Raw genomic sequence first — 57,152 nt, 5'->3', positions numbered from 1 at the left:
CGACCGCTGTCGGTGTCGATGTGGTGCCGTGTGAGAAAGCATGCACGAACTAACCCCTCTCAGCCGCCAGTTGCGCACGCCCCTCCCGCTGTACCGGGCGTGCGCCGTTGCGTATCCCCGCACTTCCCATTCAGCACCACAACTGACCGTTCTGGGAACGGATTTGCACCATTCACTACCCCACAGTGCCGAGAATCTCCCCTTGTGTGACTGGTTCTGGATCAGTAAGAGAGCACAAGCGATCGAACGTGCGACGGACAGACGAACGGCGCCTGTTCAGGAAGAGGTTCCTGAACAGGCGCCGTACGTACGGGACTTGTGGGGCCCCAGTCACTCTCAGTCGTTGGCGACCACGGGGTAGCGGGGCTCGTTCTCGGCCATCTGCCGCAGCGCGTCCTTGCGTTCGCGCTTCGAGAGCCGGTCGATGTAGAGGTACCCGTACAGGTGATCGGTCTCGTGCTGCAAACACCGAGCGAAGTACCCGGTGCCGCGCACCTTGATCGGGTTGCCCTTCTCGTCCTGCCCGGTCACCTCGGCGTAGTCGGGGCGCGCGAGCGGCGCGTACGCGGTCGGCACCGACAGGCAGCCCTCGTTGCTGTCGTCCAGGCGGCGCTTCTCGGCGGGCAGGTCGACGAGCTTGGGGTTGCAGACGACACCGACGTGCCGGGTGCCCTCGTCGTCCATGCAGTCGTAGACGAAGACCTTCAGATCGACGCCGATCTGGTTGGCGGCCAGGCCCACGCCCTCGGCGGTGCGCTGCGAGGCGAACATGTCCGCGACCAGCTGGTCCAGCTCGGCACCGAACTCGGTGACGTCCTTGCACTCCTTGTGCAGGACGGGGTTTCCGACGACGGTGATGGGCCGCGAGGTGCCGCGCTCACGCCAGCCGTTCTCGCGCTCCTCGGCGTCCTGGGTGTCGATGACGAAACCCTCGTCGTCCACGGGAAGCACGCCCGCGTGCTGCTGATCGGTGTCCTGCTGCGCCATGACCGACGATGCCTTCCTCAAACCAAAACAGGGGGTAGATGCTGATACAGGGTAAGGGGGGCGCGCCCCACAGGGGCGCGGGGAACTGCGCGACCAGCCACAACGAGCCCGCAGCCGAAAAACGACCTAGCAGACCTCTTCCAAATCCCGCCAGTCACGAGAGTCAGGGCTGTCGGCAACCCACCCGTCCAACAACCCCCGAACCAGCGACGCCGGCGCCGCGACGCCGCACTCGCGCTCCGGCACCCACAGCTGCCCGTCCGTCCGATGCCCCAGCGGCCCGGGATGCCCCGGCTCACTGTGGTCGTGCGGGTCGAGGTGCTCGCCGTCGCCCTCGTCGGACGGCATCCGGGACTCCGAGCACATCCGGCACAGCAGCCGCACCGAGGACGACCAGTCCTCCGCCGCGAACCCGGCGTCGGCCGCCAGCTGCTCCAGCGCGTCCCGGTCCGCCTCGGTGGCCGCCTCCAGCAGCACCACCCAGGTCGGCACCGGCGAAGGCGCCCACAGCTCGATCTCGTCGAAGACGGGATAGGAGTGTCCGGCGGCAGTGGTCCGCTCCCCGTGCGGCACCCCGTCGTGCAGCACGACCTCACCCCAGCGCCGTCCGGACGACGGCAGCGGGATCGACAGCACCTCGACGCGCGCGGGGTCGAGACGGCGGCCCCAGACCACTTCCGCCTCACCCTCCGGCGACAGCCGTACGGCCGCACTGCCGAGGTCCATGCCGACCGGCTCACCGGAGTCGGCCGCCCCGCCCGGCACCCGCAGCCCGTACGCCTGCCAGGCCCGCCGCGCCAGCGGCCAGTCCTGCAGCGCGGTCGCCGCGATGCCGACGTTCCACCAGTCGGGTGCGCCCGCCTCGCGGTCGAGGAGGGCGACGGCACGCAGCCCCGCCGCCCGCGCCTGCTCCCAGTCGTGCCGGAACTTGTGCAGCAGGGCGAGGTTGAACCAGGACTCGGACAGCCACGGTTCCAGGTCGGCGGCGCGCGTCAGCAGCGCGCCCGCGTCCTCGTACCGACCGTCGCCGATCAGCGTGAACGCGCGGTCGGTGGCCTGCCGCCAGGAGGCGGAGGGCCGGTGCCGTCCTTTGCCGAAGATCCTCACGATTCCCGCCTGCCAGTTGCCCTCAGTGACCTCGCCACTGCCCCCGGAATCCCTCTCCTTCGCATCCAACCACGTGCGGCTGGAAGGGCGCTCATTACCCATGGGTTACCCAGCCCGGGGCAGGGTCAGACAGTCTCGCGCCAGCACCCTGGCCAGCGCCTCCACCACGTCCGGCGCATGCTCCCCCGCGGTCGCCAGCCGTAGTTCCTCCAGTGCGGTGAGAGGCCCGCCGGGCCCGGCGTCCCGCGCCTTCTCCTCGTACGCGTTCACCGTCCGTACGATCCGGGCGGCGACCGGCTGCTGCCGGTAGGGGTCGGCCTGCCGCTCCACGACCACGGCGACCGCCCCGTCCACCCCGGTCTGCCGTACGACGGCGCCGCCGAGCAGCGCGATGCGCCGCTGCTCCTCGGCGGGCAGCGTGGCGGTGGCCCCGGCCGGTACCGGGTCGACGAGGCTGAGCTGTCCGATGTCGTGCATCAGGGCGGCGTACTCCAGGACGGTGAGGTCGCGCCCGGACAGCCCCAGGTCCCGGCCGACGGCCCGGCTGAGGGCGGCGACGCGGCGGGCGTGTCCGGCGGGGGTGTACCCGGCGATCTCGGTGGCGCGGGCGAGGGAGGCGATGGTCTGCCGGTAGGTGGCGCGGACGGCGGCGTACCGCCGGAAGGACAGCTGGGTGAGCAGCAGCGGCACACAGAACACCGGCAGCGCCCACAGACCGACGACGGCGACCGCGAGCGCCATGACGGCGCCGGTCGCGCAGACCGCGGAGCCGATGCCGAGCAGCGCCCGCAGCTCGTCGCGGAGCAGCGGGCCGAAGGGCCAGCGGGTGCGGGAGTGCCGCAGGGCCGCGGCGAGCACGGCGTCGCACAGCGCGGTGAGGGCGAGCAGGGCGAGCAGCAGCAGCGCGTACGCCGGTCCGCCCCAGGCGGTGAACACGCCCTGGTTGTAGAGGGGTTGGAAGCAGACGGCGGCGAAGCCGGTGCTGAGCACGCGCCGCGCGAGATGGTCCGGCGTGCGGCCGCCGCCCCGCCAGATGTGCGGCACGCTGCCCAGCAGCCCGGCCGCGACGACCACGGCGACCACCTGGGCGACCCCGTGCTGCGTGGCCCGCCCGGCGTCCGCCCCGAGCAGCGCGTACGACAGCGCCCCCGCGGCCCCGAGCGGCGCGGCCTCCCTGACCTGGGCGCCGGTCCACCGGGTGAGCTCACCGACGGCGATCAGCACCCCGAAGGCGACCGCGACGCCCCGGTCCTCCAGACCGCTCCAGAAGGTGACGGCGAGGGAGACGGCGGCGACGAGGGCGGCGGAGCCGTGGACGAGGGTCAGCAGAACCGGTGGGCGCCCCGCTGTCATGGCCGTACCCCGGACCGGTTCCCGACCGGGTGCCGGGGCCCCGGCACCCGGGTCGCCTCGTCCGCGGTCACCGCGGGATGCCAGCCGTGCCGCCCCAGCGCCCGGACGAGTGCCGTCACCATCCGCGGGTCGAACTGCGTCCCCGCGCACCGCTCCAGCTCCTCCAGGGCCGTGCCCACGGGCCGGGCCCTGCTGTAGGACCGGGTGGACGTCATCGCGTCGAAGGCGTCGGCGACCGCCACCACCCGCGCCGACTCGGGGATCTGGGCCCCGACCAGCCCGTACGGGTACCCGCTGCCGTCCAGCCGTTCGTGATGGTGCAGTACGGCGGCCCGCGCCTCTCCGAGGAAGGAGATGCCCCGCACCATCTCGTGCCCGTACTCGGGGTGCAGCTCGATGATCCGGCGTTCCTCGGGCGTCAGCGGCCCGTCCTTGCGCAGCAGCCGGGTCGGGACGCCCAGCTTGCCCACGTCGTGCAGGATGCCGGCGAAGCGGAGGACCTCGATGCGGCCCTCGTCCATGCCGAGCTCGCGGGCGATCATCATCGAGGCCTGGCCGACGCGCTCGCTGTGCCCGCGCGTGTACTCGTCCTTGATGTCGACGGCCTGGACCAGCGCCCGGATGGTGGCCTGGTGGGCGGCCCGCTCCCGGTGGTACTGGGCGAACGCCCACCATGACACGCACATCGGCAGCAGCACGAGCAGCGCGGCGACGGGTCCGTACGGGCTGCGCCACAGGACGGCCATCATGAGCCCGGCGAGCCCGTGCACGGCGATCGGCGCGAGGGATCGTACGAACAGCCCCTGCCAGGCGAGACGGGCCGGGACACCTTCCGCGAGCGTCAGGATGCCGCCGTCCAGGACGGTCAGCACCAGGCAGAAGACGACGACGGCCGCCCCCGCCGGGACGAGCGCGTAGGGAAAGTCGGAGTCGACGACGGCGTCCCGGCCGCCCAGCGCCCAGTGCACGCGGGACGCGGCCCAGGCGGCGACGGCGAGTTGGGACGCCCGCCAGATCCGGCGCAGCAGGCGGGGGCGGCGCGCGACCGGGGCCAGCAGCGCCCCCGGCACCGCGACGAGCGCGGCGGCGGGCGGCGGCAGCAGGAAGGCCCCGGCGAGCAGCACGGGATAGAACGAGCCGGTCAGCCGCTCGCCGCCGGCGTAGAGGACGGCGAGCAGGGCCACGGCCCACCACGGGGCGCGTACCGACGGCAGCAGATGCAGGCCGTACAGCGCGGCGAGGGCCACGCCTGCGACGTACACACGTGCCCGTGCGGGTACCGCCTCCATACACCCCTCCCCGGGCACGCGCTTCCAGCAGGCGAGCCTAGGGCGGTGAGGGGGAGGTCCGTGGGCTTATGACCCGCGGATTAGCACGTTCGAGTGACGACCGTGCGTTCAGGATTCCTGCGGGGCGGCCGGTGCGGCGGCGACGTCGTGGTCCGGCACGGCCTGCCCGGTACGGATCAGGTCGAGCCGTCCGAGCACCTTGGCGCGCAGGTCGGTGGGGACGTCGTCATGGCCGCAGCAGCGCTTGACCAGCTTCTTCACGGCCTCTTCGAGCCCGTACTTCTCCAGGCACGGAGAGCACTCCGTGAAGTGCTGCTTGAACTTGTCGCGGTCGACGTCCGGCATCTCGCTGTCGAGGAACTCGTAGAGATGGTCGAGTACCTCACTGCAGTCCGTCTCGTGCGGCTCTCCGCAGCTCATGAGCCCGAACCTTTCGCCTCGTTCGACTCTCCGGCGCCGGCCGGGACCAGTCCGCGCTCGCGCGCGTAGTCCTCCAGCATGCCGCGCAGTTGACGGCGGCCCCGGTGCAGCCGGGACATCACCGTACCGATGGGTGTCCCCATGATGTCCGCGATCTCCTTGTAGGCAAAGCCCTCGACGTCCGCCAGATAGACGGCGATGCGGAATTCCTCGGGGATCGCCTGGAGCGCTTCCTTCACGTCCGAGTCGGGCAGGTGGTCCAGCGCCTGCGACTCGGCGGAGCGCAGACCGGTCGACATGTGCGACTCGGCGCGCGCCAGCTGCCAGTCCTCGATCTCCTCGGCCGCGGAGCGCTGGGGTTCACGCTGCTTCTTGCGGTACGAGTTGATGAACGTGTTGGTCAGGATCCGGTACAGCCAGGCCTTCAGGTTGGTGCCCTCGCGGAACTGGTGGAAGGACGCGTACGCCTTGGCGTAGGTCTCCTGCACCAGGTCCTCGGCGTCGGCCGGGTTGCGCGTCATGCGCAGGGCGGCCGAGTACATCTGGTCGAGGAATTCGAGCGCGTCCCGCTCGAAGCGCGCGCTGCGCTCCGCGGTGGATTCCCTGCCGGTCTCCACGCTCGTGCCCTGGCCCTCGGGCTGCTCCGCCTGGCCGTGTTCGGTCCCTGCGTCGGTACCGGGAACCGGACCCACCTCCTCAAGTTTCTGGGCAGCACCGAAGCCGATGCCACCAGAATCGGAGGATAGACGACTACCCGTGCCCGCCGCGCCTCCAATAGGCGTGGTCTTGCCCGCGTGCAGCACCGTCCAGTCCAGGTCAGCGCGGCTGCTGCGGGTCGGGCAGAAGGTCGAACCCATGCGGCGGACTTCCTCTCCTCAGACGTGTGAGCACTTCTGTCCGGCTCAACAGAGGTCCGCCGCGCAACATTCCCGGCTCTTTACCCGAGTGACTGGGCCCACTTCAAGACCGCGTCCGTGATGACCGTCACGGCCTCGTCCTGACCGATCCCCGCCCGCTTCGGCACGGCGAACCCATGATCGCCGTACGGCACCTCGACCAGCTCGTAAGCGCCACCGGCCGGGAACTCGTCCGGCTTCCCGAAGGGGTCGTTGCCTCCTTGGACGACGAGCGTGGGCACCCCGGCCCCGAGCAGCTCCTCGGCGCGCGATTTCTCCGGCTTGCCCGGCGGATGCAGCGGAAAGCTGAGGGCGAGCACCGCGGCGGCGCCCAGCTCCACGGCCGTACGACAGGCGACCCGGGCCCCCGCACTGCGTCCGCCGGAGATGACCGGGAGCCCCGGCTCCGCGACCGCGGGCCAGATCCCGCGCCAGCCGATGTCGAGGGTCCTGGGCGCGGGCGCCAGCTTCTTCCCGGCCACCCGCCAGGGCTGCTCGACGAGGGCGACGGTCACGCCGTGGCCAGGCAGGGTCTGCGCGAGGGCCTGAAGGTCCCGCGCCTCGATGCCACCGCCCGCCCCGTGGCTGACGGCGAGCACGAACCGCGCCTTCTTCGTGGCCCGGTGCCAGGTGATGCGGGCGTCCCCGGCGTCGGTGCTGACGATCTCAGTGGTGGTCACGTCAGAAGAGTGTGCCCTCCTCGGGCCCGTCCAGCTCCTTCAGCAGCTCCGGCCCGTTGTTGCGGACGTTGCTGACGGCGGTGGAGACGGGGTAGGCGCGCATGAGGCCGGGCGGGGGCGGCGCGAGGAGGGACCGCAGGTCCTCGACGTCCGTACGGGACGGGTCCAGCCAGGAGTCCCAGCGGTCCGGCGTCAGCATCAGCGGCATCCGGGGGTGGATGTCGGCGAGGGCGCGCGGTCCGTCGGCGGGGGCCACGGCGAGCGGGCCGGTCTCGGCCTCGGTCGTGATCACCGAGCAGGTCACCCACCAGGCCTGCGGATGGTCGTCGGGCAGGGTCTTGTCCCGCCAGAACTCGTACAGCCCGGCCATCGCGAACACCGACCCGTCGGCGGGCAGCACGAAGTACGGCTGCTTGCGCGGCCGCTTCTTCTTCCCCTCGACCTCCAGCTCCCGCTCGGCGGCTGCGGTGACCCACTCGTAGTAGCCGTCGGCGGGGATGATGCAGCGGCGCGAGGAGAAGGCCCGCTTGTACGAGGGCTTCTCGTGGACGGTCTCGGCGCGCGCGTTGATCATCCGGGCGGCGCCCTCGGGGGTCTTGGACCAGCTCGGCACCAGTCCCCACTTCAGCTTGCGGAGCTGCCGAACCGGCTGCGGATCCTCGGCGTCCTTAAGAGGACGGTCGAGGACGGCGTAGACCTCCTTGGTCGGGGCCACGTTGTAGTCGGGGGCCAACGTCTCCTCGGGCTCCCACTGCTCGATCTCAAAGATTCCTGCGAGATCCTCGGGCCTACGACTCGCTGCATACCGTCCGCACATACGTGCCACACTGCCAGACTCCGTACGAGGAGAGGGAGCCACCGCCGAACATGGACACCAGTACCGCGTCCTCTCTCTGGGACGAGCTCGTCGGGACCCAGCCCGACCCCGATCTGTGGGTGGTTCTCGCCACCCTGGTCGCGGCGCTCGCCATAGTCGTCCCGCACACCCTGTGGCGGGTCTCCCGCAACGCCATCACCATCGCCCACGAGGGCGGCCACGGCCTGGTCGCCCTGCTCACGGGCCGCACGCTGACCGGCATCCGGCTGCACTCCGACACCAGCGGCCTGACCGTCAGCAAGGGCAAGCCGTACGGCATCGGCATGATCCTCACCGCCTCCGCCGGCTACACCGCGCCCCCGCTGCTGGGCCTCGGCGGCGCCGCCCTCCTCGCCGCGGGCCGCATCACCCTCCTCCTGTGGGTGGCCACGGCCCTCCTGGTGGCGATGCTGGTGATGATCCGCAACGCGTACGGCGCCCTGACGGTGATCCTCACGGGCGGCACGTTCGTGGTGGTGTCGTGGCTGGCGGGCCCCCAGGTGCAGGCGGCGTTCGCGTACGCGGTGGTGTGGTTCCTGCTGCTGGGCGGGGTGCGCCCGGCGTTCGAGTTGCAGGCGAAGAGGGCGCGGGGCGGGGCCGGGGACTCCGATGCGGATCAGTTGTCCCGCCTGACGCACGTACCGGCAGGTCTGTGGCTGTTCCTGTTCCACGCGGTCTCGCTGTGCTCGTTGATAGGTGGGGGCCGCTGGTTGCTGGCGGTATGACCAGCCAACTCGAGGGGCGCGGGGCTGTATCTATCAGCGGCTCCGCCGCGGGGCGCGACCAGCCCCAACGGCGGCGCACCCGAAAGACCACCCACCACTAAAGTGGACCCCATGGCTTTGAACCCCGCAGACACCCCCCTCTGGCCCGCCCCCCACGCAAGCGGAGCCGTCGACGCAACGGTCCACGTCCCGGGGTCGAAGTCCGTCACCAACCGCGCCTTGGTCCTCGCGGCCCTCGCCTCGGAGCCCGGCTGGCTGCGCCGCCCCCTCCGCTCCCGCGACACCCTCCTCATGGCGGCCGCCCTCCGCGAGATGGGCGTGGGCATCGAGGAGGGCGTGGGCCCCGACGGCACCGGTGAGACCTGGCGCGTCCTGCCCGCCGGCCTCCGCGGCCCGGCCACGGTGAACGTCGGCAACGCCGGCACCGTCATGCGCTTCCTGCCCCCCGTCGCCGCCCTCGCCGACGGCCCCGTCCGCTTCGACGGCGACCCCCGGTCGTACGAGCGCCCCCTGAACGGCGTCATCGACGCCCTCCGCGTCCTCGGCGCCCGGATCGACGACGACGGCCGTGGCGCGCTGCCGCTGACGGTCCACGGCTCAGGCGCGCTGGACGGCGGCCCGGTGGAGATCGACGCGTCGAGCTCGTCCCAGTTCGTGAGCGCGCTGCTGCTGTCCGGCCCGCGCTTCAACCAGGGCGTCGAGGTCCGCCACATCGGCGCCAGCCTCCCCTCCCTCCCCCACATCCGCATGACCGTCGACATGCTGCGCGCGGTCGGTGCCCAGGTGGACACCCCGGAGTCGGGCGGCGAGCCGAACGTCTGGCGGGTGACGCCGGGCGCGCTGCTCGGCCGCGATCTGACCATCGAGCCGGACCTCTCCAACGCCCAGCCGTTCCTGGCGGCGGCCTTGGTGACCGGCGGCAAGGTGGTGATCCCGGACTGGCCGGCCCGCACCACGCAGCCCGGTGACAAGCTGCGGGAGATCTTCACCGAGATGGGCGGTTCCTGCGAACTCACCGAGTACGGGCTGGTGTTCACCGGTTCGGGTGCGATCCACGGCATCGACGTCGACCTGAGCGAGGTCGGCGAGCTGACCCCGGGCATCGCGGCGGTCGCCGCCCTCGCCGACTCCCCCTCGACCCTGCGCGGCGTGGCCCACCTCCGCCTGCACGAGACGGACCGGCTGGCCGCGCTCACCAAGGAGATCAACGAACTCGGCGGTGACGTCACCGAGACCGCCGACGGCCTCCACATCCGCCCGCGCGCCCTGCACGGCGGCACCTTCCACACCTACGAGGACCACCGCATGGCGACGGCCGGCGCGATCATCGGCCTCGCGGTCGAGGGCGTCCAGATCGAGAACGTGGCGACGACGGCCAAGACGCTGCCGGACTTCCCCGAGTTGTGGACCGGGATGCTCGGGGCTTAGGGACCACCGCCATGCGCCGCTACGGCAAGCACACCGACGAGGACGACATCCGCTCCCGGCCCAACCGCAAGGGCAACCGGCCGCGTACGAACATCCGCCCCAAGCACGAGGAAGCGGTCGAGGGCATGGTCCTCACCGTCGACCGGGGCCGGCTGACCTGTCTGGTCGAGGACCGGATCGTGATGGCGATGAAGGCCCGCGAACTGGGCCGCAAGGCCGCGATCGTCGGTGACCGGGTCGCCATCGTCGGTGATCTCTCCGGTCAGAAGGACACCCTGGCCCGGATCGTGCGCATCGAGCCGCGCACCTCGGTGCTGCGCCGCACGGCGGACGACGACGACCCGTACGAGCGGGTGGTCGTCGCCAACGCCGACCAGCTCGCCATCGTCACCGCCCTCGCCGACCCCGAGCCGCGCCCCCGGCTCATCGACCGCTGCCTGGTCGCGGCGTACGACGGCGGCCTGGAACCGCTCCTGGTCCTGACGAAGTCGGACCTCGCCCCGCCCGACAAGCTCCTGGAGCTGTACGGCGACCTCGACATCCCCTACGTCGTCACCAGCCGCGAGGAGCTGGAGAACGGCGACGCGGCGGGCCGGGTGCGCGAGCAGCTCGACGGCAAGATCACGGCGTTCGTCGGCCACTCCGGCGTCGGCAAGACGACCCTGGTGAACGCGCTGGTGCCGGTGGAGCGGCGGCGCCTGACCGGTCATGTGAACGCGGTGACGGGCCGCGGCCGGCACACCACGACCTCGGCGCTGGCGCTGCCCCTGGACGGTGACGACGGCTGGGTGATCGACACCCCGGGCGTCCGGTCCTTCGGGCTGCACCACGTCGACCCGTCCCGGGTGATCCACGCGTTCCCGGACCTGGAACCGGGAACCGAGGGCTGCCCGCGCGCGTGCAGTCATGACGAGCCGGACTGCGCGCTCGACCAGTGGGTGGCGGACGGTCACGCGGACCCCGCCCGCCTCTACTCACTGCGCCGGCTGCTGGCCACGCGTGAGCGGAAGGAAGGCGACTGACCTCCGCGTTGTTTGTGAGCCCACGAGTCCGGTAAGTGCATAATCGCACCGAGCCGGACCGGCCGGACATACGGGAGGACAGCACATGGCGTGGCTGCTGGTGGTGGTGGCCGGGTTGCTCGAGACCGGATTCGCCGTGTGTCTGAAACTCTCCCACGGCTTCACCCGGCTCTGGCCCACGGTCGCGTTCTGCATCTTCGCCCTCGGCAGCTTCGGGCTGCTGACGCTGTCCCTGAAGAAACTCGACGTGGGCCCGGCGTACGCGGTGTGGACGGGCATCGGCGCGGCGGGCACCGCCATCTACGGGATGATCTTCCTCGGCGACCTGGTCTCGACCCTGAAGCTCGTCTCGATCAGCTTCGTCATCGTCGGCGTCATCGGCCTCCAGCTGTCGGGCTCGGCGCACTAGCTACCAGCTATACGGGCTGCCGGTGCAGCGCGGCGCGCACCAGGTCGGTGACGCCGCCCTCCCCCGGCGGAGCCGACACGCAGGAGATGGCGAGCCGTACGGCGAGTTCGCAGGAGCGGGCCAGCTCGGCGGTGTCCGGCTTGGCCGCGCCGGGTCCGCCCAGCACCGCCACGGCACGGTCGCGCACCAGCGCCACGAAGTCGCCGGGCGAGGGCAGCGGGCCGTCGGCCCGGCGCTGTGCCGGTACCGCGGAGGAGGACGGGACCGCGGTGAGCGTCGGGGCGGGCAGCCGCTCGCTCCAGCAGCCGGTGAGCATGGCCCGTACGAGCGCGTTCTCGCGGGCCGTGGCGGCCGTCCACTCGGCGGTGGCGGTCAGCCGCTCGCGGGGGTCGGCGTGGGCGGCGAGGGCGCGTTCGACGCCGGCGAGATAGCCGTCGGCCTCCCTTCTGACGAGCGCGCGGGCCAGGCCTTCCTTGCTCCCGAACTCGTTGTACAGCGTCTGCCGGGACACTCCGGCCGCCGCGGCGACGTCCACCATCCGCACGGCGGACCACGGCCGGCGCGCCAGCGCCGTGTAAGCGGCGTCCAGAAGGGATTCCCTCGCTGCAGGCATCATCGCCTCCTAGGGGCGAGCGGCTCTGCGCCCAGATTTGACGCGCGTGCGGGCACTGTCAAGGGTTCGCGGACGCGCCCGGGGGCGCGCACGCGCGGACATGCCCACCCCGCTGTCCACACTCCGGCCCCTGTAGCCCCGTACCACCCCTGGCAGATACCGTTCGTCGCATGCCGGACTACCTCGACGACCTCCGCTTCGCCCACGTCCTCGCCGACGCGGCCGACGCAGCCACCATGGGCCGCTTCAAGGCCCTCGATCTCAAAGTCGAGACGAAGCCGGACATGACCCCGGTGAGCGAGGCGGACAAGGCCGCGGAGGACCTGATCCGCACCCAGTTGCAGCGCGCCCGTCCGCGCGACGCGATCCTGGGCGAGGAGTACGGCGTCCAGGGCACCGGCCCCCGCCGCTGGGTCGTCGACCCGATCGACGGCACCAAGAACTACGTCCGCGGCGTGCCCGTCTGGGCCACGCTGATCTCCCTGATGGAGGCGGGCGAAGGCGGCTTCCAGCCGGTCGTCGGCGTGGTCTCCGCCCCCGCGCTGGGCCGCCGCTGGTGGGCCGCCAAGGGCCACGGCGCCTTCACCGGCCGCAGCCTCTCCTCCGCCTCCCGGCTGCGCGTCTCCCAGGTCGGCAAGCTCTCCGACGCCTCCTTCGCGTACTCCTCGCTGAGCGGCTGGGAGGAGCAGGGCCGGCTGAACGGCTTCCTGGACCTGACCCGCGAGGTGTGGCGCACGCGCGCGTACGGCGACTTCTGGCCCTACATGCTGGTCGCCGAGGGCGCCGTCGACATCTGCGCCGAACCCGAGCTCTCCCTCTGGGACATGGCCGCCAACGCGATCATCGTCACCGAGGCCGGCGGCAGCTTCACCGGTCTGGACGGCCGCCCGGGCCCGCACAGCGGCAACGCGGCCGCGTCGAACGGGCTGCTCCACGACGAGTTGCTGGGATATCTGAACGAGCGGTACTGATCGTTCCCGATCGCCGCACCCGAAAGCGCAGATGAGCGCGTACGCCCTCAATTGGCCGCGCACGCCCCCTTGTTGACCCGCGCTTTACCTGCGACTCTGAGAGCACCCTCATTTGTGAACTTGTGAACCACTGAACAAACCCGGTGGTTCCTCAGGAGGTGACTCCGCACCCATGCTCGTCCGCGACGCCATGAGCACCGTCGTCCTCACCATCGGCCCCACCCACACCCTCCGTCAGGCAGCCGCCCTGATGTCCGCCCGCCGCGTCGGCGCGGCGGTGGTCCTCGACCCCGACGGCACCGGCATCGGCATCCTCACCGAACGCGACGTCCTCAACGCCGTGGGCCTGGGCCAGAACCCGGACGCCGAGCCCACCCACGCCCACACCACCACCGACGTCGTCTTCGCGACGCCGTCCTGGACCCTGGAGGAGGCGGCGCGGGCGATGGCCCACGGCGGCTTCCGCCATCTCATCGTCCTGGACCGGGGCGAGCCGGTCGGCATCGTCTCGGTGCGCGACATCATCCGCTGCTGGGCGCCGGCGCGACAGCAGATGACCGTCTCCCGCTGAGCAGTCAGATTAGACAAGGTCTAAAATCACACCCATTCGCGACCTGGTCCCCTTCTGTTAGGCTGGCGCGTATGAGTGACCTTCTGGAACGGCTGCGCGGACGTGGATGGCGGATGACCGCGCAGCGGCGCGTCGTGGCCGAGGTCCTCGACGGCGAACACGTCCATCTGACGGCCGACGAGGTCCACTCCCGGGCCGTCGCCAAGCTGCCCGAGATCTCCCGGGCCACCGTCTACAACACGCTGGGCGAGCTGGTCTCGCTCGGCGAGGTCCTCGAGGTCGCCACCGACAAGCGCGCCAAGCGCTACGACCCCAACGCGCACCGTCCGCACCACCACCTGGTCTGCGCCCAGTGCGGTGCGATCAAGGACGTCCACCCCAGCGGCAACCCGCTGGCCGACCTGCCCGACTCCGAGCGCTTCGGCTTCCAGGTCTCGGACGTCGAGGTGACGTACCGCGGCATCTGCCCCAACTGCGCGGCGGCGTAAGCAAGCCCACCCGAAGCCCCGGCGCCCCTGTGGCACCGGGGCTTTGTGCTGCCTACAGGCTTCCTGAATCTGACGGGCCGTCATATCGTCGTGCGACACCCCCACTCCGCGCCACACAAGGAGCACCCGTGGGAGATCCGCACCCAGAACCCACCGCCGCGAACCGGCCCTCACCGCATCCCGAACCCCACGCGCCCGCCGGGAACGGGCACTCACCGCATCCCGAACTCCACTCGACCGCCCGGAACGGGCACTCACCGCATCCCAAACTCCACGCCACCACCCTCACCCGCACCTTCGGCCGCCCGCCGCGCACGGTCGACGCCCTCGGCCCTCTGGACCTCACCGTGGCCCCCGGCGAGTTCGTCTGCCTGGTCGGCCCCTCGGGCTGCGGCAAGTCGACGCTGCTGCGCATCGCCGCGGGCCTGCTGCGCCCGAGCACGGGCACCCTGGAGATCCGCACCTCCACGCCCCGCCCGGCCGCCATGATCTTCCAGGACTACGGCATCTACGACTGGAAGACGGTCCGCGCCAACGTCCGCTTCGGCCTCGACGTCCAACGCGTCCCGCGCCGGGAGGCGAACGCCCGCGCCGACTCCTGGCTGGCCCGCCTGGGCCTGGCCGACTTCGCCGACGCCTACCCGGCCACGCTGTCGGGCGGCATGCGGCAGCGCGTGGCGATCGCCAGGGCGCTGGCCGTGGAGCCCGAACTGCTGCTGATGGACGAGCCGTTCGCGGCCCTCGACGCCCAACTCCGCGTCATCCTCCAGGACGAGCTGCTGGAGCTCACCCAAGCGCTGCGCACGACCACCCTGTTCATCACGCACAGCCTGGAGGAGGCGATCGTCCTCGGCGACCGCGTCCTGGTCATGTCCGCCCGCCCGGGCCGCGTCATCGCCGAGCACCGCCCGCCGTTCCCCCGCCCGCGCACCGGCGACATCCGCGACACCCCCGACTTCACGTCCCTGAAGAGCGAGTTGTGGGACCTGCTGCGCAAGGAGGCGGTTCCGGCATGACGACGCTCGCCCCCGACCGTGAGTCGGTACTCGTCCGGGCCCCGGGCCCGCGGGAGCTCCATCCCGTACGAACCCACCGCCGCCGCAGGGCCGTGGAACTGTCCCTGGCGGCGGCCGTCCCCCTCGCCCTCGTCCTCCTGTGGCAACTGGCCGCGGACCAGGCCTGGATCGACGCCCGCGTGTACCCGGCCCCGTCCACGATCTTCGCGGACGGCTGGGACCGGGCGGCGGCGGGCGACCTGTGGCCGGACGTGTGGGCCACCCTGAAACGCGTCCTCGCCGGCTACGCGCTGGGCACGGCGGCGGGCTATCTGCTGGGCCTCCTGATGGGCTCCCTCTCCCTGGTCCGGGCGGCCCTCGAACCCCTCCTGGACGCCCTGTACGTGGTCCCGAAACTCGCCCTGCTCCCGGTCTTCCTGAACATGTTCGGCCTCGGCGAGGGCCCGCAGGTCGCCCTGGTGGCGACGACCGTCTTCTTCTTCGTGTGGATCTCGACGATGTCCGCGGTCATGGCGATCCCCTCCGGCCACCGCGACGCCGGCCAGGTCTTCGGCGCCTCCCCCTGGCAGATGTTCCGCCATGTCCTGCTCCCCGCCTCGCTCCCGGCCGTCCTGGTGGGCGCGCGGATCGCGGCGGGCGTGGCGGTCCTGGTGATCGTCGCCTCGGAGCAGATCGCGGCGACGAACGGCCTGGGCCATCTGATCTTCGACTCACGGGCGCTGTTCCAGAACGACGTGATGTTCGTGGGCATCGTGTGCGTGGCCGTGCTCGGTGTCGTCTTCTCCGAACTGGTACGGGTGGTGGGCCGGTTGCTCACCCCCTGGGCGCCGCGCGACCGAGGACGGGGGCAGTCATGAGGAAGCACACCTGCGCGCTGGCCGCCGCGACTGCCGTACTCCTGACGGTGTCCGCCTGCGGCGGATCGCCGTACGACTCCGACACGCAGCCGAAGACCAACGCGGGCGACCGCACGATCAGCCCGGTGGAGGGCTGCGGTGACACGGCGTGGACGGACCCCGCCGACCTCTCCCCGACCCGGGAACCGGCCCGCTGCCAGCAGGGCGCGCCGCCCGCACAGCCGCTGGCCGAGCCGCGCAAGGTGACCATCGCGACGGGCACGCTGAGCGCGGAGTACGTGGCGCCGCTGCAAGTGGCCCTCGACAAGGGCGAGTTCAAGAAGGAGGGCCTGGACGTCACCCTGAAGGTCCTCCCCACGCCGGACGCGCTCCCGCTGCTCGCCAAGGGCGACATCGACGCGGTCTGGGCGGCGCCCGAGGCGGCCGTGATGAACGGCATCCGGGGCGGCTTCGACATCAAGTGGGTCGCGGGGAACTTCTCACCCGACCCGGAGTCCAAGAGCGGCCTGTGGGTCCGCCTGAAGGACGGCGAGACAGCGAGCACCGTATCCATGGCGGGCCGCAAGCTCGGCACGATGATCGGCAAGGGTTCCGTCATCGCGTACCCCATGGAGAAGGCCCTGGAGCGGCACGGCGGCGCCCTCGACAAGATCACCTACCAGCAGCTCGGCTCCGCCGACGTCCTCACCGCCCTCCAGAACGGCGGCGTCGACTCCGCCTGGCTCCTCGACCCGGTGTGGCGCAAGGTCGACGACAAGCCCGGCTACGCCTTCCTCGGCGGCCAGCCCGCGGGCGAGCCCCTGGGCGGCATGCTCTACGGCCGCAGCCTGCTCCAGGACGACGTGGACGCGGGGGTGGCGGTGCTGCGGGCGTACATCCGCACGGTGAACTCGTACTTCGCCACGGACTACAAGCACGACGAGGCGTTCGTCACATACCTGGCGAAGCTCCTGAAGACGGACCGCGCAATCCTGGAATCCACCCCGCCCCTCCGCATGGACTGGGAGATCCGCAAGGGCACGACGGACCGGCTACAGGCGGCGTACCGGGCCCAGGGCGTGCTGGAGGGCGAGGCGCTGCCCGAGTCGCGGACGGTGGACCGGTCCCTGTACGAAGAAGCGGTGGGCCACACCCCGTGAAATACACCGAGGGCCGGAACCCTTTCGGATTCCGGCCCTCGGCCTTCAGTAGCGGGGACAGGATTTGAACCTGCGACCTCTGGGTTATGAGCCCAGCGAGCTACCGAGCTGCTCCACCCCGCGTCGATGAACTGAACACTACGTCAAGGAAGAGAGCAGAGGCAAATCAGTACCCTGCCGCCCCAGCCTGCCCAGCTGCGGGCAGTCGTGCCGCCGGGCGGCACGGGTGGGCGCAGCGGCACCCCGCAAGCCCGGGCGGCAGCCACCGCACCGCACGGTCACGCAGACAGCTCCTCCCGCAGAGCGTCCCGCAATCTAGCCGCCCGCTCGGCAACCTCCCCCGGCCCCAGCGACACGGCCCGGTCAGCCCACCGCTGCCCCTCCGCCAGCTCGCCCCGACGCGCGTAGACCAGGGCCAACCGCAACGCCGCCCGCCCGTGCCCGGCGTCAGCGGCCCGGGTCCACCACACGGCGGCCTCCGGCTCGCTCCCCTCCCGGGCCAGCAGCAGCCCCAGATTGAACGCCCCGTTGCGCGAGCCGGCCTCCGCCGCCTCCCGGTACCACCGCGCCGCCTCCACGACATCGCCCCGGGCCGCCGCGAGCATCCCCACCCGCACCTGCGCCCGCCGATGCCCCTGAGAGGCCGCCCGCTCGTACCACTCCTCGCACTCGCTCTTGGTCAGGTGCACGGACTCCCCCAGCTCGTGGGCCGGCGCGGGCGGCCGCCGCGCGTCCAGCACGGTCGCCAGCCGGTACGCCGCCTCCGCGCTGCCGCCGCCCGCGGCGCAGCGCAGATGCCGCTCGGCCTCCGGCTCGTCCCCGTCCCACAGCCGGGCGATCCCGACCTGGAGCGCGGCCTCGGTGTGCCCGGCGGCGGCGGCCCGCTCGTACCACCGCAGCGCCACCGCCTCCTCGCCCCGCCCGGCGAAGAGGATGCCGAGGTTGAACGCGGCGTCCACGCTCCCGGCCTCGGCCGCCTTGGAGAACCACGGCTCGGCCCCGGTCGCGTCCCCGACCTGGAGCAGCAGGATCGCGAGCGCGTTCGCCGCCTCGCGGTGCCCGGCGTACGCGGCCCGCCGGTACCACTGCTCGGCCTGCGCGGTCCGCCCCTGCTCGGCGCAGAGCAGCCCGAGGTTGTACGCGCCGTTCACGTCCCCGGCGTCCATCGCGGCGCGGTACCAGCGCTCGGCGGTCTGCGTCTCGCCCCGCTCGGCGTGCAGCGCGCCCAGCGCGTTGGCGGCGTTGCCGTCGCCGTCCTGCGCGGCCCGCAGCCACCACACGGCGGCGCTCTCGGTGTCCCCGGCGTCGCGCAGCAGGAACCCGAGCGCGCAGGCGGCCCGGGCCTCGCCGTCCTTGGCGGAGGTCAGGTACCAGCGCCCGGCCTCCTTGAGCTCGCCGCGCTTCTCCAGGATCGCGCCGAGGTACAGCGCGGCCCGCTGGTGTCCGCGGGCGGCGGCCTGCCGGTACCACTGCTCGGCCTCCGCGGCCTGCGCGACACCGTTGTCAGCCCCGTCGTCGCCCTCGTCCGTCGCCTGTCGATCGAGCGCGCGCGCGAGCCGGTACGCCGCCTCGCGGTGCCCCCGCTCGGCCGCGGCCCGCATCCACCGGTCGGCTCCGGCGTCCCCGCGGTGCTCCAGCAGGTCGGCGAGCGCGTACGCGCCCAGCGCGTGGCCCTGTTCGGCGGACTGCCGCAGCCAGTACTCGGCGGCGGGTTCGTCGCCCCGCTCGCGATGGTGGCGGCCGAGCGCGTGCGCGGCCGCGGCGGAGCCGGCGACGGCGGCGATCCGCCACCAGCCGGCCGCTTCGTCGGCGTAGCCACGCTGATGGAGAAGGACACCCAGGTTGTTGGCGGCGGCGCGGTCACCGGCTGCGGTGGCGGCACGCAGTTGGGGTTCGGCTCCGTCGAGATCACCGCGGCGCAGCAGCATGGCCCCGAGGACGCTCATCGCCTCGACGTCGCCGGCTTCGGCGGCGAGTCGCTGACGTACTTCCTCAGCAGCCTCTTCAGCGCCCTCGACCGCCCCGTCACGGCCGGAGGGCTGCACAAATCGCCCTGTCTCGTACAGAGTTGCCTTGTCCCCCATAACATCCATCGTCGCACCACCTGCAACCTGGGTACACCTGGTATACCGCAGCCAGTGAGGTCACTTCAGCGTTTTGTCGACATGCCCACAGAGAGACAAGTCAAACACAGTTCCCCCAACTCCCCACGGCGGCACGTCCATCACTTCCTCCGGCACACGCGTTCGTAGACCGTTCGCACATCACGAAGGCCCGGATCCTTGATCAGGATCCGGGCCTTCGTTTCAGTAGCGGGGACAGGATTTGAACCTGCGACCTCTGGGTTATGAGCCCAGCGAGCTACCGAGCTGCTCCACCCCGCGCCGTTGTGCTGCAACCGTATCACGGCGCGGGGGCGGCCATTCGATCAGCTGTTGATCAGCCGCTGGGACTGCTGCTCGGACTCGGACTGGAGCTCGGCTTGGAACTCGGCTTGGAACTCGGACTCGCGCTGGGCTTCGGGGTGGTCTTGTCCGCCTTGGACTGCGCGTCTTCAGCCCGCTGGAGTGCGTCCTCCAGATCCTTCTGCGCCACGCCGTACGCCTCCCAGTCGCCCTTCTTCAGGGCTTCCTGGCCGGCCTCGAAGGCCTTCTGGGCGTCGTCCAGCGCCTGTTGGACCGTCGGGTTGCCGGATGTGGGCGGCTTCGTGGTGCCCCCGCCGTCGTCCTCCGGTGGCGAGGTGGTCCCGCCCTCGGCTCCGAAGACCTTGTTGAGCGCCTGGTCGAGGGTGTCCTCGAAGGCGGTGTTGCCTCCGTAGGTCACCAACACCTTGCGCAGCAGCGGGTACTTCAGTCCACCACCGCGTACGTAGACCGGCTCCACGTAGAGCAGTCCTCCGTCGAGCGGCACCGTCAGCAGGTTGCCGTACTCCACCTTGGAGTCGCCTCTGTTGAGGAGGCTGATGGTCTCGGCGATGTTCTGCTCGGAGTTGAACTGGCTCTGTACCTGTTTGGGTCCCTGGACGGTGGTGTTCGTCGGCAGTTTCAGGATTCTGATCTTGCCGTAGTCGCTGGTGCCCGCCTCGGCGTCGACCGCCATGAACGCGCTGAGGTTGTCCCGGCCGTTGGGCGTGAACGTCGTCGTGAGCGAGAACGCCTGCGCCTTCTGGTCGGGCATCTTCATGCTCAGGTAGTACGGCGGCACCGCGTCGCCCGAGGTGTTGGTCGGGTCGTCCGGCACCTGCCAGACCTCGGAGCCGGACAGGAACGTCGTCGCGTCCTTCACGTGGTACCGGCTGAGCAGCTCGCGCTGGACCTTGAACAGGTCCTGCGGGTAGCGCAGATGGGCCATGAGCGACTGCGAGATCTCGCTCTTGTCCTTCACCGTGCCCGGGAACGCCTTCATCCAGGTCTTCAGGACCGGGTCCTTGGTGTCCCACTGGTAGAGCTTGACCTGGCCGGTGTACGCGTCGACGGTCGCCTTCACCGAGTTGCGGATGTAGTTGACCTGGTTCTGCTGGGCCACCACCGCGCGCGAGTTGTTCGTCGCGGTCAGCGAGTCGGCCGTGGTGTCACCGAGGGTCGTACGCGAGGAGTACGGGTAGCCGTTCGTCGTCGTGTACGCGTCGACGATCCACTGGATCTTGCCGTCGACGACCGCCGGGTAGGCGTCGCCGTCGATGGTCAGCCAGGGGGCGACCGCCTCGACGCGCTCCTTCGGCGTGCGGTTGTACAGAATCCGCGAGCCCTCGCCGATCGCGCCGGAGTAGAGGATCTGCGGCTCGCTGAACGCCACCGCGTACGCGGCCCGGTTGATCGGGTTGGAGAGGTTGACCCCGCTCTTGCCGGTGTAGCTGAAGGTCTTCTCGCCGTTGTCGTCGGAGTAGTCGATCTCCTTCTGGGGACCGCCGACGATCGAGTACTCCGTGGTCTTCTCGCCGTAGTAGACGCGCTGCTCGTACGTGCCGAGGTCGCCCTGCGAGGGCAGGTTGGACTCGGTGAAGACCGGGCGGCCCTCGGAGTCGGCGTCGGTGCCCTTGGCGGCGACCACGCCGTAGCCGTGGGTGTAGCGGAAGTGGTCGTTGATCCAGTTGTTCTTCGGAATGCCGTTGAGGTTCAGCTCACGCAGACCGATGACCGTGTCCTGGTCCTTGCCGTCCTTGCTGTAGCGGTCGACGTCCAGGTTGGTCGGGAACGCGTAGTAGTTCCTGATCTGCTGGAGCTGCTGGAACGTCGGGGAGACGACGTTCGGGTCGACGACACGGATGCTGGCCGCGTCGCCGACGTCGTCGCGCAGCTTGGTCTTGTCCTGCGTCTTCGACGTGCCCTCGTACTCGTTGACCTGGGCGTCGTCGATGCCGTAGGCCTCACGGGTCGCCTTGAGGTTCTTCGTGACGTACGGCGCTTCCTTGGCCTGCTCGTTCGGCTGGACCTGGAACTTCTGGACGATGGCCGGGTACAGGCCGCCGATGAGGATCGCGGAGAGCACCATCAGGCCGAAGCCGATGACCGGCAGCTGCCAGGTGCGCCGCCACAGGGTGGCGAAGAACAGCAGGGCGCAGATGACGGCGATGCAGAACAGGATCGTCTTGGCCGGCAGATAGGCGTTGGCGTCGACGTACCTCAGACCCGTCCAGTTGTCGGTCGCCTTGAAGTCGCTGGACTTCACCGCGAGGCCGTACCGGTCAAGCCAGTAGGCCACGGCCTTGAGGGCGACGAAGATGCCGAGCAGCACCGACAGGTGCCCGGTCGCGGCGGCCGTGGCGCGCGCGCCCGGGGAGGTGATCCTCAGCCCGCCGTACAGGTAGTGGGTCAGCGCGGCGGCGATCACGGAAAGGATCGCGGCGGCGAAGCCGAAGCCCAGCAGGAACCGGTACCAGGGGAGGTCGAAGGTGTAGAAGGAGATGTCGAGCTTGAACTGCGGGTCCTTCTCGTGGAAGGACACGCCGTTGACCCACATCAGCCAGGTCCGCCACTGACTGGACGCCGAGGCGCCGGCGATGAGGCCGACCAGGGCGGTGATCCCCAGCAGCAGCCACCTCTTGTACGGCGCGATGCCCATGCGGTAGCGGTCGAGGTTCTGCTGCTCCATCGACATGGCGCTCAGCGGCGGCCGCAGCCGGTGTGCCAGCCAGATGTTGAACCCGACCGCCAGGGCCATGAGCAGCCCGAAGACGAAGAACAGCCCGATCTTGGTCCACAGGGTGGTCGTGAACACGGACGAGTAGTGCACCGACCGGTACCAGAGCCAGTCGGTCCAGAACCCGGCGAACATGGTGAACGCCATGCCGAGCACGGCAAGCACGCCCAGCGTCATGAGCAGGGTCCGGACACGCCGGGACGGGCGGCCCACTCTCATCCGCGGCCCCGTGGGGCCTCCGCCGCGGTCCGGCATCTGGAAAGCCAAGGTGCGCACCTCGAAGTTCGCTGTTGGTCCGTCAGGCCCGCGTGTTCACGGGCCGCACGTGGGCCTCGTGATCGTAGGCCCTCACCTATGCAACTTACTCACGCTTTACTCGGTTCCCGATTCCGGCCATGAACGAGGCAGGATTGTGACCATGTCCAACACCCCCATGGCAGCGAGCCCCCTGACCCGGGCCGTGCTCGAGATCGACGAGTACGTCTCCGGCCTCGGCTGGGACCAGCCCGCTCGCCTCTTCGCCCTCGTAGACACCGCGCGACTGCGAGTCCAGGAACCTGCCCTCGCGGCCCAGCTCGGCCTGGAGGACGAGCAGGAGTCCTCCGGTCTCACCCCGATCGAGCAGGAGGAGATCCCGGCGGGCAAGCCGCTCGACGAGTTCCTCGGCACCATCGCCTGGCCCGACGCGGTGGCCGGCTGCGCCCTGACCGTGGAGCGCCTGATGCTGCCGCCGTCCGCCGAGGCTCAGGTCCCGGAGGGCCTGAGCGACAAGAAGCTCACCCAGTGGGTCGCGAAGCACCCCGACCGCCAGGAGGTCCGGATGACGGTCGCGGTCCTGCGCGACGGCACCCGCGACTCGGCCCTGCGCCTGCGCGAGAAGGACTCCCCGACGGAGGTCCTCACCGGCGGCGCCCTGGTACCGGGCCTGGCGGAGGCACTGTCGGCGACTTTCGAGGACTGAGGTCCTCCGGTACGACGACGAGGGCGCCCCCGGCCGCGGGGGCGCCCTCGTTCACGTACGCGCGCGTGCCGGTGCCGTCAGCCCTTGGTGGTGCATTTGGGGAGGTCGGCGGTGTCTCCGGTGCGGATGTCCTTGAGGGCGCCGAGCGCGTCCTCGATGGTGTGCACCTTGACCAGGGTGAGTCCGCCGGGAGTGTCCTTGGCGGCGGAGGCGCAGTTCTCGGCGGGCGTCAGGAAGTACTGCGCGCCCTTGTTGCGGGCGCCGACGGTCTTCATCTCGATGCCGCCGATGGGGCCGACCTTGCCGTCGTCGTCGATGGTCCCGGTGCCGGCCACGAACTTGCCGCCGGTGAGGCTGCCCGGGGTGAGCTTGTCGTAGATGCCGAGGGAGAACATCAGACCGGCGCTCGGGCCGCCGACGTCGGCGAGCTTGATGTCGATGGTGAACGGGAAGGTGTGGTCGGTCCCGGCGGTGATGCCGACGATGGCCCGCTTCTCGAGCTCGTCGTGGGACTCCTTGGTCGTGATGGTCACGTCCTCGGTCTCCGTCGCCGTCTTGTTCTCCTTCTCCGCGGCGGCCTGCTCCTTGGCGGGCACGATGGTGAAGGTGACCTTCTCGCCGGGCTTGTGCTTGGTGACCAGGTCGGCGACGTCGGTGGGCTGCTTGACGGCGGTTCCGTCGACGGCCTTGATGACGTCACCCGCGTGCAGGACGCCCTCGGACGGGGAGTCCTTGGCGACCGTGGCGACGATCACGAAGGACTTCACCGGGATGTCCAGCTCCTTCAGGGCGGCGACCTTGGCGCTCTCCTGGGACTGGCTGAACTCCTCGGCGTTCTCCTGGGTGGACTGCTCCTCGGTCTTGCCGTCCGGGTAGAGGGTGTCGTGCGGCACGACCTTGTTGTCGTGCGCAAGCCAGCCGTAGACGGCCTCGACGAGGTTCATCTTGTAGTCGGCGCTGGTGACCCGGACGGTGGTCATGTTGAGGTGCCCGCTCGTGGCGTACGTCTTGCGCCCGGAGATCTGAAGCACCGGCTCGCCGTCGTGCTCGCCCAGGGTGTTCACCGTCGGCCCCGGGGACATCTCCGAGTAGGGGACGGGAATGAAGACTCCCGCGCAGAGAAGCGCGATCAGCATCAGGGTGGAGGCGAGCATCGTCGCGGTGCGGCGTGGCATGGAACGACAGTACGGGACGCCCCTGTCAGCGTCCCGTCAGGGCTGCTTCTCCATGGCTCTGCGGAACCGGGCGTACCCGTCCAGCTCGGGCCCGTCGCTGCGCACCTTGCGGGTGCGGTTGGCCCAGCTTCCCCACACACCGGCACCGATCGCAGCCACAAGCGGAATCAGCAACCAGGCGAGTGCCGCCATGCCGACCTCCAACCCCAGATGAGCGACCGCAACTGACTGATCAGCAGATTAACCATCCGCACTGACAACGCTCACGTGCGGGGGGCGGTTACGCAACTGGAGGGAGTGGCAGGTGGGATGAGCGGGGTCAGCGGGCGGGGCGGGTCCGGATCAGCAGGCGCCGACCCGCCCTCCCGTCACCCGACCACCGCCCCTCAACGACGGCGCTACGCGCCGACCCATTCGTCGGTGCCGTCGGCGAACGTCTGGTGCTTCCAGATGGGCACTTCGTGCTTGAGGTCGTCGATCAGCTTCCGGCAGGCCTCGAAGGCCTCACCCCGGTGCGGACAGGAGACCGCGACGACGACGGCGAGGTCCCCCACGGCCAGATCCCCGATCCGGTGCACCGCGGCCAGGGCCCGCACCGGATACTCCGCGACGACCTTCTCCGCGATCCGCCGCATCTCGGCCTCGGCGCTGGGGTGGCAGGAGTACCCGAGCCGGTCGACGTCCGCTCCCCCGTCGTGATTGCGCACGGTTCCCACGAACAGCGCCGTGCCCCCGGCCGCGTCGTCCCCGACAGCCTTGAAGACCTCGTCCAGGGAGAGGGGGGTCTCACGGATGGCGAGGAGCTTGATCGGCTCGTCGGCGGCCTGCTCACCGGGGTGGTCGTAGGTGGTTCCCATGACCCCATCGTGCCTCACGGGCCGGAACAGGGGGAATAGCGCTATCGCCCGGCACGCGCGTGTGCGGCTTTGGAGCCTTCTACAGGGGCCGCCCTCAGATCCGGCGCCGCGCCTTGCGGGCCCGCCGCACCACGGCGGCCGCGCCCAGCAGCGCCACCGTCGCGCCCGCCGCGCCCGCGGCCGTCGCGTCCTTCCGGCCCAGCCGCCGCCCGGCCACCGTGTGCCGTCCGGAGACCTCCTCCAGCAGTTCCGCGAGAACCTCCTCGTTGGTCCACTGCGGCCGCCACCCGGCGTCGTGCAACCGACTCCCGCTGACCACCCAGGGGTACATCGTGTAGGCGAGGTCCCCCGCCGGGGACGGTGTCAGCCCGATCCGGTGCAGCCGGGCAGCCGCACCCAGCGCGACCGCCGACGGCAGCTCCATGCGCCGGATCCCGCTGAGCTCCTCGACCTCCTCCTGCTCCAGCCACCCGTCACAGCTGACGGCGAGCTCGCCCTCGACCTTCTCCAGAACGGCGTACTCCAGAGCGCTGCACAGGTCCTCGACATGGCAGAACTGCCAGGCAGGCCGCGACCCGGCCACGACAAGCAGCCGAGGCGACTCGAAATACCTGGTCAGCGCGGTGTCGGTGCCCCCCACCAGCACGGCCGGCCGCACCACGGTGACATTGAGTCCGGGGTGCGCCCGAGGCGCCCTGCGCGCGAGCCGCTCGATCTCCAGCAGGTCCCCGACGCCGGTCGCCTCCGCGGTCGCCCGCAGCTCGGCGTCCTCCGACAGGGGCAGCTCGTTGTCGTCCAGCGCCCCGTAGACCATGGCGGACGTGCACAGCACGACCCGGTGCACCCCGGCCGCCGCGGCGGCGGTCAGCACGGTCTGCGTCCCCCGCACGTTGTACGCCGTACGGGCGGCCGCGTCCGTCTCCAGGTCCAGGTCCAGCGCCAGATGCACGACCACGTCCGCGCCGCGCAGCTTGTCCGCGATCGCCGGGTCCCGCACGTCGAGGATGTGCCACTGTGCCGCGGCGCACTCGCCGCGCCGCTCGTCGATGGCGATGACCTGCTTGATCTCGTCCGAGGCGGCGAGCCGCTCGGTGAGCAGCGCGCCGATGCCGGCCGCCGCACCGGTCACGGCGACGACGGGCCCGCGTACACCGGGATTGGTTGACTGGTTTCGCGCTGCGCGAACCTGTGGATCAGGGGAACTCACCGGGCGTCTCCAGCGGTTGTCTTCAGTACGAGCGCGAGTGACGCGTACGTACCAGGTGGCATCCATCCTGCCGCAGGCCGCGAGTCGGCGGAGCACCGAGGCCCGAACCGCCGGCGGTGTCTACGCTGGGTGGTGTTATCGGGCAGTCGCGCCGCCGGGACACCGGTGGCCTTACCAGCCGAGGAATCCCGTGAGTGACACCCCATTCGGATTCGGCCTTCCGCCGGAGGAGCCGGAAGACGGCGACGAGGGCAAGAAGAAGGACCAGCAGAGCGGTGGTGGTCAGGGCCCGGCCAACCCGTTCGGTTTCGGCGGGCTGCCCGGAGCCGGTGGCTTCGGTGGCCCCGGCGGTCCTGGTGCCGACAATCCGTTCGCTGCCATGTTCGGTTCGCTGAACCCCAACGACCTGGGCGCCGCGTTCCAGCAGCTGGGCCAGATGCTCTCGTACGAGGGCGGCCCGGTGAACTGGGACATGGCCAAGCAGATCGCCCGCCAGACGGTCGCCCAGGGCACCGCTGACGGCACCAAGGACGCGAGCGTCGGCCCCGCCGAGCGCACCGCGGTCCAGGAGGCCGTCCGCCTGGCCGACCTGTGGCTCGACGACGCCACGTCCCTGCCGTCCGGCGCGGGCTCCGCCGTGGCCTGGTCCCGCGCGGAGTGGGTCGAGGCGACCCTGCCCGCGTGGAAGGAGCTCGTCGACCCGGTCGCCGAGCGTGTCGGCACCGCCATGGGCGACGTCCTGCCGGAGGAGATGCAGGCCATGGCCGGCCCGCTGATCGGCATGATGCGCTCGATGGGCGGCGCCATGTTCGGCACGCAGATCGGGCAGGCCGTCGGCGTGCTCGCGGGCGAGGTCGTCGGCTCGACCGACATCGGCCTGCCGCTCGGCCCGGCCGGCAAGGCCGCGCTGCTGCCGGTGAACGTGGAGGCGTTCGGCAAGGACCTGGGCGTCCCCAAGGACGAGGTGCGGCTGTATCTCGCCCTGCGCGAGGCCGCCCACCAGCGTCTCTTCGCGCATGTGCCGTGGCTGCGCTCGCATCTGTTCGGCGCGGTCGACGGCTACGCGCGCGGGATCAAGGTCGACACCGCCAAGCTGGAGGACGTGGTCGGCCAGTTCGACCCGCAGAACCCCGAGCAGCTTCAGGACGCGTTGCAGCAGGGCATGTTCCAGCCGGAGGACACCCCGGAGCAGAAGGCGGCCCTGGCCCGTCTGGAGACGGCTCTGGCTCTCGTGGAGGGCTGGGTCGACGCGGTGGTCCACGCGGCCGCGAAGCCCCGTCTGTCGTCCGCGGACGCGCTGCGCGAGACGCTGCGCCGCCGTCGCGCCTCCGGCGGCCCGGCCGAGCAGACGTTCGCCACGCTGATCGGCCTGGAGCTGCGCCCGCGCCGGCTGCGGGACGCCTCCCGCCTGTGGGCCTCGCTCACGGACGCGCGCGGTGTCGACGGCCGGGACGGCCTGTGGGCCCACCCGGACATGCTGCCGACCGCCTCCGACCTGGACGACCCGGACGGCTTCGTGCACCGCGAGCAGCTGGACTTCTCCGAGCTGGACAAGATGCTCGGCGAGGCCGCGGAGAAGCCCGACCTGAAGAAGAAGGACGAGGACAAGGGCGACGACACCGAGTGAGCCTGTACGACGACGCGGTCCTCGTGCTGAAGGGCTACGAGGACCAGGCCGACCTGCGCCAGACGTACCTCGACCACCTGGCGTCCCACCCGGACGGCATGTGGAAGGCCTGCGGGGACGGGCACATCACGGCGAGCGCGCTGGTGATCGACCCGTCACGCGGGCGCGTGCTGCTCACCCTTCACAAGAAGTTGCGGATGTGGCTCCAGATGGGCGGCCACTGCGAGCCGGGCGACGCCACGGTGGCCGCCGCGGCGCTGCGCGAGGCGACCGAGGAGTCCGGCATCGAGGGCCTGACGCTGCTGCCGGGCGGCCCGGTCGCGCTGGACCGGCACCCCATCCCGGCGCCCTGCCACTGGCACTTCGACGTCCAGTACGCGGCCCTGGCTCCGGCCGGGGCAGCCGCGGCGATCAGCGACGAGTCCCTGGACCTGCGCTGGTTCGCGTACGACGAGGTGGCGGACGTGGCGGACGACTCCGTCGTACGACTGCTGCAAGGGGCCCTCGCCAGACTGTGAATGTGTAAGGGGCGACCGCCCATGGTGGTCGCCCCTTACTTGTCAGGTTCGGTCAGCTCCAGACGTTGCCCTGGTTCTGAGCGCGGGCCCCCTGCTGCCCCATCCCGTACTGGGCGGCGAGGCCGGACCCGATCTGGGCGTTCTGCGGCGGCAGCAGCTCGCTGGGCTGGACGATCGCGTAACCGCTGCCCATGAAGCTGAGCTCCCAGCCCTCACCGGTGTTGCCGCGGCGCCGCCAGACGCCGGAGGAATGCGTCTGGGCCTGCATCTGGACACGCAGCGAGGTCGACCAGGCGACGATCGCGTCGGCGTCGCAGTTGACGTACTTGTCCGGGGTGACCTGCATCATCAGCGGCATGCCGGAGGTCATGAGGGCGACCTTGCCGCGGCCGGTGATGTTGAGCTGGTACTTCCCGGAGCCGGAGATGCCGTAGAGGCTGTCGACGGCGATGACCTCGTGGTGCAGCGAGGAGTCCATGGCGAGGACGTAGGAGCTGTCGACGGTGAGGCCGTCCTGCTCCACGTCCACCAGGTGCACGTGCTGCTTGAGGTTGGCGAGGTAGACCGTGCCCTGCCCGTGGCAGCGCATGAGGTCCAGGCCCTCGCCGGTGTGCGCACGCGCGCGTCCCTGCTGGTTGGACTGGTACTCGGCGTCGAACTCCATCAGCCCCTGGTAGGCGACCATCGTGCCCTTGCGGGCGAGGATGTCGTCTTGGCCCTCCAGAACGACCCGGAGCATCTGCTTGTTCTGCAGGCTCCAGCGTTCCTGGGTCTGCGAGTCGTTGTGCGCGAAAAGTGAGCTTTGCATGACTTTCTGGCTCCCCCTCAGCCCCGGACCCGGAGACGGTCGGTGCTGTCCTCGCTGGGCTGGACGACGACGATGCCCTGGCCGGAGAAGGCCATCTGGTAGGCCTCGCCGCTGCCCCGGCCGATGAGCGACTGCGCCTTGAAGCTGCGCTTGCCCTTGACCTTGAGGTTCGGCGACCAGGCGACGAGCGCGTCCGGGTCGACGTACGTCTCGTCCTCGCCACCGCCGCAGTCGACGACGATCGGCTTGCCCCGGGAGGTCAGCGCGACCCAGCCCTGCCCGGAGATCTTGGTGTTCCACAGGCCCTGGCCGGCGAACTTGGCCAGCCCCTTGACCCGCTCCACGCCCCACTGGAGGTGCGCGTCGAAGGCGAGCAGGTTGGTGGCGTTGACGGAGATGCCGTCGCCGTTGAGGTTGATGACGACGACATTGGCGCCGTAGTCGGCGAGGTAGAGCAGTCCGTCGCCGGAGCACTTCATCAGGGGCGCGCCCTCGCCGGTCAGCCAGTCCTTGGCGATCTGACGGACGGCGGGCGGGTTGGGCTCGTACTGGACGAAGCCCTCGTAGGCGACCATCGAGCCCACGCGCGCGAAGAGGTCGTTCCCGGTCTGCATGGCGACCTTCAGCATGTGGTTGCCGTGGTTCTCCATGCGGGCGGTGACGGGTGCGGGGGCGAAGCCCGCGAGCGGCTGGTTCATGACGGGCTCCCTCAGATCTCGTACGGCTGGACGACGATGAAGTTGCCGGGAGCGGCCCGGAACTGGAGGTTGACGCTCTCTCCGGTGTCGCCGGGGTAGGCGTTGCGGCGCATCCGCACCTGGCTGGAGACGACCACCTGGGCGGCGGACGACCAGGCGACCACGGCGTTGGCGTCGGCGAACGTCGTGGGCGTGACCGGGAGGACCACGGGCGTGCCGTGGGTCTTCACGACGATCGTGCCGGTGCCGGTGAACTGCATCGTGAACAGCGCGCCGCCGGGGATGCCGTGGCCCTCGATGCGGCGGACCTCGTACTGGAGGCCCTCGTCGAAGGCGAGGACGTTCTCGGCGGAGACGCAGATGCCGTCGCCCTGGAGTTCGATCGGGTGGAGCATCGTGGAGTTCTCGGCGAGGAACACCTGTCCCTGGCCGGTGCAGCGCATCAGCTGCATCTCCTGGCCGGTCGCGTTGCCCACGATCCGGCCGGCGAAGCCCGCGCCCTTGTAGCTGAAGTCGACCTTGCCCTGGTAGAGCACCATGCTGCCCTGCCGGGCGAGCACCGGCTGGCCGCCGATGCCGAGGTCGACGCGGACCATCTTCTTGTTCTGCTGCGTCCAGCGCTGCCCGGTCGGCGTCTCCTTGAACTGCTGGAGCGCGGCGGCGACTCCGGGCGCCTGGGGCGCACCCTGCGGTGCTCCGTAGGGGGCCTGCTGGCCCGGGACCTGGCCGTACGGGGGCTGCTGGCCGTAGCCGGGGGGCGGAGTCGGCTGGCCGTAGCCGGGGGGCGGAGTCGGCTGGCCGTAACCAGGAGGCGGGGCCGGGGCGTGCGGGGCCATCGGGGCCTGCGGCTGGCCGCCGTAGCCGGGGGGCAGCGGGGCGGTCTGGCCGGGGGCGCCCTGGCCGTACGGCTGCTGCTGCGGCGGCTGGCCGTAGGGCGCGGCGGGCGCGGGCGGCGGGGGCGGCACCGGGGCGCCGCCGGGCGGGGCCATGGGCGCGACGATGGTGGGCTGGGCGTGCACATTCGGCGCGGGTGCCGGGGGCGGGGTGGCGCCCGGTGGGGGCGCGTATCCCTGCGCCGGCTGCGGGGCCGGGGCGGGCGCCGGGGGCGGGGTCGCTCCGGGCGGCGGCGCGAAGCTGTGTGCGGGCTGCGGGGCCGGGGCCGGGGCGCCGAACGCGGGCGGGGCGGCGGCCTGCGGCGGCGGGGCGAATCCGGGCGCGGCACCGGGCTGCGGCTGCTGCGGGGCGGGGGCCGCGGGGGCGGGGGCCGCGGGGGCCTCCTCCTCCAGCACCTCGCCGCCGAAGTTCTTCAGCAGCGCTTCCAGACCGCCGTCGAAGCCCTGTCCGACCGCGGCGAAGCGCCAGACGTCCTTCAGGTAGAGGTCGCCCAGCATCACGGCGCGTTCGGTGGAGAACTCCGAGCCGTTGAAGGAGTAGCGGGCAACCTCCTCGCCGCCCGCCACGATCCGCAGGTAGCCGGGGGCGACCTGCGACATCTGCCCGGCGCCGTCGATCGTCGCGGTGAACGACAGCTTCTGGATCTGCGCCGGGATCCGGTCGAGGGTGACCCGGAAGGACTCCGTGTCGCCCGCCTGGGCGCCCAGGAGCTGAATGGACTCCTCGGGGGACTTCGGCTGGTTGAAGAAGACGAAGTACCGGTCGTCCGAGAGCCGTTCCTCGGCGTCGAGGCCGAAGCAGCTGATGTCGAAGCTCAGTCCGGGCCCGGTGATCTGCACGCCTACGTACAGATCGGTGCCCGCGGTGAGGTCACTGACCTTGGCCTTGTGGCCGCGTTGGAATTCCCTGGCCATGCGTAACGACCGTCCCCCATCCAAATGCGAGTGCGTCGCGTCAGGCTAACGGCAAACTCCAGGAACGGACGAAGTCGGTACAGACCCGGTACACAATCCCTCGCCCGGGCACGCTCAGGGACGCGGATCAGTCCCCGCGCGCGCCCGGCACATGCGGCAGCCGCTCGGCGGCCACCACCCCTTCGAGGTAACCCCGGGCCCGCTCGGTCCGCGGGTACGCCTCCAGCAGCCGCCAGAAACGCGGCCCGTGTCCCGGCACCAGCAGATGCGCCAGCTCGTGGAGCAGGACGTAGTCGACGACGTACTCGGGCATGCCCTGGAGCCGGTGCGAGAGACGGATGCTGCCCTCGGAGGGGGTGCACGAGCCCCAGCGCGTGTTCTGGTTGGTGACCCAACGCACCGACTTGGGCCTGGCTCGGCCGCCGAAGTACTGCGCCGACAACCGCTCGGCACGCTCGGCCAGCTCGGCGTCGCCGAGCACCCGCTTGCTCTCCTGGGCGGCGAGTTTGTCGAGCATGACGCTCACCCAGCGTTGCTCCTCCGCCTCGGACATCCGGGCAGGGATCAGCACGATGGTGCGATCGCCCTCGCGGTACGCGGAGACCGTCCGGCGTCGACGGGCGCTCCTGCGCACCTCGATCGCGGTCGCCCCGGAGCCGCTCGGCGGCTGGCTCGTCGTGCTGCGCTGTGGTGTACCGGCACGGTGCAGTGGGTCGGCGGACACGCCCCGACGTTACCCGCTGTACATGGCGGAAGTCCCGACTCCGGGACGGTTCGGTGCCGATCCCCCACCATGCGTTTGATTTGTACGACGAATACGCCCCGCCTGTGGACAACTTTCGGCACGGTCCGTCGCGTCCGGGCATGCTGGCACTCGCCGCCGGATCCACGACCGGCCACCGGGAGGGCTCGGAGCGGCGTACGGGGTTGTTCCACGAGGGCTACGGGGGCCTGTCATGCGGTCGAAGACTTCGCCGGTTGCGGTGTCGAGTGGGTCGTCGGTTCCGGCGTCCAGTGGTTCGCCGGTTCGGGCGTCGAGTGTTTCGTCGGCTGTGGCGTCGAGTGTTTCGCCGGCCGCGGCGTCGGACGGTGCATCAGTGCCGGCGTCGAAGGAGGCCGGGGCGGTGGAGGGGCCACCGGGGCCGGAGGCGGGGTCTCCGCCTGTGCGGATCCCGTTGGCGCCGCTCCTGAAGCCCGCGCTGCGCCGCGGCTGGCGTGACCTCAACACCGTGCAGTTCGGCATGACTCCGGCGCACGCGATGACGCTGGGCCCGATGGACACGGCGACGGGCAGCTTCCTCGAACTGCTCAACGGCACCCGCGGCCCGGCGCTGCTGCGCGAGGAGGGGCGGCAGCTCGATCTGCCGGAGAGTCATGTCGACGGACTCCTGGAGCGGCTGTCCCGCGCCGGGCTCCTCGACGACGCGCGGGGCGGCAGCCCGGCCGTCGAGACCCTGCGGCGGAAGAAGAAGCTCCTCGACCGGCTCCGCCCCGACCTGGCCTCACTGTCCCTGACCACGTCCGAACCGGGCGAGGCGATGGAACTGCTGGCCACCCGCCGCACCCTGCGCGTCCAGGTGCGGGGTGCCGGCCGGGTCGGCGCGGTGCTGGCCTCCCTGTTGTCGGCCGCCGGGATCGGCGAGGTCGATGTGCGTGACGGCGGCCATGTCGAACCGTGGGACGTCGCACCGGGCGGGCTGCCCGCGGAGTCCGTCGGCGCCCGCAGGGACGAGGCCGCCCGGCGCGCCGTACGCCACTGCGCACCGGACAACCCGCTGCGCCGCGGCCCGCAGTCACCGTCCGTGGACGGCGATCCCGGCTTCTCGCTGGTGGTCCTCGCCCCGCGCGACGACGTCTCCGTCCACGCGCCGCCGTCGGCCGACACCTTCGTCGGCTCCGGTACGCCTCATCTGTACGCCGGTGTCGTGGAGGGAACCGGTGTGGTGGGCCCGCTCGTCCTGCCCGGCGAGACGAGTTGCGCGGGCTGTCTCCACGAGTGGCGCACCGACCGGGACCCGGCATGGCCCCGGCTGGTCGCCCAGTGGCGGTCGGGTGCGCGGCGGGTGCGCCGAGTGCCGCCGTGCGACCTCGCGCTGGCCACGACGGTCGCCGGGCTGGCGGCGGCGCACGCACTCGCCTTCCTCGACGGCAGGGTGCCGTCCAGTGCCGGTGCCCGGTGGGAGGTCTCGCTGCCCGCTCTCAACTGGCATGCGCGGCCGGTCTGGGCGCATCCGGCATGCCCGTGCGGGGCCGCGGAGAAAGGTAAGGGAGAACTCACCTCCATTGCCGGGGAGTCGCACGAGACAATGACGGAACAAGGGCCGTCGAAGAAGTCACGCCGCACGGCAGCCGCGGCACGGCCGGCTGGGACCTGGAGGGCGCATGTCTGATCTTCCCCGGAAGGCGGTCACCCGGACCGCCAAGCTCGCCGCGCTCCCGCTCGGCTTCGCCGGCCGGGCGACCTGGGGGCTCGGCAAGAGAATCGTCGGGGAGTCCGCGGAGATCGTCGGCCGTGAGCTTCAGCAGCGCACCGCCGATCAGTTGTTCAAGGTGCTCGGCGAGCTCAAGGGCGGCGCGATGAAGTTCGGCCAGGCCCTGTCCGTCTTCGAGTCGGCGCTGCCCGAGGAGGTCGCCGGTCCCTACCGGGCGGCCCTGACGAAGCTCCAGGAGGCCGCGCCTCCGATGCCGACGCGCACCGTGCACGGGGTGCTGGAGGAGCGGCTCGGCGCGAACTGGCAGGAGCTGTTCCTGGAGTTCGAGGACAAGCCGTCCGCGGCGGCGTCGATCGGCCAGGTGCACCGGGGCGTGTGGCACGACGGCCGGGAGGTCGCGGTCAAGGTGCAGTATCCGGGCGCCGGCGAGGCACTGCTGTCCGACCTGAACCAGCTGAGCCGTTTCGCCCGGCTGCTGGGCCCGCTGATCCCCGGCATGGACATCAAGCCGCTGATCGCGGAGCTCAGGGACCGGGTCTCGGAGGAACTGGACTACGGCCTGGAGGCGCAGGCCCAGCAGGTGCACGCCGAGGAGTTCGCGGACGACCCGGACGTGGTGGTGCCGGCGGTGGTCCACCAGTGCGACCAGGTCCTGGTCACCGAGTGGATCGAGGGTGTCCCCCTGTCCGAGATCATCTCGGACGGCACTCAGGAGCAGCGCGACCGCGCCGGCCAGCTCCTGGCCCGGTTCCTGTTCTCCGGCCCGGCCCGCACCGGCCTGCTCCACGCCGACCCGCACCCCGGCAACTTCCGTCTGCTGCCCGGCGGCCCGGACGGCGAGGAGGACTGGCGGCTGGGTGTGCTGGACTTCGGCACCGTCGACCGCCTGCCGGGCGGCCTGCCCACACCCATCGGGGACTCGCTGCGCATGACGCTCGACGACGAGGCGGAGGCCGTCTACGAGCTGCTGCGCGAGGAGGGTTTCGTCAAGGACTCCATAGAGCTGGACCCCGACGCCGTCCTCGACTACCTCCGGCCGATCATCGAGCCGGCCCTGGTGGACGAGTTCACGTTCACCCGCGGCTGGATGCGCAGCCAGGCGGCCCGCATCGCCGACATCCGCTCCCCCGCCTACCAGTTGGGCAAGCAGCTCAACCTCCCGCCGGCGTATCTGCTGATCCACCGTGTGACGCTCAGCACGATCGGTGTCCTGTGCCAGCTGGGCGCGACGGTCCGGCTGCGCGAGGAACTGGAGGCGTGGCTGCCGGGATTCGTACCGGAGGAGGAGGCCGAGGAGCCGGCGGCGGAGGCGTGAGCGCGGCTACCACCAGGCCGAGTCCAGCCGCCCCTCGATCGCCCTGAGGTTCTCCCGCGAGCAGGTGTCGCAGAAGTACTGGCGGACGCCGTTCTCCACGGAACAGGTCCAGGTGGGCCGGGGGCCCTCGGCGGTGGTGCCGCAGCGGGCGCACACCAGGGTCTCGGGCTCCGGGGCGGAGCCGCCCTGGTCACTTCCGCCGGGATGACTCGTCACGCGGCGACGATATCGCCGTGCCGGTGGGAACGCCGGGCACAACGCACCGTTCCCGTGCGCGGCGTTCCCGTACGCCGTTCCCGTCGGAACCCGGGCGCAACGCGCCGCGGGGGCCGGTCCGTTCGGACGGACCGGCCCCCGCGGGGAGCTTTCGCCTCCCGGAGTCGGGGGAGGCCACCGCTTCAGGTGGTGCTGATCACTGCATGACCGCGATGGCCAGCGCACGGCGGGCACGCATCGAGGCGCGCTCCGCCCTGCGCTGCATCCGGCGCGCGGCCGCCAGGCTCACGGCCCGGCGCTCCTGCTGCGCGGCGTGCAGTCGCTCGTGCATATGCGCACGTGCCAGGGCTTCTGGTTGGAGTTGCATCTCTCGGGTCCTGTTCTGGCGCAAGTCGGTGGCGCCAACGGTGGTGAAGTCTGGAATCGCGGAGCCGGCGGGCTCGGTGGTGGACGGCTTCATCGGGGCCTGCTTCTTGGGGTCGTGCGTGAGGGGACGGTCGATCGTTCCTGCGATGTTCATGCTGTGACCGGGTTCTTGCGCGGGCGACCACGGGGCCGCTTCCGGGCGACGACGACACCCTGGACGAACAGCTCGCCACCCCAGACGCCCCAGGGCTCACGCCGCTCCTTGGCGCCGGCGAGGCAGGCCTCCATCAGCGGGCAGGTGCGGCAGAGGGACTTGGCGTACTCGACGTCGGCCGGCGACTCGGCGAAGAAGACCTCCGGGTCGTAGGAGCGGCAGGGGACGGGTACGCCGAGGTTCTCGATGGCGTCGTCGAGCGCGGTGAGCGCGGTGAGCGGGGTCAAGGTGGAGTCCTCCGTGAGGCCGGGCTTGGGGATCGCTTCTGAGGGCGGTACGGACGGGGCGTGCGCTTCGAGTTGCACGGTTGGTCTTCCTCGTCTGGTCGGTCCGGCCCTGTTGGACCGGTGGTCGGCTTGGTACCGGGTTCTTTTCTTGTCCCGAGGCCCCTTCGCTCCGTCATCCCCGTTGGAGGACAAACAGAAGGGCCGCGGATCCCGGATGGGGTTCCGCGGCCCTGAAGGCGCCGGCCTGATCGACGATCAGGCTGGATCACTCCAGGGTTCTGGCCCACGGAAGGCCCACATCAGGTGGTGCTGCGTTGCCTGCTTCCGGCTTCCGGCACCGGCCGCCGTAAAGGCATAGGCGTGCGCCTGTCCCTCTACTGCTTCCAGTGCCTTCGTCGGTCGCTCATTGCGCTCACGAACGGGGAGACCCGCGAGAGACACGGAGGACGCCGGGCCGGCGACACGAATGCCGGACAGACCGGTGCCCTGGTTCGAGACGGCGAGCATGCACAGGGAGGCGACGACCGAGCGATCGGTCATTTTCGCGGTGAAGCTGGCGTTGATGCTGGTCACTGGACTCGCCTCCTCTCGGCGTCTCGGGGGACTGGGGTGAGCCAGTCGTTCGGGTATGTAAGTACAGCACGGAAGCAGGGCCTTCGAGAAGGCCTCTGTTCCCGTGGCTAAGAACCTATGGGGATTGCTGGGGCATGCGCAAACTATTTTTTCGACGAGTTCGCTTCAGTCCCCAACTTCTTCCGCCCCGGGGTCGTGGCCTGCGCAGATGGCCAGAACATCGGCTCCGTAACGGTCGAGCTTGCGCTTGAGGACGCCGGGAATGCGGGACAGCTCGGCCGGACTGCTCGGCTCCGTCTCCGCGATGGCCATCAGGGTCCGGTCCGTGAAGACACAGAAGTCCGGCTGACCGCTGAGCCGTGCCTGGGTCCCGCGCCACTCGCGCAACCGCTCGTACAGGCCCTCGTCCATGTCGGAGGGGCAGTCCTCGCAGCGCATCAGCTTCATCTCGCCGGCGTCGGTGAGCGTGCGTCCGCAGACCCGGCAGCGTGCGGGGGTGCGTTGGGTCCGCCGTGGCACGACGTCCGCCGCGGCGCCGCCCGTGACGCCCCGCTCGACGCCCCCGGGGCCCGCGATGGCGGTCCGCCCCGCCGTCATGACCGAGCCGGGGCGCAGTCCGTCGAGGAAGCGGCTGGGGCGGCGGTTGGGGCGGCCGCCGGGCGACCGGGAGAGCGCCCAGGAGACGTGGAGGTGTTCGCGGGCGCGGGTGACCCCGACATAGAGGAGGCGGCGTTCCTCCTCGATCTGCTCGTCGGTCTTTGCGTAGGTGATCGGCATCATGCCCTCGGCGACGCCGACCAGGAAGACGACGTCCCATTCCAGGCCCTTGGCCGAGTGCAGGGAGGCGAGGGTGACGCCCTGGACGGTCGGGGCGTGCTGGGCGCCCGCGCGCTCGTCGAGTTCGGCGACGAGGTCGGCGAGCGTGGCGTCGGATCGCGCGGCGGTGAAGTCCTGCGCGAGGTTCACCAGCGCGGCGAGCGACTCCCAGCGTTCCCTGACCGCGCCGGAGCCGGCGGGGGGCTCCGATGTCCAGCCTTCGCCGGAGAGGACGGCACGGACCTGGGAGGGCAGGTCGGGGGCGTCGTCCAGCCGCGAGTCATTGCCGCCGAAACGGGCCGCGCCGCGCAGGTTGACGATGGCTCTGCGCACCTCAGGCCGGTCGAAGAACCTCTCGGCCCCGCGCAGCTGGTACGGGACACCGGCGTCGGCGAGGGCCTGTTCGTAGGTCTCGGACTGGGCGTTGGTGCGGAACAGCACGGCGATCTCGGCGGCCTGGACACCGGCGGCCAGCAGCTCGCGGATGCGGCGGGCGGCCCCCTCGGCCTCGGCGGGCTCGTCGGTGTACTCGGCGTAGACGGGCTCGGGGCCGGGGGCGCGCTGCGAGATCAGTTCCAGCCGGTGGTCGGCGGCGCGGCCGCTGGCCTGGGCGAGCAGGCCGTTGGCGAGATGGACGACCTGGGGGGTGGAGCGGTAGTCGCGGACCAGCTTGACGACGGTCGCGCCGGGGTGGCGGGTGCGGAAGTCGAGAAGGTGGTCGGGAGTTGCTCCTGTGAACGAGTAGATCGTCTGGCTGGCGTCGCCGACCACGCAGAGGCTGTCGCGGTCGCCGAGCCAGAGTTCCAGCAGCCGCTGCTGGAGGGGGCTGACGTCCTGGTACTCGTCGACGACGAAGTGCTGGTACTGGGCGCGGACCTGGTCGGCGATGTCGTGCCGGTCCTGGAGGACAGCGACCGTGAGCAGCAGGACGTCCTCGAAGTCGATGACGGCGCGCTCGCGCTTGAGGTCCTCGTAGGCGGCGTAGAGCTGGGCGATCTCGGCGGGGTTGCGGGGGGCCTCGCGGCCCGCCTTGGCGGCGGCGAGGGCGTAGTCACCGGGGACGGTCTGGGTGACCTTGGACCACTCGATCTCCGCGGTGACGTCCCGCAGCTCTCCGCGGTCGAGACGGATGCGGCAGGCGGCGGCCGCGTCGGCGACGAGCTGGATCTTGCGATCGACGAGCCGGGGCATGGAACCGCCGACGGCTTTCGGCCAGAAGTACTGGAGCTGGCGCAGGGCGGCCGAGTGGAAGGTCCGGGCCTGGACCCCGGCGGCGCCGAGCTGGCGCAGTCGGCCGCGCATCTCTCCGGCGGCGCGGTTGGTGAAGGTGACGGCCAGCACGCTGGACGGCTGGAGGATGCCGGCCCGCACTCCGTAGGCGATGCGGTGGGTGATCGCCCGGGTCTTGCCCGTCCCCGCGCCGGCCAGCACGCACACCGGGCCGTGCAGGGCGGTGGCCACCTCGCGCTGCTCGGGGTCGAGCCCTTCGAGCACCGCGTCGGCCGAGTCCGGTACCTGCGGGAAGAGGGTGGAGTGCGTTGCTGCTGTCACACCGCCATGCTGCCAGGTCGGCGGGGACGGCTGTGCCGGTTGTCCACAGGGAGGGGCTCGCGGTCGTACTAATGCGGCAGGCGTCACGTGCGCGCATACCCCGGGTGGGAATGGTGACCCGGTCGCGTACGTTTCCCCACTGGACGACCTCTTCCCCCGAGCCACCAGAGGAGCGCGCGAGACATGCAGGGCACTGTGACGATGTACAGCACCACGTGGTGCGGTTACTGCCAGCGGCTGAAGAAGCAGCTGGACCGCGAAGGCATCGCGTACACCGAGATCAACATCGAGCAGGACCCGGCGTCCGCCGCTTTCGTGGAGAAGGCGAATGGCGGAAACCAGACGGTCCCGACCGTGCTGTTCGCCGACGGTTCGACGCTCACGAACCCGTCGCTGGCGCAGGTGAAGCAGAAGATCGCCGCCTGAACGGACGGATGAGCCGAAGGGGCCGCTCCCCGGTCGGGAGCGGCCCCTTTCGCATGCTCAGACGCTGCGCGTCGGCAGCGGCTTGCCGTACCAGAGCTCGATCAGGCGGGCCGCGATCGAGATGCCGTACGGCGGCAGGACCTCGCCGGACTCGAAGGCGGCGCCCAGTTCGTCACGGGAGAACCAGCGGGCCTCGCCGATCTCGTCGCCGTCGACGTTGATCTCGGTGGAGGTGGCGCGGGCCAGGAAGCCCAGCATGAGGCTGGACGGGAACGGCCAGGGCTGGCTGGCGACGTACTCGACCTGGCCGACGGAGATGCCGGCCTCCTCGAAGACCTCCCGGCGCACGGCCTGCTCGATGGACTCGCCGGGTTCGACGAAGCCGGCGAGCGTCGAGAAGCGGCCCTCGGGCCAGTGGACCTGGCGGCCGAGCAGGATGCGGTCGTCCTCGTCGGTGACGGCCATGATCACGGCGGGGTCGGTGCGCGGGTAGTGCTCGGCGCCGCAGGCCTGGCAGCGGCGGATGTGCCCGGCGGCGGCGATGACGGTGCGCTCGCCGCAGCGGGAGCAGAAGCGGTGGGTGCGCTGCCAGTTCTCCAGGCCGACCGCGTGCACCATGAGGCCCGCCTCGCGCGGCGACAGCAGCAGGCCCGCCTCCCGCAGGCCCGCCGGGCGGGCGGACTGGTCGATGCGGCCGGGTAGGGCGTCCTTCTGGAGGGCGAAGTAGCGGACGCCGTCCTCGTCGATGCCGAGGAAGTAGCGGTGGGCCTCGGTGAGCGGGGCCTCGAAGGCGGGCGTCATGACGAGTTCGGTGCGGCCGTCGGCCGTCTCGTCGATGAGGACCTGACCGCCGGAGACCACGAAGCAGCGGGTCGTGGGGTGGCTCCAGGCCGCCGCGAGCCAGGCCTCGTCGAGCCGGTGGTGGGCGGCCCGGTCGATGCCGCTCGGGGCGGTGAGCGAGATGGGTCGGTCGGCGGTGTGGTCGGTCCAGGTGGTCACGGGTGCTTCCAACTCCCCCGGTGGAACGGATTGTTTCGGCGGGCGGTTCGGCGGGACGGACGGGGTTCAGGGCACATGGCGCCAGTGCTCCGCCAGGTCGCCCCACAGGTACGCGGTGGTCTCGACGCCCTTGAGCAGGAGGTCCAGCTCGACCTTCTCGTCGGGTGCGTGCCAGCCGTCGGACGGGACGGAGATGCCGAGGAAGAGCACGGGCGTACCGAGGACCTCCTGGAGATCGGCGGCCGGCCCCGAGCCTCCCTCGCGGGTGAAGCGGACCGGCTTGTCGAAGGCGCGGCCCATGGCGCGGACCACGGACTGGAGGGCCGGGTGGTCGAGCGGGGTCAGGCACGGGCGGGTGCCCCCGCTGAACGTGATCTCGCAGCGGATTCCGGCGGGCACCTGCTGGGCCGCCCACGCGCGGACGATCTTCTCGATGTGGTCCGGCTCCTGCCCGGCGACCAGCCGGAAGGACAGCTTCACCAGGGCGGAGGACGGGATGACCGTCTTGCTGCCGGCGCCCTGGTAGCCGCCGCCGATGCCGTTGACCTCGGCGGTGGGGCGGGCCCAGATGCGCTCCAGCGTGGTGTGCCCGGCCTCGCCGTGGGTGGCGTACGACTTGGCGGTGCGCAGCCACTGCTCCTCGTCGAAGGGCAGCTCGGCGAAGAGGGCGCGCTCGCGGTCGGTGAGTTCGACGATGCCGTCGTAGAAGCCGGGGACGGCCACGCGTGCGTGCTCGTCGTGGAGGGCGGCGACCAGGCGGGCGGCGGCGGTCGCCGGGTTGGGCACGGCGCCGCCGAAGGAGCCGGAGTGGATGTCCTGGTCGGGGCCGAACAGCTGGATCTCGCACTCGGCGAGGCCGCGCATGCCGGTGCAGACGGTGGGGGTGTCCTCGGACCACATGCCGGTGTCGGAGACGATCACGGCGTCGGCGGCGAGCCGCTCCGCGTGCTCCTCGACGAGGGCGCGGAAGTGCGGGGAGCCGGACTCCTCCTCGCCCTCGATCAGCAGCTTCAGGTGGACCGCGGGGGTCGTACGGCCGGTGGCGGCGAGGTGGGCGCGGACGCCGAGTGTGTGGAAGAACACCTGGCCCTTGTCGTCGGCCGCCCCGCGCGCGCAGAGGCGGTTGTCACGGACGACGGGCTCGAAGGGTTCGCTGTGCCAGCCGTCGGCCAGGGCGGCCGGCTGCACGTCGTGGTGGCCGTAGACGAGGACCGTGGGCGCTCCGGGGACGTCGGACGGCCACTCCGCGAAGACGGCGGGGGCGCCCGGGGTCTCCCAGACCTCGGCGGTCGGGAAGCCGGTCTCGGTCAGCTTGGCGGCGAGCCAGTCGGCGCTGCGGCGCACGTCCGGGGCGTGGTCGGGCTGGGCCGACACGGAAGGGATGCGCAGCCACTCGGCGAGGTCGTCGAGGAAGACGGCGCGGTGCTGCTCGATGTACGCACGGACGGCGCTGACGACGCTGTCAACGGGATGGCTCATGGTCACGAGCCTATCGGCCCGCACCGACATCCTCGGTGGGCGGTTCCTCACAGTTTGCTGGCGGGGAGGGCTCGTCCAGCAACAGTCGCTCGAGCGTTCCCCGCGCGGGAAGGTCGTCAAGCCGTACGACCTCGCCGCTGCGGATGTAGACGAACGCGGCCGTGACCGACTCCAGGGGCACGTCCTGCTGCTCGGCCCAGGCGAGCCGGTACAGGGCGAGCTGGAGGGGGTCGCCGGTGCGGTCGCGGCCGGTCTTCCAGTCGACGATCTCGTACGTCGTCCCTCCGCCGTCGTCGGCCTTGTAGACGGCGTCGATACGGCCGCGCACCACGCGTCCGGCGATGGCGAGCTGGAACGGGGCCTCCACGCGGTGGGGGGTGCGGTGGGCGTACTCGGTGCGTTCGAAGGCGTCCTTGAGGGCTTCCAGATCGCGTTCGTCCTCGATGTCGGTCTCTTCGCCGCCCGGCAGGTCCTCCGGTCCCAGCATCGGCAGCGTCAGCTCCTCGAAGCGGGCTTCCACCCACGCGTGGAACCGGGTGCCCCGGCGCGCGGCCGGTTGCGGGGGGCGCGGCATGGGGCGCGCGAGTTCCTGCGCGAACCCGTCCGGGTCCTCCGCCAGCCGCAGCAGCTGCGAGACGGTGAGCGACGCGGGCAGGGGGACGTCGGTGACGGCCTCCCGCGCGCGCAGGAGCTCGCCGGTGAGGGCGTCGAGGTCGCGGTCCCAGGAGGCGAGGGTGCGGGCCTCTTCCGGCGTGAAGGGTTCCTCCGGGGCGAAGGGGCGCTCCGGTTCTGGCTGTGCGGGGTGCGGGAGCGCCTGTGGGGCCTCGGCCCGGGGTTCCGGGGCAGTCGCCTGGTGCGGGACCGAGGGGCGGTCCGTGGTCCAGGAGTCCCAGTCGTCCGGGTCGTCCGCCGCCGAAAGGTCCTCCTCGTAGGGGACGTCGTCGTCCTCGGGTGGTGGCGGCCAGTCCGGGTCCTCGTAGTCGTCCGGGTCGGGTGCGTGCCCGTCCGCGCGGGAGGCGAGGCGCTCCAGGTGGGCGAGGACCGTGTCGGCGGCGGCGCGGCGGCGGGCCAGGGACGTGTCGTCCAGGGGCAGCGGCCACACCTGGTCGACGGTGGCCTGGCTCAGGGCCGGGTTCTCCTCGTCCTCGGCCGGCTCGTCGGCCCATGCCTCGATCTCGCCGCATCCGGCCTCGCAGTGGTCGCGGAGGGCCTGGAGGAAGTCCGACGGGCCACGGGGCTTCTTCTGGGCCGGGCCCCACCAGTGGCCGGAGCCGAGGAGAAGGGAGCGGGGGCGGGTGAAGGTGACGTAGCCGAGGCGGAGCTCCTCGGTGTGCTGGTGGTCCTTCATGGCCTCCTGGAAAGCCTTCAGGCCGCGCGAGTCCCAGGCCTCGACGTCGGGCAGGGTGGCCGCGTCGCCGCGCAGGTCGTGCGGCAGCACCTTGCCCTGGGCGGTCCACTTCTCGCGGCCCTGGGTGCTGGGGAAGGTGCCGGTGACCAGGCCGGGGACGGCGACGACGTCCCATTCCAGGCCCTTGGACTTGTGCGCCGTGAGCACCTTGACGGTGTTCTCGCCGCCGGGGAGGGCGTTGTCGAGGCCCTTCTCGTACTGGGCGGCGGTGCGCAGGAAGCCGAGGAAGGCCAGCAGGGTGGCCTCTCCGTCGCCCGCGGCGAAGGAGGCGGCCACGTCCAGGAAGTTGGAGAGGGTCTCGCGGCGGCGGGCCGCGAGGGCGTGCGGGGACGCCGACAGCTCGACTTCCAGGCCGGTGACGGCGAGGACGCGGTGCAGGACGTCCATCAGCGGGTCGGCGAGCGAGCGGCGCAGTTCGCGCAGTTCGGTGGCGAGCCGCGCGAACCGCACGCGCGCGTCCGGCGAGAACGGCAGGCCGTCGTCCGCGTGCTCGGTGTCGAACGGCAGCTCCAGGAAGGTGTCCAGAGCGTCCGCGAGCGATATCACCTCGGACGGGTCGACCCCCTCCACGGCCTCCGCGAGCCGCCGGTCCCGGTCGTCGCCCGCGTCCACGCGCGCGTGGGACACGAGCAGGCGGGCGCGGCGCCCCAGGAGAGCGAGGTCGCGCGGGCCGATGCGCCAGCGCGGGCCCGTCAGCAGCCGGACCAGGGAGGCGTTGGCGCCGGGGTCCTGGAGCACTTCGCAGACGGCGACGAGGTCGGCGACCTCGGGCAGGTGCAGCAGGCCCGAGAGGCCCACCACCTCCACCGGTACGTCCCTCGCGACCAGCGCGCCCTGGATCTCCGCGAAGTCGGTCGCCGTGCGGCACAGGACGGCGATCTCGCCCGGCGCCTTGCCGGTGTTCACCAGGTGGGCGATGGAGTCGGCGATCCAGTCGATCTCCTCGGCGTGGGTGCGCAGCAGGGCGCAGCGCACCAGGCCGTCGCGCTCGGCGCCGGGGGCCGGGCGGAGGGCCTCCACGCCCGCGTGCATGGCGCGCAGGGGCTCGGCGAGGCCGTTGGCGAGGTCGAGGAGGCGGCCGCCGCTGCGGCGGTTCTCGCTGAGTGCCTGGCGGGTGGCGGGGCGGCCGTCGGCGTGTGCGAAGTGCTCGGGGAAGTCGTCGAGGTTGGCGACGGAGGCACCCCGCCAGCCGTAGATCGCCTGGCAGGGGTCGCCGACGGCGGTCACGGGGTGCCCGGTGCCGCCGCCGAAGAGGCCCGCCAGGAGGATGCGCTGGGCGACGGAGGTGTCCTGGTACTCGTCGAGCAGCACGACCCGGAACTCGTCGCGCAGCACGCGCCCCACCTCGGGGATCTGGGCGAGTTCGGCGGACAGGGCGATCTGGTCACCGAAGTCGAGCAGGTCCCGCTCGCGTTTCGCGGCCCGGTAACGGCCCACCAGTTCGGCCAGTTCGCGGCGGGCCGCGGCCGCCTCGGGGACCTTGCGCAGGTCGGCGTTGGTGAGCTTGGCGCCCTGGAGGGCGAGCAGCAGCTCGGCGTCGTACGCCCGCAGGGCTTCCGGCCGTACGAGGTGCTCGGCCAGCTCGGCGTCGAGGGTGAGGAGGTCGCCCACGAGGTCCGGGAAGGAGCGGGTCAACGCCGGGTAGGGGCCGGGGGCTTCGCGCAGCACGCGCGCGGCGAGCTGGTAGCGGGTGGCGTCGGCGAGGAGCCGGGACGTCGGTTCGAGGCCGATGCGCAGGCCGTGATCGGTCAGGAGACGGCCGGCGAAGGCGTGGTACGTCGAGATCACCGGCTCACCCGGCGGGTTGTCCGGGTCGATGACGTCGGGATCGGTGACGCCCGCCTTGACGAGCGCCTTGCGGACGCGCTCGGCGAGTTCACCGGCGGCCTTGTTGGTGAACGTGAGGCCGAGGACCTGTTCGGGGGCGACCTGGCCGGTGCCGACCAGCCACACCACGCGGGCCGCCATCACCGTCGTCTTGCCCGAGCCGGCACCGGCCACGATCACCTGCGGGGCGGGCGGCGCGATGATGCAGGCCGTCTGCTCCGGGGTGAACGGGATGCCGAGGAGCTCCTTGAGCTGATCGGGATCGGTGATACGGGCGGGCATGTCGGAGAGGCTAGCGGCGGCCACTGACAGTCGAGGACGAATCGCCTCTCGGTTCGGAAGAAGCGCAGGTCAGCACGTGTGGTGCGACTGGTCACAGCCGGGGCGCGGGCTCACTCCACCACGTGGCGGCCCTCGGGCCGAGCGCTGCACGACGCCCGGAAGGCGCAGTGGGTGCAGTGCTGGCCGGCGGTCGGGGTGAAGCGCTCGTCGAGGACCTTCCCGGCCGCCGTGGCGAGCAGGTCGCCGACCCACTCCCCCGTCGCACCTTCGATGGGGTCCTGCGCCTGCACCTTGGGCAGCGTCTCGCCGCCGTCCCGCTTGGCGGCGCCCTGGCGCAGCTGGACGAGTTCGGCGCCGCCCGGCTCGGGGCGCACGCCGTCGAAGGCCTCGTCGACGGCGCCCTCGCGGACGGCGAGCTGGTAGACGGCGAGCTGTGGGTGGTGCTCCACCTCGCGCGCGGTCGGCGCCTGTTTGCCGGTCTTGAAGTCGACGACATAGGCGCGGCCCTCGCCGTCCGCCTCGACGCGGTCCATCTGGCCGCGGATGCGCACCTCGTAGTCGCCGGCTTCGAGGGTGACGTCGAAGTCGTGCTCGCTGGCGACCGGGGTGCGGCCGATGCGGTCCATGACGTGCCACTTGAGGAAGCGTTCGAGCGCCACGCGCGCGTTCTCCTTCTCCTGCGCCGACTTCCAGGGCGCGTCGAAGGCGAGGGCGTTCCACACGGAGTCGAGGCGCTCCATGAGGACGGCGAGATCGGCCGGGGTGTGCCCGGAGGCGACCTCGTCGGCGAGGACGTGCACGACGTTGCCGAAGCCCTGGGCGACGGTCGCGGGCGCGTCGGCCTTCACCTCGCGGCCCAGGAACCATTGCAGGGCGCAGGTGTTGGCGAGCTGGTCGAGGGCGCTGCCGGAGAGCACGACGGGCTGGTCGCGGTCGCGCAGCGGCACCTTGGACTCGGTCGGCTCGAACATGCCCCACCAGCGGTAGGGGTGGGCGGACGGGACGAGCGGGCGGCCGTCCTCGTCGGTGAGGGCGGCGAGCCGGGCCAGGCGGCGGGCAGCGGCCTCCCTGAGGGCGTCCGACACGCGCGGGTCGACGGTCGTGGCGCGGAGTTCGGCGACGAGCGCGGCGACCGACAGGGGGCGGCGTGGGCGGCCGGTGACGTCCTTGGGTTCGACGCCTAGCTCGGTCAGGAAGCGGGAGGGCTGGTCGCCGTCGTCGGCCGGGGCCTTCACCGCGGTGACGACGAGGCGCTCACGCGCGCGTGTGGCGGCGACGTAGAACAGGCGGCGCTCCTCCGCCAGCAGCGCGCCCGGAGTGAGCGGTTCGGCGAGGCCGTCGCGGCCGATGCGGTCGGCCTCCAGGAGGGAGCCGCGACGCCGCAGGTCGGGCCACAGGCCCTCCTGGACGCCCGCGACGACGACCAGGCGCCACTCCAGGCCCTTGGAGCGGTGCGCGGTCATCAGGCGGACGGCGTCGGGACGTACGGCACGCCGGGCGAGGGTGTCTGCGGCGATGTCCTCGGCGTCGATCTCCTCCAGGAAGTTGAGCGCGCCCCGGCCTCCGCTGCGTTCCTCCGCGCGGGCGGCGCTGGCGAACAGCGCGCACACGGCGTCCAGGTCGCGGTCGGCGTTGCGGCCGGCCGCGCCGCCGCGCCGGGCGGCCCGCTCCAGCCGGCTGGGCCAGGGGGTGCCGTTCCACAGGTCCCACAGCGCCTCCTCGGCGCTGCCGCCGCCCGCGAGGCGCTCACGGGCCTTGCGCAGCAGCGCGCCCAGGCGCTGGGCACCGCGCGCGTAGGCGGGGTCCTGCACGGCCAGCCGCTCCGGCTCCGCCAGCGCCCGCGCGAGCAACTCGTCCGAGGGCGGCGGAAGGGGGTTGCCGGCGGCGCGCTCCTCGTCACGCAGGGCACGACCGAGCCGGCGCAGGTCGGCGGCGTCCATGCCGGCGAGGGGGGAGGTGAGGAGGGCGAGGGCGGTCTCGGTGTCGAGCCAGCAGGGGGCGGAGGCCGGAGGGGCGGTGTCCGCGAGGGCGGAGGCCAGGGCGTCGGTGTCCGCGGGGGCGGGCTCTGCGGCGGGCGATTCGGGGGCGGGCTCTTCGGATGCGGCCTCTTCGGAGCCGGGCGCTTCCGCCAGGGCCACCGCCCGCAGTGCGGTCAGCAGGGGTGCGACCGCCGGTTCGTGGCGCAGTGGCAGGTCGTCGCCGTCGATGTCCAGCGGGACCCCGGCCGCCGTCAGCGCCCGGCGCACCGTGGGAATCGTGCGCGACCCGGCGCGTACCAGGACGGCCATCTCGCCCCAGGGCACGCCGTCCTCCAGATGCGCCCGGCGCAGGATGTCGGCGATGTTGTCCAGCTCCGTGCCGGGCGTCGGGTACGTGAAGACCTCGACGCGGCCGCCCTCCCGGACCGGGGCGAGGTCGCGGTGGGCGCGGACCTTCTCCGCGGGCAGCCGGGTCAGCGGCATGCGCTGGGTCAGCAGACGGGTGGCGGCCAGCAGGTCGGCGCCGGAGCGGCGGGAGGTGCGCAGGACCTCGACGGGCGCCGGGCGGCCGTCCGCGCGCGGGAAGGCGTGCGGGAAGTCCAGGATGCCGTTCACGTCGGCGCCCCGGAAGGCGTAGATCGACTGGTCGGGGTCGCCGAGGGCGACCAGGGTGCGGCCGCCGCCGGCGAGGGCGTGCAGGAGCCGCACCTGGGCCGGGTCGGTGTCCTGGTACTCGTCGACGTACACGGCGTCGTACTGCGCGGCGAGCCGCCCGGCGGCCTCGGGGCTGTGGGCGAGGAGCACCGCGCGGTGGACGAGTTCGGCGTAGTCGAGGACGCCCTGGAGGTCGAGGACGTCGAGGTACTCGGCGAGGAAGGCCGCGGCGGCCCGCCAGTCGGGGCGGCCGATGCGGCGGGCGAAGGCGTCCAGGGCGCCCGGGTCCAGGCCCAGCTCGCGGCTGCGGGCGAGGACCGCGCGGACCTCGTCGGCGAAGCCGCGGGTGGTCAGACAGGCGCGTAGTTCGTCGGGCCAGCGCACGTGCGCGAGGCCGAGGCGCTCCAGGTCGGGCTGGCCCGCCAGGAGTTCGCGGACGGCCACGTCCTGCTCGGGGCCGGACAGCAGCCGCAGCGGCTCCACGAACAGGTCGCTGTCCTGGTGGGCGCGGACCAGGGCGTAGCAGAACGAGTGGAACGTGGTCGCCTGCGGCGCTCGGGCGGCTCCTATGCGCAGCGCCATGCGGTCGCGCAGCTCGACGGCCGCCTTGCGGCTGAACGTCAGCACCAGCACGCGCGCGGGGTCACCGCCACGGGCGATCCTCGCGGCCACGGACTCGACGAGGGTGGTGGTCTTGCCGGTGCCCGGACCTGCGAGGACGAGCAGCGGGCCGCCCTTGTGCTCAACCACGGAGCGCTGTGCGGCGTCCAGAGGAGGGGGATCCACTCGGGCCGGCGGGGTACGCACCAGTCGGTAAGCGCCACGGTTCCCCTGGCGCACCTGGGGGTGCGGCAGGCGTCTGGTGGAGGAAGAGGAGCTCACGTGGTTCGCCGGTCCTGGTGGGTGTGCTGGTTGGCTGTCCGCCATGCGTGCAGGGCGGTGATCGCGGGGTGAGCGGGGCGCGTGCAGCCGACGCTACGCCGACGAACGGACCGGAAGCAGGGCTTCCGCTTCTTCCCTCGGGGCACTCGCGGCACTCGCGACACGTACGTCCCTCGCCCCACGAACGTACGTCATGCCACGGACGTGCCCCTGTTCCCCCGTACGGATCACAGGCTCCCCCTGGGCCCGTCCGATGGCGGAAGCTGTCAGGTGTGACCCTCCGCGCGTTCGCCGCCGTCCCATCGCGCCCGTTTCATGTCCAGGCGCGGCACATGGCCCTCGGCGGCCCTGCTCGCCGTCTTCAGGGGCGTTCCCTCGTCGCGGTAGTGACCGAGGGCGCGCAGCTCGTGGCCGGGCAGCAGCACGCCGTCCGAGCGGACGACACGCCACCACGGGACGGCTCCTCCGTAGAGCGCCATCACCCGGCCGACCTGGCGCGGGCCGCCCTCCTCCAGCCACTCCGCGACATCGCCGTACGTCATGACGCGCCCGGGCGGGATCAGTTCGGCGACCTCCAGGACCCGCTCGGCGTACTCCGGCAGCGCGTCCGGCGGGACGTCCGGCGGCAGGCTCTCGTCACTCATCCGCCCCATCCTGCCCCACCCCACCGACAATGTGACGCGCTGACCACCGCGGGTGACCCTCGCCCTGGAGCGGCGCTTCCGGCAGACTGTGCGCCCCCGCGTTTGCACCCTGATGCCCCCGTGTGTCGGTGGAGCATGCCACCATCGTGCGGGCGGTGACCGGTGATACGAGATCAAGAAGAGACGATGAAGCAACAGGGTGTGCACCCGGAGGGCGCGGAGAGCACCTCTGATGCTTCGTCGCGTCCGGGGACCGGTGACGCGGACGACGCGTCGGCGACCAGCGACGGTTTCGACGACGCGGTCCACGCCGACGAGGTCGAGGGCGACGAACCCCTCCTCCCCGCGCGCGTGCACCGTCCGTCGGACCTCATGCGGCTGCTGGTCGGTGTGCTGGCGGTCGCCGTGCTGCTGGCGATCGCCGCGTTCGCACACGGCACGACCTCGGGCCTCGAACAGGACATCAACAAGGGCACCGGCCAGGCGCCCGACCTGCTCATCAAGATCGCCGGACTGGCCTCCAGCATCGCGATCCTCCTGGTGCCGGTCGCCTTCGCGATCGAACGGCTGATCAAACGCGACGGACTGCGCATCGCCGACGGCGTGCTCGCGGCGGTCCTCGCCCACGGTGTGACACTCGCCACCGACCTCTGGGTCGCCAAGGCCGCCCCCGACTCGATCCAGGAGGCGCTCACCCAGCCCTCCCCCGGTGACATCCACGCCCTCACCGACCCGGTGCACGGCTATCTCGCGCCGGTCATCGCGTACATGACGGCGGTCGGCATGTCGCGTAGGCCGCGCTGGCGCGCGGTGCTGTGGATCGTGCTGATGCTCGACGCCTTCTCGATGCTCGTCACCGGCTACACGACACCGTTCTCGATCATCCTGACGGTCCTGATCGGCTGGACCGTCGCCTACGGCACGCTGTACGCGGTCGGCTCGCCCAACGTCCGGCCCACCGGGCGCACGCTGATGGCGGGCCTGAGGCACGTCGGCTTCCACCCGGTGAGCGCGGCCCGCGAGGAGGCCGCGGAGACTCCGGAGACCGGTGACCGCGGCCGGCGCTACTTCGTCACGCTGGAGGACGGCCCGCCGCTGGACGTCACGGTGGTCGACCGGGAGCAGCAGGCCCAGGGGTTCTTCTACCGCGCGTGGCGCAATCTGACGCTGCGCGGCTTCGCCACCCGCAGCAGCCTGCCCTCCCTGCGCCAGGCCCTGGAGCAGGAGGCGCTGCTCGCCTACGCGGCCATCGCGGCCGGCGCCAACGCGCCCAAGCTGATCGCCACCTCCGAGCTCGGCCCCGACGCCGTGATGCTCGTCTACGAGCACACCGGCGGGCGCACCCTCGACTCGCTGGCGGACGAGGAGATCACCGACGACCTGCTGCGGGACACCTGGCACCAGGTGCGCGCCCTGCAGTCCCGGCGGATCGCGCACCGCAGGCTGGTGGGCGACGCGATTCTGGTGGATCGTTCCGGCACCGTGATCCTCACCGATCTGCGCGTCGGCGAGATCGCCGCCGGGGACCTGCTGCTGCGCATGGACATCTCCCAGCTGCTGGTGACGCTCGGCCTGCGCGTGGGCGCCGAACGCGCGGTGGCGGCCGCGGTGAGCGTGCTCGGCCCGGACGCCGTCGCCGACTGTCTGCCGATGCTCCAGCCCATCGCGCTCAGCCGCTCCACGCGCGCGACGCTGCGCACCCTGGCCCGGGAACGCGCCCAGCGCGAGCGCGACGCGATCCTGGAGGCCTCCCGGCAGGCCAAGCAGGCCAAGCTCGACGAGGCCCAGGAGGACGCCACGCCGGTCCTCGACAAGCCCGACAAGAAGGCCGTACGCGCGGAGGCGCGGGCCGAGAAGCGGGCCATCGACGAGGCCGTGGAGGAAGCGCGTGAGGAGGATCTGCTCACGCTGATCCGCCAACAGGTGCTGCTGATCAGGCCGCAGGCGCCCGTCGAACCGGCCCGTCTGGAGCGGGTGCGGCCGCGCACCCTCATCAGCGTCATCGCCGGTGCCATCGGCGCGTACTTCCTGCTGACGCAGCTCACCCACATCGAGTTCGGCCCGCTCATCCAGAACGCCGAGTGGGGCTGGGTCGCCGCGGCCGTGCTGTTCTCGGCGGCCAGTTACTTCGCGGCGGCGATGTCACTGCTGGGGTTCGTGCCGGAGCGGGTGCCGTTCATGCGGACCGTGGGGGCGCAGGTCGCCGGGTCGTTCGTGAAGATCGTCGCGCCGGCCGCGGTGGGCGGGGTCGCCCTCAACACGCGCTTCCTGCAACGCGCGGGCGTGCGGCCCGGCCTGGCGGTGGCCAGTGTCGGCGCCTCGCAGCTCTTCGGGCTCGGCTGCCACATCCTGATGCTGCTGTCCTTCGGCTATCTGACCGGGACCGAGAAGACGCCGTCGCTGTCGCCGTCCCGGACGGTCATCGCGGGTCTGCTGACGGTGGCGGTGCTCGTCCTCGTCGTCACCTCGGTGCCGTTCCTGCGGAAGTTCGTCGTCACGCGCGTGCGCTCGCTCTTCGCGGGCGTCGTGCCGCGCATGCTCGACGTGCTGCAGCGGCCGCAGAAGCTCTTCACCGGCATCGGCGGCATGCTCCTGCTGACCGCCTGCTTCGTGATGTGTCTGGACGCCTCGATCCGCGCCTTCGGCACCGAGGGCTCCTCGATCAGCATCGCCAGCGTCGCCGTCGTCTTCCTCGCCGGCAACGCGCTCGGTTCCGCCGCTCCGACGCCGGGCGGCGTGGGCGCGGTGGAGGCGACCCTGACGGTCGGTCTGATCGCCGTGGGCCTGCCCAGCGAGGTCGCCGCACCCGCCGTACTCCTCTACCGGTTGCTGACGCTGTGGCTGCCGGTGCTGCCGGGCTGGCTGGCCTTCAACCACCTGTCCCGCAAGGGAGCGCTGTAGGCACGCGCGCGTGTCCCGTACGAGGGGCACGCGCGCGTACCTCGTACGGCCCGTGCCCCGAGCGGGCCGCCCTGCCCGACCGCAGGATGGGACCATGCCGAACCCTCCCCGTCTGCGGGCCGCTGCCCTGACCGCCTCCGCCGTCCTGCTGTCCGCCGTCCTGGCGGGCTGCGGTGACGACTCCAAGGATCAGGATCTGACGGCTCAGAAGCTGAGCTGGAAGGACTGCCCGGCCCCGTCCACGGCGGAGGGCGGCGGTGACGCCCCGTCACCTCTGCCCAACGGCGACGAATGGCAGTGCGCCACCCTCAAGGCCCCCCGTGACTGGGCCGAGCCCAAGGGCGACACGATCGATCTGGCGCTGATCCGGGCCGAGGCGAGCGGCGACGAGAGCAGGCGGATCGGCTCCCTGATCTTCAACTTCGGCGGCCCCGGCGGCTCGGGCGTGACCACGCTGCCCGCCTTCGGCGAGGACTACGCGAAACTGCGCACCCGCTACGACCTGGTGAGCTTCGACCCGCGCGGGGTGGGCCGCAGCGCCCCCGTGGAGTGCCTCGACGACCTCCAGCTCGACGCGTACTTCCAGCAGGACGCCACCCCCGACGACGCGGCCGAGCGCACCAAGCTCCTGGACAACACCAAGGAGTTCAACGCGGCCTGCGAGGACAACTCCAAGAAGGTGCTGCCGCATGTGCGCACCACGGACGCGGCCCGCGACATGGACCTGATGCGCCAGGTCCTGGGCGACGACAAGCTGCACTACTTCGGCATCTCGTACGGCACCGAACTCGGCGGTGTCTACGCCCACTTGTTCCCCGAGCGGGTGGGCCGGGCCGTCTTCGACGCCGTCGTCGACCCGACCGAGGACTCCGAGCAGGGCTCGCTCGGGCAGGCGAAGGGCTTCCAGCTGGCGCTCGACAACTTCGCCGAGGACTGTGTGTCGAAGACCGAGGACTGCCCGATCGGTGACACCGCCCAGGACGTCAAGAACCGGATCGCCAAACTGCTGAAGGACCTCGACCGCACGCCGATCCCCGGCGTCGGCCTGCGCAAGCTGACCCAGACCGCGGCGACCAGCGGCATCGCGCAGTCGTTGTACTCGAAGGATTACTGGGAGTTCGTCACTGATGCCCTGGAGCAGGCCTACGACGGGAACGGCAGCGGCCTGATGTTCCTGGCCGACTCCATGAACGGGCGCAACGAGGACGGCACGTACAGCAACCTCACCGCGGCGAACATCGCCATCAACTGCGCCGACGACAAGGCGCGGTACACGGACGACTACGTCGAGCAGAAACTCCCCGAGTTCCGCTCCGCCTCCCCGATCTTCGGCGACTATCTGGCCTGGGGCATGGTCAGCTGCACCGACTGGGCCGTGGCGGGCGCCGCCGACCACCCCGACGTGAGCGCGGCCGGTTCGGCGCCGATCCTCGTCGTCGGCAACACCGGCGACCCGGCCACGCCGTACGCGGGGGCGCGGAGGATGGTGGAGGCGCTGGGCGCGGGCGTCGGCGTCGAGCTGACGTACAAGGGCCAGGGGCACGGGGCGTACGACAGCAAGAACAAGTGCGTGCAGGGCGCGGTGAACGGCTATCTGCTGGACGGGAAGGTGCCGGCGGCGGGGACCGTGTGCTCCTGACCCTCGCGCACTCGGGCTCCCGCGCACCCGGCTCTCCTGCACCGCCGCTCTCGCACGCCGGGAAAAGTGCAGGTCAGAACGTTATCCACAGGCCTCGGCGGTCGTCGTGTGATCCGCATACCATGGCATGACCGCCATCCGCGGCACGGTGCGGACGGCCTGCATGGGGGGACCGCGATGACGCGTTTCGTACGGTGGACGGCTCTGGCCGCCGCCGCGGCACTGCTGGTGGGGGGCTGTAGCGGCGGCTCGTCCGACGACGGGAAGGGCGACGGGGAGACCGGCGCGGCCACACCGTCGTCAAAGCCCTCCGACACCGCGGCGGCCGCGGCGCTGCCCTCCTCGCTGACCTCGCAGAAGCTCGACTGGGAAGGCTGCAAGGGCACCTCCGACTCCCCCGCGCCGAGCAGCGAATGGCGGTGCGCGACGCTCAAGGTGCCGTTGGACTGGGCGAAGCCGGAGGGGAAGACGATCGGCCTCGCGCTGATCCGCGCCAAGGCCCGCGGCGACGACCGGATCGGCTCACTGCTGTTCAACTTCGGCGGCCCGGGCGGCTCCGGCGTGTCGATGATGCCGCTGTACGGCGCGACGGTGTCCGCGCTGCGCGAGCGGTACGACCTGGTGAGCTGGGACCCGCGCGGGGTCGGCGGCAGCGAGGGCGTGCGCTGCCGCAGCGACAAGGACATCGAGTCCGCCGAGTCGATCGACGCGACGCCCGACACCGCGGCCGAGGAAGCGGCCTACTTCCAGGACGCCACCACGTTCGGCAAGGGCTGCCAGAAGACGGCCGGCGAGCTGATGGCGCACGTCTCCACCACCGACACGGCTCGCGACATGGACCTGATGCGCCAGGTGCTGGGCGACTCGAAGATGCACTACTTCGGTATCTCGTACGGCACCGAACTCGGCGGCGTCTACGCCCATCTGTTCCCGAAGAACGTGGGGCGGTTGATCCTCGACGCGGTCGTCGACCCCAGCGCCGACACGATCGGCCACGCCGAGAACCAGACCCGGGGCTTCCAGCGCGCCCTGGACGACTACCTCAAGTCGACCGGCCAGGACCCCGAGCAGGGCACCCGGAAGATCGCCGCGCTGCTGAAGGACCTCGACGCGAACCCGCTGCCGACGGGCACCTCGCGCGAGCTGACCCAGACGCTCGCGGTCACCGGCATCGTGCTGCCGCTGTACAGCAAGGCCAGCTGGCCGACCCTGACCAGCGCGTTGGAGGCGGCGGAGGACGGCGACGGCTCGGAGCTGCTGACGCTCGCCGACGGCTACAACGAGCGGGACACCTCGGGCCGCTACGGCACGACCACCCACTCCCAGCGGGTCATATCGTGCTTGGACGACAAGCAGCGGCCGACCGCCGCGGAGACGAAGAAGCTGCTGCCGAGGTTCGAGAAGCTCTCGCCCGTCTTCGGGGCGTTCCTGGGCTGGGACACGGCCGGCTGGTGCCACGACTGGCCGGTGGCCGGGCAGTGGGACACCCCCGAGGTGAGCGCGCCCGGCGCGGCGCCGGTCCTCGTGGTCGGCAACACCGGCGACCCGGCCACCCCCTACGAGGGCGCCCGGAAGATGGCGGACGAGCTGGGCAAGGGCGTCGGGGTGGAGCTCACCTGGAAGGGCGAGGGGCACGGGGCGTACGGCAGCGGGAGCGACTGCGTGGACTCGACGGTGAACGCGTATCTGCTCAAGGGCACGGTGCCGAAGGACGGCAAGGTCTGCTCATGACGACGGCGGGGGCCGCGCGCACCCGTGGTGCAAGCGGCCCCCGCCGTACGGCAGACCTTCGGTCAGTAGACCGGCTTGTCCGGCTCGATCTGGTTGACCCAGCCGATCACGCCGCCGCCGACATGCACGGCGTCCGCGAAGCCCGCGGACTTCAGCACGGCGAGGACTTCCGCACTGCGGACACCCGTCTTGCAGTGCAGGACGATCTTCTTGTCCTGCGGCAGGCCCTCCAGGGCGGTGCCCATGAGGAACTCGTTCTTCGGGATCAGCTTGGCGCCCGGGATGGAGACGATCTCGTACTCGTTGATCTCACGGACGTCGATGATCTCGATGTTCTCGCCGTCGTCGATCCACTCCTTGAGCTGCTTGGGAGTGATCGTCGAGCCGGCGGCCGCCTCCTGGGCCTCCTCGGAGACGACGCCGCAGAAGGCCTCGTAGTCGATGAGCTCGGTGACGGTCGGGTTCTCGCCGCAGACCGCGCAGTTGGGGTCCTTGCGGACCTTGACCTGGCGGTACTGCATCTCCAGGGCGTCGTAGATCATCAGGCGGCCGACCAGGGGCTCGCCGATGCCCGCGAGGAGCTTGATGGCCTCGTTGACCTGGATGGAGCCGATGGACGCGCACAGCACGCCCAGCACGCCGCCCTCGGCGCAGGAGGGGACCATGCCCGGCGGCGGGGGCTCCGGGTAGAGGCAGCGGTAGCAGGGGCCGTGCTCGGACCAGAAGACCGAGGCCTGGCCGTCGAAGCGGTAGATCGAACCCCACACGTACGGCTTGTTCAGCAGCACGCAGGCGTCGTTGACCAGGTAGCGGGTCGCGAAGTTGTCCGTGCCGTCGACGATCAGGTCGTACTGACTGAAGATGTCCATCACGTTCTCGGCCTCGAGCCGCTCCTCGTGAAGGACCACGTTCACGTACGGGTTGATGCCGAGGACGGAGTCGCGCGCGGACTCGGCCTTGGAGCGG

At 71.5% G+C, this 57,152-nt stretch carries 50 protein-coding genes and 2 tRNA genes (2 of these 52 only partly in view); 19 read left to right on the top strand and 33 right to left on the bottom strand.

What is annotated here, in order from left to right:
- From cyc1 to EJC51_RS32095, 9 genes are all read right to left on the bottom strand, one after another.
- Positions 1–46: the 5' portion of an epi-isozizaene synthase gene (cyc1, locus tag EJC51_RS32135; RefSeq protein ID WP_126274267.1), read on the bottom strand. The gene continues 1,040 nt to the left of window position 1, outside the view; 46 of the gene's 1,086 nt are visible here — the first part of the coding sequence; the start codon lies at positions 44–46; the stop codon falls past the left edge of the window.
- A 290-nt stretch (positions 47–336) separates the two neighbouring features.
- Positions 337–987: a peptide deformylase gene (def, locus tag EJC51_RS32130; protein ID WP_079309588.1), complete on the bottom strand. Its 651-nt coding sequence runs from the start codon at positions 985–987 to the stop codon at positions 337–339.
- 126 nt (positions 988–1,113) lie between these two features.
- Positions 1,114–2,094, bottom strand: coding sequence for a tetratricopeptide repeat protein (locus tag EJC51_RS32125; protein WP_097268819.1), 981 nt, complete (start codon positions 2,092–2,094; stop codon positions 1,114–1,116).
- Positions 2,095–2,199: 105 nt separating this feature from the next.
- On the bottom strand, positions 2,200–3,447 hold the full coding sequence (locus EJC51_RS32120) for an HD-GYP domain-containing protein (RefSeq protein ID WP_126274266.1): 1,248 nt from the start codon (positions 3,445–3,447) through the stop codon (positions 2,200–2,202).
- Positions 3,444–4,736 (bottom strand): HD-GYP domain-containing protein, encoded by a 1,293-nt coding sequence (locus tag EJC51_RS32115; RefSeq protein ID WP_126274265.1) that lies wholly within the window; start codon positions 4,734–4,736, stop codon positions 3,444–3,446. The genes EJC51_RS32120 and EJC51_RS32115 overlap by 4 nt, the downstream gene beginning before the upstream one ends.
- Positions 4,737–4,844: 108 nt before the next feature.
- On the bottom strand, positions 4,845–5,156 hold the full coding sequence (gene rsrA, locus EJC51_RS32110) for a mycothiol system anti-sigma-R factor (RefSeq protein ID WP_059192433.1): 312 nt from the start codon (positions 5,154–5,156) through the stop codon (positions 4,845–4,847).
- Positions 5,153–5,848: an RNA polymerase sigma factor SigR gene (gene sigR, locus EJC51_RS32105; RefSeq protein ID WP_126277210.1), complete on the bottom strand. Its 696-nt coding sequence runs from the start codon at positions 5,846–5,848 to the stop codon at positions 5,153–5,155. Before sigR ends, rsrA begins: the two co-directional genes overlap by 4 nt.
- Positions 5,849–6,093: 245 nt before the next feature.
- Positions 6,094–6,732: an alpha/beta hydrolase family protein gene (locus EJC51_RS32100; protein WP_126274264.1), complete on the bottom strand. Its 639-nt coding sequence runs from the start codon at positions 6,730–6,732 to the stop codon at positions 6,094–6,096.
- A 1-nt stretch (position 6,733) separates the two neighbouring features.
- The gene (locus EJC51_RS32095) at positions 6,734–7,549 is read right to left on the bottom strand and encodes an SOS response-associated peptidase (protein ID WP_126274263.1); all 816 of its coding nucleotides are present in this window, start codon (positions 7,547–7,549) and stop codon (positions 6,734–6,736) included.
- 50 nt (positions 7,550–7,599) lie between these two features.
- Between EJC51_RS32095 and EJC51_RS32090 the strand changes: the two genes are divergently transcribed.
- The 4 genes from EJC51_RS32090 (at position 7,600) to EJC51_RS32075 (ending at position 11,172) form a co-directional block, all read left to right on the top strand.
- Positions 7,600–8,313, top strand: coding sequence for a M50 family metallopeptidase (locus tag EJC51_RS32090; protein ID WP_126274262.1), 714 nt, complete (start codon positions 7,600–7,602; stop codon positions 8,311–8,313).
- A gap of 111 nt (positions 8,314–8,424) precedes the next feature.
- Positions 8,425–9,741 (top strand): 3-phosphoshikimate 1-carboxyvinyltransferase, encoded by a 1,317-nt coding sequence (gene aroA / locus EJC51_RS32085; protein ID WP_126274261.1) that lies wholly within the window; start codon positions 8,425–8,427, stop codon positions 9,739–9,741.
- A gap of 11 nt (positions 9,742–9,752) precedes the next feature.
- Complete coding sequence (rsgA, locus tag EJC51_RS32080) at positions 9,753–10,763, top strand: ribosome small subunit-dependent GTPase A (RefSeq protein WP_126274260.1); 1,011 nt, start codon at positions 9,753–9,755, stop codon at positions 10,761–10,763.
- An 85-nt stretch (positions 10,764–10,848) separates the two neighbouring features.
- Positions 10,849–11,172, top strand: a complete 324-nt coding sequence (locus EJC51_RS32075; RefSeq protein ID WP_126274259.1) for a DMT family transporter — start codon at positions 10,849–10,851, stop codon at positions 11,170–11,172.
- Positions 11,173–11,179: 7 nt separating this feature from the next.
- Here EJC51_RS32075 and EJC51_RS32070 read toward each other — a convergent pair whose 3' ends face one another.
- Positions 11,180–11,788: a TetR/AcrR family transcriptional regulator gene (locus tag EJC51_RS32070; RefSeq protein ID WP_207924767.1), complete on the bottom strand. Its 609-nt coding sequence runs from the start codon at positions 11,786–11,788 to the stop codon at positions 11,180–11,182.
- A gap of 167 nt (positions 11,789–11,955) precedes the next feature.
- On the opposite strand from EJC51_RS32070, the gene hisN reads away from it, so the two are divergent.
- The 6 genes from hisN (at position 11,956) to EJC51_RS32040 (ending at position 16,827) form a co-directional block, all read left to right on the top strand.
- Positions 11,956–12,756 carry a histidinol-phosphatase gene (hisN, locus tag EJC51_RS32065; protein ID WP_126274258.1) on the top strand — a complete coding sequence of 267 codons (801 nt, stop codon included), beginning with the start codon at positions 11,956–11,958 and terminating at the stop codon, positions 12,754–12,756.
- A 172-nt stretch (positions 12,757–12,928) separates the two neighbouring features.
- Positions 12,929–13,327: a CBS domain-containing protein gene (locus EJC51_RS32060; protein WP_126274257.1), complete on the top strand. Its 399-nt coding sequence runs from the start codon at positions 12,929–12,931 to the stop codon at positions 13,325–13,327.
- A gap of 71 nt (positions 13,328–13,398) precedes the next feature.
- On the top strand, positions 13,399–13,815 hold the full coding sequence (locus EJC51_RS32055) for a Fur family transcriptional regulator (RefSeq protein WP_126274256.1): 417 nt from the start codon (positions 13,399–13,401) through the stop codon (positions 13,813–13,815).
- Between the two features lie 128 nt (positions 13,816–13,943).
- Entirely contained in the window at positions 13,944–14,831 is an 888-nt protein-coding gene (locus EJC51_RS32050) for an ABC transporter ATP-binding protein (protein WP_126274255.1), read from the top strand.
- Positions 14,828–15,688, top strand: a complete 861-nt coding sequence (locus EJC51_RS32045; protein WP_126274254.1) for an ABC transporter permease — start codon at positions 14,828–14,830, stop codon at positions 15,686–15,688. The genes EJC51_RS32050 and EJC51_RS32045 overlap by 4 nt, the downstream gene beginning before the upstream one ends.
- Positions 15,685–16,827, top strand: coding sequence for an ABC transporter substrate-binding protein (locus EJC51_RS32040; protein WP_126274253.1), 1,143 nt, complete (start codon positions 15,685–15,687; stop codon positions 16,825–16,827). The genes EJC51_RS32045 and EJC51_RS32040 overlap by 4 nt, the downstream gene beginning before the upstream one ends.
- A gap of 49 nt (positions 16,828–16,876) precedes the next feature.
- Here the strand turns inward: EJC51_RS32040 and EJC51_RS32035 are convergent.
- The 4 genes from EJC51_RS32035 to EJC51_RS32020 form a co-directional block, all read right to left on the bottom strand.
- Positions 16,877–16,950: transfer RNA gene (locus EJC51_RS32035), tRNA-Met, on the bottom strand.
- A gap of 155 nt (positions 16,951–17,105) precedes the next feature.
- Positions 17,106–18,920, bottom strand: a complete 1,815-nt coding sequence (locus EJC51_RS32030) for a TPR domain-containing protein (RefSeq protein WP_126274252.1) — start codon at positions 18,918–18,920, stop codon at positions 17,106–17,108.
- A 217-nt stretch (positions 18,921–19,137) separates the two neighbouring features.
- Positions 19,138–19,211, bottom strand: a tRNA-Met gene (locus EJC51_RS32025).
- A 55-nt stretch (positions 19,212–19,266) separates the two neighbouring features.
- The gene (locus EJC51_RS32020) at positions 19,267–22,221 is read right to left on the bottom strand and encodes a UPF0182 family membrane protein (RefSeq protein WP_126277208.1); all 2,955 of its coding nucleotides are present in this window, start codon (positions 22,219–22,221) and stop codon (positions 19,267–19,269) included.
- Between the two features lie 163 nt (positions 22,222–22,384).
- Here EJC51_RS32020 and EJC51_RS32015 point away from each other — a divergent pair, with 163 nt between their 5' ends.
- Entirely contained in the window at positions 22,385–22,927 is a 543-nt protein-coding gene (locus EJC51_RS32015; RefSeq protein ID WP_126274251.1) for a PPA1309 family protein, read from the top strand.
- A gap of 77 nt (positions 22,928–23,004) precedes the next feature.
- Here EJC51_RS32015 and EJC51_RS32010 read toward each other — a convergent pair whose 3' ends face one another.
- From EJC51_RS32010 to EJC51_RS32000, 4 genes are all read right to left on the bottom strand, one after another.
- A complete protein-coding gene (locus EJC51_RS32010) occupies positions 23,005–24,102 on the bottom strand; it encodes a YlbL family protein (protein ID WP_126274250.1) in 1,098 nt (365 codons plus the stop codon).
- Positions 24,103–24,138: 36 nt separating this feature from the next.
- Positions 24,139–24,261: a hypothetical protein gene (locus tag EJC51_RS49235; RefSeq protein WP_279631453.1), complete on the bottom strand. Its 123-nt coding sequence runs from the start codon at positions 24,259–24,261 to the stop codon at positions 24,139–24,141.
- A gap of 239 nt (positions 24,262–24,500) precedes the next feature.
- The gene (locus EJC51_RS32005; protein WP_126274249.1) at positions 24,501–24,959 is read right to left on the bottom strand and encodes a molybdenum cofactor biosynthesis protein MoaE; all 459 of its coding nucleotides are present in this window, start codon (positions 24,957–24,959) and stop codon (positions 24,501–24,503) included.
- 94 nt (positions 24,960–25,053) lie between these two features.
- Positions 25,054–26,166, bottom strand: coding sequence for an SDR family oxidoreductase (locus EJC51_RS32000; protein ID WP_126274248.1), 1,113 nt, complete (start codon positions 26,164–26,166; stop codon positions 25,054–25,056).
- A 190-nt stretch (positions 26,167–26,356) separates the two neighbouring features.
- Here EJC51_RS32000 and EJC51_RS31995 point away from each other — a divergent pair, with 190 nt between their 5' ends.
- Together EJC51_RS31995 and EJC51_RS31990 are read left to right on the top strand one after the other, a co-directional pair.
- Complete coding sequence (locus EJC51_RS31995; RefSeq protein WP_126274247.1) at positions 26,357–27,793, top strand: zinc-dependent metalloprotease; 1,437 nt, start codon at positions 26,357–26,359, stop codon at positions 27,791–27,793.
- Positions 27,790–28,311, top strand: coding sequence for an NUDIX hydrolase (locus EJC51_RS31990; RefSeq protein WP_126274246.1), 522 nt, complete (start codon positions 27,790–27,792; stop codon positions 28,309–28,311). Before EJC51_RS31995 ends, EJC51_RS31990 begins: the two co-directional genes overlap by 4 nt.
- 52 nt (positions 28,312–28,363) lie before the next feature.
- On the opposite strand, the gene EJC51_RS31985 is transcribed toward EJC51_RS31990, so the two are convergent.
- From EJC51_RS31985 to EJC51_RS31970, 4 genes are all read right to left on the bottom strand, one after another.
- Positions 28,364–29,119: an AIM24 family protein gene (locus tag EJC51_RS31985; protein ID WP_126274245.1), complete on the bottom strand. Its 756-nt coding sequence runs from the start codon at positions 29,117–29,119 to the stop codon at positions 28,364–28,366.
- 17 nt (positions 29,120–29,136) lie between these two features.
- Positions 29,137–29,817 (bottom strand): AIM24 family protein, encoded by a 681-nt coding sequence (locus EJC51_RS31980; protein WP_126274244.1) that lies wholly within the window; start codon positions 29,815–29,817, stop codon positions 29,137–29,139.
- Positions 29,818–29,828: 11 nt separating this feature from the next.
- Positions 29,829–31,625 (bottom strand): TerD family protein, encoded by a 1,797-nt coding sequence (locus EJC51_RS31975; RefSeq protein WP_126274243.1) that lies wholly within the window; start codon positions 31,623–31,625, stop codon positions 29,829–29,831.
- 127 nt (positions 31,626–31,752) lie between these two features.
- A complete protein-coding gene (locus EJC51_RS31970) occupies positions 31,753–32,349 on the bottom strand; it encodes a M48 metallopeptidase family protein (RefSeq protein ID WP_126274242.1) in 597 nt (198 codons plus the stop codon).
- Positions 32,350–32,800: 451 nt separating this feature from the next.
- Here EJC51_RS31970 and EJC51_RS31965 point away from each other — a divergent pair, with 451 nt between their 5' ends.
- A complete protein-coding gene (locus EJC51_RS31965) occupies positions 32,801–34,015 on the top strand; it encodes a TOMM precursor leader peptide-binding protein (RefSeq protein ID WP_126277207.1) in 1,215 nt (404 codons plus the stop codon).
- On the top strand, positions 34,008–35,372 hold the full coding sequence (locus EJC51_RS31960) for an ABC1 kinase family protein (protein WP_126274241.1): 1,365 nt from the start codon (positions 34,008–34,010) through the stop codon (positions 35,370–35,372). The genes EJC51_RS31965 and EJC51_RS31960 overlap by 8 nt, the downstream gene beginning before the upstream one ends.
- 6 nt (positions 35,373–35,378) lie before the next feature.
- On the opposite strand, the gene EJC51_RS31955 is transcribed toward EJC51_RS31960, so the two are convergent.
- The 5 genes from EJC51_RS31955 to EJC51_RS31935 form a co-directional block, all read right to left on the bottom strand.
- On the bottom strand, positions 35,379–35,588 hold the full coding sequence (locus EJC51_RS31955) for a hypothetical protein (RefSeq protein WP_097268768.1): 210 nt from the start codon (positions 35,586–35,588) through the stop codon (positions 35,379–35,381).
- A gap of 196 nt (positions 35,589–35,784) precedes the next feature.
- On the bottom strand, positions 35,785–36,108 hold the full coding sequence (locus EJC51_RS31950; protein ID WP_126274240.1) for a hypothetical protein: 324 nt from the start codon (positions 36,106–36,108) through the stop codon (positions 35,785–35,787).
- Positions 36,105–36,473 (bottom strand): WhiB family transcriptional regulator, encoded by a 369-nt coding sequence (locus tag EJC51_RS31945; protein ID WP_059192459.1) that lies wholly within the window; start codon positions 36,471–36,473, stop codon positions 36,105–36,107. Before EJC51_RS31945 ends, EJC51_RS31950 begins: the two co-directional genes overlap by 4 nt.
- Positions 36,474–36,650: 177 nt before the next feature.
- Positions 36,651–36,935 (bottom strand): hypothetical protein, encoded by a 285-nt coding sequence (locus tag EJC51_RS31940; protein ID WP_079311785.1) that lies wholly within the window; start codon positions 36,933–36,935, stop codon positions 36,651–36,653.
- A gap of 198 nt (positions 36,936–37,133) precedes the next feature.
- Positions 37,134–39,335, bottom strand: coding sequence for an ATP-dependent DNA helicase UvrD2 (locus EJC51_RS31935; protein WP_165951178.1), 2,202 nt, complete (start codon positions 39,333–39,335; stop codon positions 37,134–37,136).
- Between the two features lie 183 nt (positions 39,336–39,518).
- Here EJC51_RS31935 and EJC51_RS31930 point away from each other — a divergent pair, with 183 nt between their 5' ends.
- The gene (locus EJC51_RS31930) at positions 39,519–39,761 is read left to right on the top strand and encodes a mycoredoxin (RefSeq protein ID WP_059192461.1); all 243 of its coding nucleotides are present in this window, start codon (positions 39,519–39,521) and stop codon (positions 39,759–39,761) included.
- 57 nt (positions 39,762–39,818) lie between these two features.
- Here the strand turns inward: EJC51_RS31930 and nudC are convergent, their stop codons facing one another.
- The 5 genes from nudC to EJC51_RS31905 all read right to left on the bottom strand — a co-directional run bounded on the left by nudC (position 39,819) and on the right by EJC51_RS31905 (position 49,915).
- Complete coding sequence (gene nudC / locus EJC51_RS31925) at positions 39,819–40,760, bottom strand: NAD(+) diphosphatase (RefSeq protein WP_126274237.1); 942 nt, start codon at positions 40,758–40,760, stop codon at positions 39,819–39,821.
- 66 nt (positions 40,761–40,826) lie between these two features.
- Complete coding sequence (locus EJC51_RS31920; RefSeq protein ID WP_126274236.1) at positions 40,827–42,239, bottom strand: dipeptidase; 1,413 nt, start codon at positions 42,237–42,239, stop codon at positions 40,827–40,829.
- A 10-nt stretch (positions 42,240–42,249) separates the two neighbouring features.
- Complete coding sequence (locus EJC51_RS31915; protein ID WP_126274235.1) at positions 42,250–45,756, bottom strand: ATP-dependent helicase; 3,507 nt, start codon at positions 45,754–45,756, stop codon at positions 42,250–42,252.
- A gap of 110 nt (positions 45,757–45,866) precedes the next feature.
- A complete protein-coding gene (locus EJC51_RS31910; RefSeq protein WP_126274234.1) occupies positions 45,867–49,271 on the bottom strand; it encodes an ATP-dependent helicase in 3,405 nt (1,134 codons plus the stop codon).
- Positions 49,272–49,537: 266 nt separating this feature from the next.
- Complete coding sequence (locus EJC51_RS31905) at positions 49,538–49,915, bottom strand: MGMT family protein (protein ID WP_126274233.1); 378 nt, start codon at positions 49,913–49,915, stop codon at positions 49,538–49,540.
- Positions 49,916–50,101: 186 nt separating this feature from the next.
- Here EJC51_RS31905 and EJC51_RS31900 point away from each other — a divergent pair, with 186 nt between their 5' ends.
- From EJC51_RS31900 to EJC51_RS31890, 3 genes are all read left to right on the top strand, one after another.
- Positions 50,102–52,816 carry a lysylphosphatidylglycerol synthase domain-containing protein gene (locus EJC51_RS31900; protein ID WP_126274232.1) on the top strand — a complete coding sequence of 905 codons (2,715 nt, stop codon included), beginning with the start codon at positions 50,102–50,104 and terminating at the stop codon, positions 52,814–52,816.
- 94 nt (positions 52,817–52,910) lie between these two features.
- Positions 52,911–54,455: an alpha/beta hydrolase gene (locus EJC51_RS31895; protein ID WP_126274231.1), complete on the top strand. Its 1,545-nt coding sequence runs from the start codon at positions 52,911–52,913 to the stop codon at positions 54,453–54,455.
- A gap of 177 nt (positions 54,456–54,632) precedes the next feature.
- Positions 54,633–56,186 (top strand): alpha/beta hydrolase, encoded by a 1,554-nt coding sequence (locus tag EJC51_RS31890; protein WP_126274230.1) that lies wholly within the window; start codon positions 54,633–54,635, stop codon positions 56,184–56,186.
- Between the two features lie 62 nt (positions 56,187–56,248).
- Here EJC51_RS31890 and moeZ read toward each other — a convergent pair whose 3' ends face one another.
- Positions 56,249–57,152 carry the 3' portion of an adenylyltransferase/sulfurtransferase MoeZ gene (gene moeZ / locus EJC51_RS31885; RefSeq protein WP_126274229.1) on the bottom strand. 275 nt of this gene lie beyond the right edge of the window, so 904 of the gene's 1,179 nt are visible here — the last part of the coding sequence; the start codon falls outside the window, past its right edge — the gene reads right to left on this strand; its stop codon occupies positions 56,249–56,251.

This window comes from Streptomyces aquilus (genome assembly GCF_003955715.1).
Taxonomy (GTDB): domain Bacteria; phylum Actinomycetota; class Actinomycetes; order Streptomycetales; family Streptomycetaceae; genus Streptomyces; species Streptomyces aquilus.
The sequence above is the reverse complement of the archived record's forward strand: the minus strand, read 5'-3'. Positions and strand labels throughout refer to the sequence as shown.

Excerpts from the sequence above, each read along its gene's own strand:
- EJC51_RS32115 (WP_126274265.1), bottom strand. The coding sequence starts at position 4,736 with ATGGAGGCGGTACCCGCACGGGCACGTGTGTACGTCGCAGGCGTGGCC.
- EJC51_RS32020 (WP_126277208.1), bottom strand. The coding sequence starts at position 22,221 with ATGCCGGACCGCGGCGGAGGCCCCACGGGGCCGCGGATGAGAGTGGGC.
- EJC51_RS32040 (WP_126274253.1), top strand. The coding sequence starts at position 15,685 with ATGAGGAAGCACACCTGCGCGCTGGCCGCCGCGACTGCCGTACTCCTG.
- EJC51_RS32095 (WP_126274263.1), bottom strand. The coding sequence starts at position 7,549 with ATGTGCGGACGGTATGCAGCGAGTCGTAGGCCCGAGGATCTCGCAGGA.
- EJC51_RS32055 (WP_126274256.1), top strand. The coding sequence starts at position 13,399 with ATGAGTGACCTTCTGGAACGGCTGCGCGGACGTGGATGGCGGATGACC.
- EJC51_RS32030 (WP_126274252.1), bottom strand. The coding sequence starts at position 18,920 with ATGGATGTTATGGGGGACAAGGCAACTCTGTACGAGACAGGGCGATTT.
- EJC51_RS31940 (WP_079311785.1), bottom strand. The coding sequence starts at position 36,935 with ATGACCGATCGCTCGGTCGTCGCCTCCCTGTGCATGCTCGCCGTCTCG.
- EJC51_RS32070 (WP_207924767.1), bottom strand. The coding sequence starts at position 11,788 with ATGATGCCTGCAGCGAGGGAATCCCTTCTGGACGCCGCTTACACGGCG.
- EJC51_RS32010 (WP_126274250.1), bottom strand. The coding sequence starts at position 24,102 with ATGCCACGCCGCACCGCGACGATGCTCGCCTCCACCCTGATGCTGATC.
- EJC51_RS31950 (WP_126274240.1), bottom strand. The coding sequence starts at position 36,108 with ATGAACATCGCAGGAACGATCGACCGTCCCCTCACGCACGACCCCAAG.
- EJC51_RS32005 (WP_126274249.1), bottom strand. The coding sequence starts at position 24,959 with ATGGGAACCACCTACGACCACCCCGGTGAGCAGGCCGCCGACGAGCCG.
- EJC51_RS31960 (WP_126274241.1), top strand. The coding sequence starts at position 34,008 with ATGTCTGATCTTCCCCGGAAGGCGGTCACCCGGACCGCCAAGCTCGCC.
- EJC51_RS31895 (WP_126274231.1), top strand. The coding sequence starts at position 52,911 with ATGCCGAACCCTCCCCGTCTGCGGGCCGCTGCCCTGACCGCCTCCGCC.
- EJC51_RS31985 (WP_126274245.1), bottom strand. The coding sequence starts at position 29,119 with ATGCAAAGCTCACTTTTCGCGCACAACGACTCGCAGACCCAGGAACGC.
- EJC51_RS31920 (WP_126274236.1), bottom strand. The coding sequence starts at position 42,239 with ATGAGCCATCCCGTTGACAGCGTCGTCAGCGCCGTCCGTGCGTACATC.
- EJC51_RS32075 (WP_126274259.1), top strand. The coding sequence starts at position 10,849 with ATGGCGTGGCTGCTGGTGGTGGTGGCCGGGTTGCTCGAGACCGGATTC.
- hisN (WP_126274258.1), top strand. The coding sequence starts at position 11,956 with ATGCCGGACTACCTCGACGACCTCCGCTTCGCCCACGTCCTCGCCGAC.
- EJC51_RS32045 (WP_126274254.1), top strand. The coding sequence starts at position 14,828 with ATGACGACGCTCGCCCCCGACCGTGAGTCGGTACTCGTCCGGGCCCCG.
- EJC51_RS31930 (WP_059192461.1), top strand. The coding sequence starts at position 39,519 with ATGCAGGGCACTGTGACGATGTACAGCACCACGTGGTGCGGTTACTGC.
- EJC51_RS32090 (WP_126274262.1), top strand. The coding sequence starts at position 7,600 with ATGGACACCAGTACCGCGTCCTCTCTCTGGGACGAGCTCGTCGGGACC.
- EJC51_RS31890 (WP_126274230.1), top strand. The coding sequence starts at position 54,633 with ATGACGCGTTTCGTACGGTGGACGGCTCTGGCCGCCGCCGCGGCACTG.
- EJC51_RS32015 (WP_126274251.1), top strand. The coding sequence starts at position 22,385 with ATGTCCAACACCCCCATGGCAGCGAGCCCCCTGACCCGGGCCGTGCTC.
- EJC51_RS31980 (WP_126274244.1), bottom strand. The coding sequence starts at position 29,817 with ATGAACCAGCCGCTCGCGGGCTTCGCCCCCGCACCCGTCACCGCCCGC.
- EJC51_RS31915 (WP_126274235.1), bottom strand. The coding sequence starts at position 45,756 with ATGCCCGCCCGTATCACCGATCCCGATCAGCTCAAGGAGCTCCTCGGC.
- EJC51_RS31900 (WP_126274232.1), top strand. The coding sequence starts at position 50,102 with ATGAAGCAACAGGGTGTGCACCCGGAGGGCGCGGAGAGCACCTCTGAT.
- EJC51_RS31905 (WP_126274233.1), bottom strand. The coding sequence starts at position 49,915 with ATGAGTGACGAGAGCCTGCCGCCGGACGTCCCGCCGGACGCGCTGCCG.
- EJC51_RS32120 (WP_126274266.1), bottom strand. The coding sequence starts at position 3,447 with ATGACAGCGGGGCGCCCACCGGTTCTGCTGACCCTCGTCCACGGCTCC.
- rsgA (WP_126274260.1), top strand. The coding sequence starts at position 9,753 with ATGCGCCGCTACGGCAAGCACACCGACGAGGACGACATCCGCTCCCGG.
- EJC51_RS31975 (WP_126274243.1), bottom strand. The coding sequence starts at position 31,625 with ATGGCCAGGGAATTCCAACGCGGCCACAAGGCCAAGGTCAGTGACCTC.
- aroA (WP_126274261.1), top strand. The coding sequence starts at position 8,425 with ATGGCTTTGAACCCCGCAGACACCCCCCTCTGGCCCGCCCCCCACGCA.
- rsrA (WP_059192433.1), bottom strand. The coding sequence starts at position 5,156 with ATGAGCTGCGGAGAGCCGCACGAGACGGACTGCAGTGAGGTACTCGAC.
- EJC51_RS32060 (WP_126274257.1), top strand. The coding sequence starts at position 12,929 with ATGCTCGTCCGCGACGCCATGAGCACCGTCGTCCTCACCATCGGCCCC.
- def (WP_079309588.1), bottom strand. The coding sequence starts at position 987 with ATGGCGCAGCAGGACACCGATCAGCAGCACGCGGGCGTGCTTCCCGTG.